Origin of the sequence: Clostridium sp. AF32-7AC, from assembly GCF_003477925.1 — a bacterium.
Classification (GTDB): domain Bacteria; phylum Bacillota; class Clostridia; order Lachnospirales; family Lachnospiraceae; genus Otoolea; species Otoolea fessa.
This window is the reverse complement of sequence record NZ_QUEG01000008.1, coordinates 57,672-115,342: the sequence shown is the minus strand read 5'-3', so window position 1 is coordinate 115,342 and position 57,671 is coordinate 57,672. Positions and strand designations below refer to the sequence as shown.

Below are 57,671 nucleotides of genomic sequence, written 5' to 3'. Positions count from 1 at the left end.
GAAACAAGAGAGAAAGGACGTATAATATGAAAACATATAAAGTTGGTCTGATTCGGGTGCTGACCACAGAGGACGAGGAATTGCTGCAGCTGCATGGAAAGCTGATAGAATCGTATTTCCCTATGTTCCAGGTGGTGTCACGATGTATTCCGGAACAACCGGAGGGAATTCATGACGATGAAACATTCGCTGTAGGTGTACCTAAGGTGGTGAATCTTGCAGTGGAACTGTGGAAGGAAGGCTGTCAGGCTATTATTATCAGCTGTGCCGGTGACCCGGGAGTTCCGGAGGCAAGACAGGCCGTACCGATTCCGGTTATAGGAGCGGGATCCAGTACTGCAGCGTTGAGTCTGTTTTTTGGCAGTCATCCGGCTGTGTTGGGGATTACCGAAGATGTACCGTCAGGATATAAGCGGATATTCGGTGATCGGATTGTAGACAATGCAAAGGGAGCTGGGGTAGAAAATGTCCTGGATTTGATGACAGACAGAGGATATGAAGCCACCATGAAAGCAGCGGCTGCGCAGAAAGAGATGGGTGCCGATGTGATTGCCCTTAGCTGTACAGGAATGTCCAGTATCCGTATTGCTCCCTCCATCGAAAAGACAGTAGGAATTCCGGTTCTGGATCCTGTTTTGTGTGAGGGACTGCTGACATTGTTTGAGCTATTGAGAAGAGAAAATATGGAGGATTAGGAGTTAGAATTAGGAAGCTTCGTCTATACTAAAATATAGGCGGAGCTTTTTGTGTATAATGATTGTATCTTAAATGGAAGATCGATTATAATATAAATAGACAGAAAAACTGGCGGTTTATATAAATATTATGCTGGGTACACATACATTCCCAGCAGCTGCTGAACACAGTAAAAGGCAATGGAGGCACCGGATAACCATAGCTGCAACTGTGGCGCAGAAAGTGAATGAGTGAAATTATGAAACGAATTAACAATGTTATGCCAATTATTTCTGGACCCTGTTTTGGTTTTGCCGGAATTTTTGTACACGAATTACGGATCGTACTTGCTAAGCTTGTGCTTTCGGGTAAAAAGCAGGAAGTTGTGGAGGAATAGGATCATGTCAAAAGATGAGTATTTGATTACCGATGCGCCGCTGAAAGCGTTGACGGTTTTTGCAATGCCGATGATTCTCGGCAGTTTTTTTCAGCAGGTATACAATATGGCGGACTCCATTATCGTCGGCCAGTTTGTGGGTTCCTCCGCACTGGCGGCGGTTGGCGCCTGTGCAGCGCTGACGAATGTTTTCATTTGTGTGGCACTGGGGGCCGGTGCTGGTGCAGGTGTGCTTGTGAGCCGCTATTTCGGTGCCAAAGAGTATGGAAAAATGAAAACGATTGTGTCTACATCACTGATCAGCTTTTTGCTGCTGAGCATCATCCTTGGTGTCTTTGGCTTTTGTTTTTCCCATGGGATGATGAGCAGATTACAGACTCCTGCCGATATTCTGGAGGAAGCAGTGCTGTACCTGCGGGTCTATTTTGTGGGCTTTCCGTTTTTGTTCATGTACAATATTCTCTCTACTATGTTCACTTCCATTGGTGAATCAAAAATTCCGTTGGGACTGCTGATTTTTTCATCCATCCTGAATATTGTAATGGATCTTTGGATGGTAGCCGGTCTGGGGCTTGGCGTGTTCGGTGCGGCGCTTGCAACTTTGATTGCACAGGGCATTTCGGCGGTGTTTTCACTTTTGATTTTCTTTTACCGGATGCGGCGGTATAAGAGTGTCTTTGCCTGGTTTGACGGACAGGAGCTGCGCTCGATGCTTCGGATTGCTGTTCCGTCGATTCTTCAGCAGTCTACCGTATCCATCGGTATGATGATAGTGCAGGCGGTGGTAAATCCTTTCGGCACACAGGCACTCGCCGGATACGCGGCAACGATGCGGGTGGAGAATGTTTTTTCCCTGATTTTTGTGTCCATCGGCAATGCGGTTTCTCCGTTTGTTTCCCAGAATCTCGGCGCAAACAAAACCCAGCGGATCAAAAAAGGCTACCATGCAGCATTGGTGCTGGATGTGTGTTTTGCGGCGCTTGCTTTCCTTGTCATTGAAACGCTGCACACGCAGATTTCCTCACTGTTCCTTGGAAAAGACGGAACCGCCCTGGCTTATCAGGTGTCTGGGGATTATATGAGATGGCTTGGTTACTTCTTTATCTTTATGGGAATTAAAATGGCGACCGATGGAGTCCTTCGCGGACTCGGAATCATGCGGCCATTCCTCGTTGCCAACATGGTAAATCTTGCGATCCGCCTGTCCGTGGCGTTGATTGGTGCACCGCGTTTTGGCATTAATTTTGTTTGGCTTGCCGTGCCGGCAGGATGGCTTGCCAATTTCCTGGTTTCCTATACGGCACTGAGAAAATCCTGGCCGGCTGAGAAAGTGGAGCCATCTCGATAAATTTGGATGTACGGAAACGAAATACATACGTTTGTCTTGTTTGATTTATGAATATCGATTTTGTTAAAAATATGTATTTGCATTAGAGAAAAAACGGGTATAATAACATAAACTGACAGAAGGAGAAATTTGTGATGAAGAGACGGGAAGGTTTTACACTGGTTGAGCTATTGATAGTGGTGGTTATTATTGGAATACTGGTATCAATTTCAATTCCGATTTTTACGGCACAGATGCACAAGGCGAAGGTGGCGGCAGACTGGGCGAATCTCAGGGCATATTATGCGGAAATACAGGCAGATTATATGTCTACCCAGCAGAGAAATCCGAAGGTTAAACTTTATTGGGAGACAGATAACGCTGATGACTGGCACTCGGTGACTTTTTTAGATGGACATAAGGCTGAGATGAAGGCTGGAACCTGTCTAGTTAATTTTGAGGATACTGAGGATCATAAAGGATATTCAATTGTATATGAGTGTAATAAAGATCATGCAAAATGTTACTTAGGCTTAGGAGCGGAGCATACGAAACCGTAACAATGATATAGCTTGAGAATACATAAGGAATTTCCGGTTCTAATGCTGGACATCCACCCCAAAGTCAAGTATAATAAACTAGAACAGTTGTACGATTATAATAAACGGGTAATCAGAGCACAAGCGGACATCTGATTTCCCGTTTTTGTGTTACAATGTATCCGGAAGAAGCTGCCGGCGGCAGGTTCTGTAGGTGAATAGAAAGACAAACAGAAGGAGGTACCCTATCCGATGTCAAGAAAAAATCCGTTCGTCATGCCCATCCTCAAATGGGTAGGCGGCAAACGGCAGCTGCTGGACAGCATCAATCCGCTGATCCCGGAATGTTCGACCTATTATGAGCCGTTTATCGGGGGCGGTGCGGTGCTCTTTGGGAGACAGCCGAACAAGGCGGTGATCAATGACTCCAACGAAGAGCTGATCAATGTATACCGTACGATCAAGGAAGAGCCGGAAGAGCTGATTGCGGCGCTGAGCGCACATAAGGAACAGAATTGCGAGGAGTATTATTATACGGTGCGGGCGTGGGATCGTGACAAGGAGACGTATCAGACGCGGACCAACGTCGAGCGGGCAGCGCGGATCATTTACCTAAACAAGACCTGCTACAACGGCCTGTTCCGCGTCAACAGCTCCGGCGAGTTCAATTCTCCGTGGGGCAGATATAAGAACCCGAATATCACGAACGAGGCGACCATCCATGCGCTGAATGCGTATTTAAATAAAGCAAACATCACGATCAAATGCGGCGATTACCGCGAGGCGTTAAAGGGCATCCGGAAGGGCGCGTTCGTCTATTTTGACCCGCCTTATATGCCGATCAGCTCGTCGGCGTCGTTCACGGGCTACACCGCGGGCGGCTTCGGGGAGGAAGAGCAGATCGCATTAAAAGAGCAGTGTGACATGTTGAATGCAAAGGGCATCAAGTTCCTGCTTTCCAATTCGTCCTGCGAATTTATCGAGGATTTATATAAAGATTACATCATCGACCACGTGGATGCCAAGCGCGCGATCAACGTGAAACCGGAGAAGCGCGGAGAGATTCAGGAAGTTCTGGTACGCAATTATGAGCTTGATTGATGATAAATGGAGAATTTTATTTGATAAATACCGGATTGAGCGGGAAATTGAGAAACATGGGCGGTTTTACATCACCGCTGACCAGATCCGCGAAGTCAAGGAACCGCGTCTGATGACGAAATTTGACACGCGGGAATCCCTGCCGCGGGTGTTTGGAAAGAAGATTTCGATTCTTCCGGTGTCGCGCGGCGGCTATGTGCTGGGCGAGTTTGACTTGTATCAGGATTTTCCGGAGATTCCGTCCGATATCAAACGGGTGACGAGCGCGAAGATACCCGATTACTTTGAGTCGATCGACCTTCATGACATCCGCTCGGAAGCCAGCGCGATCAACGTTATGAGCATCACGGGGATTCTGGATGATTTTCTGGGCGAGGATCGCATGGTGCAGACGGTTTCGGGGCGGATGGGGTCTGGAAATTTTGAGTTTTATGTCAGCGACTATCAAAAATCAGAGCCGATTGAGAAAAAGCCGCTTATCCAGGTACAGAATTCGCAAGTCGAGATCGACGGTGGATTTGAAAATGAGAATGTATTTACGCTGATCGAGGGAAAAAACGTCGTCCACAGCAATTTTCTGATCCGGCAGCTCTATTATCCGGCGAGACTCTGGGCGGAGAAGATACACAAGCCGATCCGTCCGGTGTTTATGGTGTATTCGAATAATATTTTCCGCCTGCTGGAATATGAATTTACGGACCTGCGCTACTACAATTCGCTGCGGCTGGTGCAGGAGCGAAATTACAGCTTAGAGGAAATCGAGATCACGCTGGATGATTTATACGATGTCTGGGCACGGACAAAGGTCAAGCCGGAACCGGCGGTTACCTTTATCCAGGCGGACAGCTTTTACAAGGTTATTTCACTGGTGGAACGGCTGAACGAGAATCCGATGACGGGCGGGGAGATCGCGCAGCTTTTTGGATTTAAGGAGCGACAGTCGGACTATTATTTCAACGCGTGCCGCTATCTGGGGCTGGCGGAGAAGCAGACGGATGAGGACGGCGTGAAAGTGCATATCACGGCGATAGGAAGACGGCTTTTGAAACTGCCGTATAGGGCGCGCCAGCTCGAATACGTCCGCCTGATTCTGGAACACCCGATTTTCCACGATTTATTTGAAGCTGCCCTTCAGATCGGAGATGTTCCGGACAAGGAGTATGTCGCAAAGAAAATGCGGGAATACCAGGTCTGCGGGGAGAATCTGATCGTGCGGAGGTCAAGTTCAGTGCGGGCATGGCTGTACTGGATTCTGACGCTGGTGAACGAAGGATAGGGAAATGGTGCGGAATTATTATATGTATCCGTTATCATGCTAAGGGGGTAATTTCGTCTCAGATGCGGCGGCGTCCGTGCATGTGATGCCTGACCGTTAGAAAAACAGACCATTTGGACAGAGAATAAAATATAGAAAGTTACAGGACAGCATATGGGCAGACAAGAGCAGACAAATCATCTTTTCAGCAATCGCGATCTGCGGATTCTTCTGGTTCCGCTGATCGTAGAGCAGATTTTAAACTCCCTGATGGGTACAGCGGACAGCATTATGGTCAGCAACGTGGGATCGGCGGCGATCTCGGCAGTTTCTTTGGTTGACTCCATCAATATTTTAGTGATACAGGCATTCTATGCGCTGGCGGCAGGCGGCACAATCGTCTGCTCCCAGTATATCGGACAGAAAGATAAGAAAAATGCGGAGGAATCCGCGAGACAGTTATCTTTTGTGGTGGCGTGCATCTCGTCGGCGGTCATGGCAGTCTGCCTTCTGACACGCGGACCGCTGCTGCGGCTGATTTTCGGCAGCGTCGAGGCGGATGTCATGGAGGCAGCGCAGATCTATTTCTTCTACACGGCGCTTTCGTTCCCATTTATCGCCCTCTATGATGCCGGTTCCTCGATCTACCGGGCGCAGGGAAATACAAGGCTTCCGATGACGATCGCGGTCGTCTCTAACGGGTTAAATATCGCCGGAAATGCGGTGCTTATCTGGGGCTTCCATCTTGGAGTTGCCGGTGCGGCGATTGCCACGCTCGGTTCCCGCGTTATCTCGGCAGTGGTGGTGTTCGCTTTTTTGCACAATTCCAGCCAGGAAATTGCGGTACGTGACTATCTGCATATCCGTCCGGACGGACGCCGGATTATGCGGATTCTCTCATTGGGAATCCCAAACGGTATCGAAAATGCGATGTTCCAGTTTGGAAAGCTTGCGATTCAGTCAACCGTTTCGACCCTCGGGACGATCGCGATCGCAGCCCAGGCGATGACGAATATTCTGGAAAACTTAAACGGCATCGCAGCGATCGGTATCGGAATCGGCATGATGACGGTGGTCGGACAGTGTCTCGGCGCGGGGCGCAAGGATGAGGCGATCTATTATATCAAAAAATTGACGGCAGTGGCGGAGATCGTCATCATCGCAAGCTGTGCGCTCGTATTTCTGGCGACGAAACCGGTCACGATTCTGGGCGGCATGGAGCCGGAGAGTGCGAAGATGTGTCTCTACATGGTCGGATGGATCACGGTGGTAAAGCCGATTGTCTGGACGCTCGCATTTATTCCGGCATATGGAATGCGGGCTGCCGGGGATGTGAGGTTTTCGATGATTCTCTCCTGCATCAGTATGTGGGTGTTCCGGGTGACGCTGTGCATTTATCTCTGCCGCGTCCACGGCTTCGGACCGATCGCGGTGTGGATCGGCATGTTTACAGACTGGACGATCCGGGGCATCGTATTCACATTCCGCTTTATGGGCCGGAGATGGCTCGCGCATAAAGTTGTGTAAAAAACAGAGGGAGCAAAATGAAAATGGAGTTACAAATACTGGATTGGATTCAGCAGATGCGGACGCCGGTGGGCGATGTCTGGATGGTGTTTATTTCGCGGCTTGGAAATGCAGGAATGATTTGGATTCTGTTTACATGCCTGCTGCTTATGATTCCGCGGACGAGAAGATGGGGAGCTGCGCTGGCGGCAGCGCTCTGTCTGGATGCGATCATCTGTAATATCTTACTAAAGCCTATGGTTTGCCGGATCCGTCCGTGCGATGTGAACCAGACAGTTCAGCTGCTCATTGCCCGCCCGGCGGACTATTCCTTCCCGTCGGGACATACGGCGGCTTCGTTTGCTGCGGTCGCGGCTCTGTACTTTGCCGGGGCGAAAAAATGGTGGAAAATCACGCTGCCTCTGGCGATCCTGATGGCGTTTTCAAGAATGTATTTATATGTGCATTACCCGACCGATGTTTTGGGCGGCATGATTGTGGGATGCGCGGCGGGGTATTTTGGAAACCGTCTGGCGGCGCATCTGATACGGTCCTGGAGACAGAAAATGAAAAAACCAGAGGACAGAAAAAATAGATAATTTTATGTAAGAGATGCCAGAAGTTACTGGGCACGTATGCGTGTACAGTAATGCCAGAACACCTGTAATTGCCCCGTTTTTCTCTTGATATCCTTTATTTCCGATGGTATAATCTATAATCGAAATAATTTCTTTTATGATAGAAAAGGGATGATTATGATGGGGTTAGACCAGAATCAGTAATTTTATTCATTGTTAAAAGGTACGGCGTGATCTATCGACTCCAAAGCTTAGGATGATAGGAACTGCGTTTTTTGATGATGAGGTACCTGGAAAGAGACCAGGGGTAATGTGCTCTCGGAATCTTTCTGTGCTTGATTTTGTGAGATGATTTTTTTGTCAGTTGTGCCCAAATTTCTGAGGCGTTGGCGTTGCGTCCGCCTCTGAAATTCGGGTGCGGCTGGCGGAAAATCAGCCACAAAAGCAGGTGCAGAAAAGACTCCGAGAGTACATTATAGAGTGATGGAGGAGAAAGACATGTTAAATTACAAGAAATATAAGAGAGTTCCGGTGGTAGATTACCCGGAGCGTGAGTGGCCGAATAAAGAGATTGAGAAAGCGCCGATCTGGTGCAGCGTTGATTTGCGCGACGGCAACCAGGCACTGGTTGAGCCGATGGTCGTAGAGGAGAAGATCGAGATGTTCAACCTCCTGGTAAAACTTGGATTTAAAGAGATCGAGATTGGCTTCCCGGCAGCTTCCCAGATCGAGTACGATTTCCTGCGCCAGTTAGTAGAACGCAAGCTTATCCCGGACGACGTAGTTGTACAGGTTCTGACCCAGTGCCGCGAGCACCTGATCAAGAGAACCTTTGATGCCATCCAGGGTATTCCGAAGGCGATCGTACATATTTACAATTCAACTTCTACCTTACAGCGTGAGGTTGTATTCCATGCAGACCGCGAGGAAGTAAAGCAGATCGCGATCGATGGTACCCGCATGGTAAAGAAATATATGAAAGATTACGACGGAAAAGTAATCCTTGAGTACTCTCCGGAGAGCTTTACCGGAACCGAGCTTGATTTTGCACTGGATATTTGCACCGCTGTACAGGAAGAGTGGGGCGCAACCCCGGACAATAAGATCATCATCAACCTTCCGGCAACGGTTGAGATGACGACTCCGAACGTATACGCAGACCAGATCGAGTGGATGAACAAGCATTTTAAGAACCGTGACAGCATTATTTTAAGTATCCATCCGCACAATGACCGTGGTACCGGCATTGCAGCGACCGAGCTGGCTCTCTTGGCAGGTGCAGACCGTGTCGAGGGTACACTGCTTGGAAACGGCGAGCGTACTGGTAATATCGACATATTAAATATCGCTTACAATATGTTCTCGCAGGGTATCAACCCGGAGTTGAATCTGGAAAATGTAAAGGAGATCACCGAGGTTTGCGAGCGCTGCACAAAGATGACCGTTGATCCGAGACATCCGTATGCAGGCAAGCTGGTATTTACCGCATTTTCCGGTTCCCATCAGGATGCGATCAGCAAGGGGATGCAGGCGCTTCAGAAGAAAACCGATGGCATCTGGGAGGTTCCGTACCTGCCGATTGATCCGAGCGATATCGGACGCGAGTACGAGCCGGTTGTCCGCATCAACAGCCAGTCCGGCAAGGGCGGCGTAGCCTTCGTTATGGATTCCTTCTACGGATTCCGTCTTCCGAAGGGAATGCACAAAGAGTTTGCTGACATTATCCAGAAGATTGCAGAAAAGCAGGGCGAGGTAGCTCCGGAGCAGATCATGGACGAGTTCCGTGCAAACTATCTGGACAGAAAAGAGCCGATGCACTTCAAAAAATGCCAGATCACAGACAAGGAGTACGAGGGCGGCGCATTCGCAACCGTTGCAACTCTTACCTTTACCGCTCATGACACCGAGCGCACCGTTGAGGGTGTAGGTAACGGACCGATCGATGCGGTACAGAGAGCGATCGAGGAGGCACTTGGCATCGAGATCCGTGTTCTGGACTACAACGAGCATGCACTTCGTTCCGGTTCCGGCGCACAGGCAGCGTCCTACATCCATCTGATGGATGTAAAGAGCGGCCGGGCAACCTACGGTGTCGGCATCAGCTCTAACATTACGAGAGCATCTATCCGCGGTATCTTCAGTGCGGTAAACAGATTGTTCTACTAAAAAATAAAATGAATCAATTCAGAGTGACTGCTTGTGTGTGGACAGTCGCTGGTTTGGGCGGTATGCAGAAATGTGTGCCGCTCTTTTTCTGCCTGCCCATCTTTTTTAAAACAGGTTTCACCGGATACTCCGCATTCCAATATTGACAAGAACAAAATCCCGGTGTTACGATATAGAAAACTGAAAAACTGCGTGAAATGACGATATTCGACTGAAAATTTCATACTTATGAAAAAGAGAAAGGAAGTCCGTGAAAATGATTCTAAGGGCGAAGTATTTAATTACCGGAGATGGCAGAACCTGCTTGCAGGATCAGGCGGTGTATCTGGATAAAGAGGGAAAAATCGGCTGGATAGGAGACGCAGCGGAAGCGGCGGGGCGCTACCCGGAAGAGATGGTAAAGGATTACGGCGAGGCGACGATCCTGCCGGGACTGTTTGATATGCATGTGCATTTTGGCTACTACTACAGCCAGCCGGATCTGAATAATTATGACGATTATATGGTGGCATACTATGCGCTGGAACAGGCGAAACAGTCGCTGCGGCTCGGCATCACGACGGTGCGTGATCTGTCCTGTCCGCCCAATCTGATGAAGCAGCTGCGTCTGGCAGGGCAGAAGGGGTATGTGACGGTTCCGCGTATCATCCATGCGGACGCAGGTATCTGCATGACCGGCGGACACGGACATCAGGATGGGGTCGAGGAGGCGGACAGCCCGTGGGGCGTGCGCGCCGCTATCCGAAGACAGCTGCGCGCGGGAGCTGACTGGGTCAAGATCCTGACGAGCAACCGCGGCGATATTCCGGAATTTACCCAGGAAGAGCTGGATGCAGCGGTGGATGAGGCGCACCGCCAGGGGGTGAAGATCGCGGTTCATTCGGGTACGCAGCCGTCGATTCAGATGTGTATTGACGCGGGATTTGACACGATCGAGCACGGAACCTTTTTAACAGAGGCGCAGGCGCGCCAGATGGCGGAAAAAGGAATCGCGTGGACGCCGACGATCACGGCGTACACATATTTGTATGAGCAGACAAAGCAGATGATCGAGGCGGGTGTGGATATGGACAACCCGATCGCAGCCAGAGCCGTTCACGATCAGGCATTTTTCAAACCGGCGTTTGAGGCATACCGGGATAATTTTAAAAAGCTCTATGACACAGGGGTTACGGTGCTGGCAGGCAGCGATATGGTACTTTACAAGGCACCGCCGCTTCCGATTCATCAGGAACTCGGCTATATGGTAGACTATGGAATTACGCCGGTGGAGGCAGTGAGAACCGCAACCTACAATGCGGCGAGCGTGCTTGGAATCGGGAAGGAGACGGGTAGCCTGAAAGAGGGCCTGGCGGGGGATCTGCTGGTTGTAAAGGGAGATGTCTCAAAGAATATTCGTGCGCTGGATGATGTGCTGGAAGTGTATCTGGCAGGAAAAATGGTGTATACGGTGTAAAAGATATGAAAAAGCTGTCTTTTTCAGAAGTGCAGGAGTTTTTGTTTCCTGAGATGGGAAAACCAAAAAGAAAATAAAAACATCTTGAAATTCTAAAAGAGACAGCTTTTATTATGTTTCTATACCGCGCAGACTGTAATTAAAATACGACTTCATTCCCATGAACAAACGGATTCGGCGTGTGTACGGTCAGAATCTTAACGACACGGTTTGTGTTGTTGACCCAGTCATGCGGGGTCTGGGAGTGGATCTGGATACTGTCGCCCGGATTCAGGCAGTATTCGTTGCCGTCCAGATATACGGTCAGGATACCCTCCAGAACGTAGATAAATTCTTCACCGTCGTGCTGATTCATCTCAAGCTGGTTTTCAGAGCTTGTGGTGGCGGACGGCATCAGGTGGAAGATACGCGGAAGACAGGCGAATCCCTGTGCATTTCCATTGACCAGGTACTGTACGATCTGGGGGTTGATCTGGGAACAGTGCATGGCAAAACTCCGGCTGACCGGGGATTTCTCCTGATCGGCGGAGGAGTCAAAGAACGAAGACAGACTGACTCCGAGAATCGCGGCAAGCTTTGCCAGAGAGTCGATTGCGATCGAAGAGAGACCGCGCTCCAACTGGGAAAGAAAGCCGATGGACAGACCGGACTCTTCGCTGAGCTGTTTCAGTGTGTATTTTTTTGCGGTACGGAAGGCTTTCACCTTGGCACCGATGGTAACATTATGATCCATAGATATATCCCCCTTGCGGCATCATTCTTTAATATAATATATTCACTATACAGGATTTTTGTTGGAACGTCAACCAAAGGGGTAGTTTTGACGGGTAAATTTAATTCGAAATGGAACGTTTTTTTTGAAAAGGATGAAATGGGCGGTGGCTTTGGAGAAGTGAACCAGTGAGCGGATAGAAGGGGGAGAAAATGGGATAGAGAAAACGGGTGGACAGAAAAATGTACTCTCGGAATCTTTCTGCACTTGCTTTTGTGGCTGATTTTCCGCCAGCCGCACCCGAATTTCATCAACGTACGCACCGCGTACGCCTCAGAAATTTGGGCACAACTGACAAAAAATCATCTCACAAAATCAAGCACAGAAAGACTCCGAGAGTACATAAAATAAAAACAGGGGGAGAAACAGAATGAAGGAAATAGTACGCGCTTCGATCGAGGATTGTTCCCAGATCGAGCGCTTCCGTTTGGTGACCCGTCTGGGAAATGCGATTCTTTCCAACGGCGGGGAGGTATTCCGGGCGGAGCAGGCGATGGAGTATGCGGCGCGGGCGCTGCGTCTTGAAGCATTTAATGCGTATGTGATTGCGAATGGAATTTTTTCAAATGTGGTGATTGACGGGCGGTTTTATTCCAGCCGCATCTGTTATGTGCCGCTGGCACCTACGATTCTATGCCGGGTGGATGCCTTAAATGATCTGTCGAGAAAGATTGCGGCGGGTAAATGCGGTCCTTATGAGATGCGGATGCGCCTTGAGCAGATTGAACACATGAAAGTGCTCGAAAATCGGGGAAAGGTTCTGGCGGCAGGAATTGGAAGCGCTGGATTTTGTTACCTGTTCCAGGGCAGCCTGCGCGATACGGCGGCGGCATTTGTGGCGGGAGTGCTGCTGTATTTGTTCCTTTTATACGCAGCTCCGCGCTTTTCTTCGTCCCGGATGATGCAGACGATCATGACGAGCAGCGTGCTTGCATTGTGCTGTTGTTTGCTGTGCTGGATCGGGCTGGGAGAAAGCCTGGATCATGTCATGATCGGAGCTGTGTTCACGCTGGCGCCGGGTGTGCCGCTGACCAATTCGATCCGGAATTTTTTGGAAAATGATTATTTATCCGGTCTGATCCGTTTTGTAGACGCCTTTTTGACGGCGGGCTGTATTGCGATCGGAGTTGGTGTGGCACTGCGGTTCTGGATGTTTGCGATGGGAGGTATGCTCTGATGGAAATGGCAGGGGAAATTCTGGGGCAGCTTCTGGCGGCCTGTGTCGGAACTGCCGCCTTTTCGGCGCTGTTTGGAGTCCCGAAGAAGTATTGGCTGGACTGTGGTATCTGCGGGGCAGTCGGCTGGGGCGTGTATCTGGTGGTCATGGTAGCTTATCAGACGCCGATCATCGGGATCTTCGCGGCGAGCGCGGTTTTGACGATGCTGTCGCGCTGTCTGGCGATACAGCGGAAAGCGCCGACGATCCTCTTTCTGGTATGCGGCATCTTCCCGCTTGTGCCTGGAGCGGCGATCTACTATACCGCCTACAACTTCTTCATGGGGCAGGAAGCGCTGGCGCTCCAGTATGGCATGGATACAATCAAGATGGCGATCGCAATCGGGCTGGGGATCGGAGCGGCATATTCGCTTCCGGGACATCTGTTTGGATGGAAGCGGGAGATAGAGGTGTGGGAACCTGGGAAAGAAGGTAAAAAGTAGCCGCGGTTTACTTTTCCTTTAAAATATAGTAGAATACCCTCGTACTATTAAGGAAAATATGATCAGCTGCGGCAGGAGTGGGGTATTCTGCGGGCTTGGTGGAGGGGACAGACATCGATATGGACAGTAAATTTTATGAGCCAGAAGTTCTGAAACAGCTGCAGGGAGAGATTTTGTCGATTCTGGATGATTTTATCCGGATCTGTGAAGACTATCATCTGGAATATTTCGGGATAGCCGGAACGGGAATCGGTGCGCTGCGGCACAAGGGATTTATTCCCTGGGACGATGATATCGATATTGCGATGCCGCGGCGAGATTTTGAGCACCTGCTCCGGATCGTGGAAAAGAAGATGAGCGACCGGTATCTGGTTCTCAATGCGGAGCGATATCCCAATTATCCGCTGATGACAACCCGTCTGGTGAAGAAGGGGACGGTGTTTGTCGAGGAGGTTATGAAGGATGTGGACTGTCCGTTCGGTATCTTTCTGGATCTGTATGTGCTTGACAATGTGGCGGACAACCCGGTTCTATATCAGATTCAGTCGTGGACGGCATGGTTCTGGAGTAAGCTGATGATTCTGCGGGCGATTCCGCGCCCGACGCTGCAGCAGCGGGGCATCAAGGCGAAGCTTATCTGGGCGGTCTGCGGGATGGTCTACAAGGCGATGAAGCTGCTCCATATCTCGCCTCAGTGGCTGCGGATTCGCTGTGAGCGGGTCTGCCGTAAATACAATAAATACCGGACACGCCGGATGGCATTTCTGCCGGACACAAGCCCATACTGGAATGTCGTGGATCGGACGCGCTGTTATCCGCTCCGGAAGCTGGAATTTGAGGGCAGACGCATGAATTTCCCGGGAAATATCGAGGAAATGCTGACAAAAATGTATGGCGATTTCATGCAGCTTCCGCCGGTTGAAAAACGCAAAACACACACGCCGAGCCGGCTGGAATTTTCAAAGGAAGAGATACTGTAGTGGTAAAATATTTAGCGAACGCCCTGATCGGTGGAGACGGGCAGATTGAAAAACGAAATATGAGCTGGAATATGATAGGGAGCTTTCTCTATGCACTGGCGTCCATGGTGCTGACGATTGCGGTCATCCAGATTGTCGGCGAGGATGAGGGCGGTATCTTCTCCTTTGCGTATTCTACATTTGGTCAGCATATGTTTATGGTGGCCTATTTTGGCATCCGCCCGTTCCAGATCACGGATACGAGGCGGCGGTTTACGTTTGGCGAATATCTGCGGCTGCGCCTGATGACCTGTGGTGCGGCACTGGTGGCCGGTTTTTTTTATGTGACGGTGATCAACCGGGACTATGCCTTTGTCAAGGCGGCGACGGTATTTTTGATGGTAGCGTACAAGGTGATCGATGGTTTCGCGGACGCTTACGAGGCAGAATTTCAGCGTGACGGACGCCTGTATCTGACGGGCAAATCAAACGCATTCCGGACGGTTTTATCAGTCGGTGTCTTTTTGGGCTGTTTGAATGCGACCCACAACCTGGTCGGCTCCTGCCTGGCGGCGGTACTGGCGCAGCTGGCGGGCGTGTGCCTGTTTGATTTTTCGGTAATCGGTCATCTGCCGCAGGTGGACTGGGAGGTCCGCTCCGGGCGTGTCGGGCTGTTGTTTAAAGAAAATGTAGTCCTGTTTTTATCGGTTATTCTGGATTTTTATGTTTTTTCTGCCGCGAAATATGCGATCGAGGGCAATATGGCGGACAAGTATCAGGCGGTATTCGGTGCGATCTTTATGCCGACCAGCGTCATCAATCTGGTGGCAGGCTTCGTCATCCGCCCGTATATCACGAAACTCTCGGATCAGTGGGAGCGGAATGCGCTCCCGGAATTTGCCGGGACGGTAGGCCGGCTGGCGGCAATCATCGCGGCGCTTACGGCGCTGGCAGTCGGGGGTGCCTGGATTCTCGGAATCCCGGTTCTCTCAATGTTATATCCGAAGATTGCGTATATGCTGCGGGAATGCCGCCTGGCGCTGGCGTTTATCATTCTGGGCGGCGCGTTTAATGCGTATGTGAATCTGTTTTATTATGCACTCATCATTATGCAGGAGCAGAAACGAATTTTTCTGGGTTATGTCGGTGTGACGGTAGCGGCGCTCCTTATTTCTTCGCCCTGTGTACGGGCGGCGGGACTGCTGGGAGGATCGCTTTCGTATCTGCTTTTGATGGCGGCACTGACTGCCTGCTTTGGACTGACGTCGCTTGTGATGTACCGGAGACGGGTACGCGGGATATAGAACTTGTTTAGAATGTACTCTCGGAGTCTTTCTGCACTTGCTTTTGTGGCTGATTTTCCGCCAGCCGCACCCGAATTTCATCAACGTACGCACCGCGTACGCCTCAGAAATTTGGGCACAACTGACAAAAAATCATCTCACAAAATCGAGCACAGAAAGATTTCGAGAGTACATTAGATAGATTTGGAGGAAATGTATGATTAATTTTGCGGTAGGACCGGTTCAGATGGACGAGGAAATCCGGGCGATCGGGGCGGAAGAAGTACCGTATTTCCGCACGACGGAATTTTCTGCAATCATGAAGGAAAATGAGCGCCTGATGAAGCAGTTCACGGGGGCGCCTGAGGATGCACGGGCGGTTTTCCTGACAGGTTCGGGCACGGCGGCGATGGAAGCGGCAGTCATGAACCTTTTTACAGAGCGCGACCGCGTGCTGGTCGTAAACGGCGGCAGTTTTGGCGCGCGGTTTGCGAAAATTTGTGATATCCATGAAGTTCCTCACGAGGAGATCCGGCTGGAGAGCGGACGGGCGCTTCGGGCAGAAGACCTGGCGCCGTATGAGGGAAAAGAATTTACCGGATTTTTAGTCAATGTCCATGAGACTTCCACGGGCGTTCTCTATGATATGGAGCTGATTTCTGACTTTTGCAGACGAAACCAGCTGATTCTGGCGGTTGACGCGGTCAGCTCGTTTCTTGCCGATCCATTTAGGATGGAAAGATGGGGAGTTGATCTGGTGCTGACCGGCTCGCAGAAAGCACTGGCACTTCCGCCGGGACTCTCGATTCTGGTGCTGGGGGCGCGTGCGATCGCGAGAGTGCAGGAGACGGCGGTCCGTTCGATGTATTTTGATCTGCGCGACTATCTGAAAAATGGCGAGCGGGGGCAGACACCGTTTACACCAGCGGTCGGAGTGCTTTTACAGCTTCATAAACGGCTGACAATGATCGAGGAAAAAGGGCTTGCGACAGAACAGGCGCGGATCCGCTGTCAGGCGGAAGATTTCCGAAGCAAAATTAAAGATCTGCCGTTTGAGATTGTTTCCAATTCTCTCTCGGCTGCATTGACGCCGCTTCACCCGACGGGTGTGGATAAAGATGGAAAACCGGTCTCGGCGCATCGGATTTTTGAGATTTTGAAGGATGAATACGGCATCTGGATCTGTCCGAACGGCGGCGCGCTTGCCGACACGGTGTTCCGCGTCGGTCATATCGGCGCATTGACGCCGGAAGACAATGACAGCCTGATTGCGGCGTGGAAAGATATGCAAAGGAGGGGGCTTCTGTGAAAGTATTGATTCTGGCAGCGGGACGGGGAACCCGGATCTCACGTTATCTGTCGGGAAAACCAAAATGTACGGTGGATATCGGCGGCGGACAGTGCCTGATCGAGTACACGATCGACCTGCTTCATTCCCGCGGTATCCAGGACATCGGTATCGTGCTGGGCTATGAGGCGCAGGTGATCCGCGAGGTTTTGGCAGATAAGGGAGTATCCTTTTTTTACAACCCGTTTTACGATGTGACAAACAGCATTGCGTCTGCATGGTTTGCGAAGGAGTTCTTGATGGGGGACGATCTGCTGATCATGAACGGCGACGTATACCTGGAGGAAAAATTGCTTGACCGGATCCTCGCGCAGGGCAGGAGCCCGGTGATGTTTGCGGACGAGAGCCGCCGGGAGACAGCGGATTATAAGTTCTTCTATGAAGATGGAATTTTGAAAAAATATGGAAAAGAGCTGACCGGGGATGATGTGACGGGCGAGTACATCGGAATCGGACGGTTTTCAGCGGCATTTATGCCGGAATTTATCTGCCGGATGGAGGAGATGATCGACCGCCAGGAGCACGGCGTCTGGTGGGAAAATGTTGTTTACAGCATGACTGGGCAGCAGCCGGTCTATGTCGAGGACGTCAGCGGGCATTTCTGGGCGGAGGTTGATTATATTGAGGATTATGAGCGCATCCTGGAACATAGAGGTGTGGAGAAGATAGTGCGCTAGATTTGATTTGAAGCGTGGAACAAGCGAGACTTTGTGGCGCTTGGAACGGATGAAGTGAATTGAATTGTTTCGAACGTGATGGATTATGATGGATTTGCTTGTTGCTTACGGACAGATTTTTGAAACTGAAAGTGCTGTATAATGACGGAATTGCAGTGGATTTTGCCGATTCAAAGAAGGAAGAGAAATAAGGGAGAAGTACAGATGCAGTTTAACAGGCATTTTATCAATCGAATAGAGAAAAAAGATGTGCTGCGGCTGCTTCTGGCGCTTGTGGCAGTCTTTGTGATCGGTGTTCTGGGCGAGTTTGTCTGCAATTTCCCGGCGCTCCGGGCAAATGGATGGACGCGGCAGGCGACGCGGACGATCGCTCTGGACGAGGTGCAGGTGAGCGGATTTGAGCGGTTAGAGACAGAAAAAACAGAGGTGCTGCAGCTTTCGGATGCAAGCGGTTATCTTCACATTCCACTGGACGGCAGCTATGTCAGCCAGTTTCTCTACCACTATGATTACGATGGTCTGTTAAATGCCACCGTCCGCCTCGGTTACCGCAACATCTACGGCGAGCAGCGGGAGCACGACGCAAAGATGGTCATGGACCGCAACTGCCGGGTGCTGAAATTTTCTTCGGTTCCGGTGAATGGGAAGCTGGACTACGTGGATCTTCTGATCACGCGGGAGGATCTAGACGAAGAAGGGCTTTCCTACATGAATTTTGGCGGGATGCCGCTTGCACTGACCGGGCTTGCGACGGTGGCACGGGCAGGTATCAACTGGTACCGGCTGGGACTTTTCTGGTGTGCGGCGGCGGTTTTGATCGCACTTCTCTGTTTCCGGGATTTCGTGACAAAGCGCATCGAGGTTGGATTTCTGCTGATCTCCCTGACGTTTGGAACAATATTTTCACTGTCGCTCCCGGCAAATAAGGTGAGCTGGGATGAGGAAGTGCATTTCGCGCAGGCGTTCTGGATGGCAAATTACCGGACGCCGGTGCAGGCGGATCCGGCGCTTTTACAGGAGTTTACGGCGGGCGTAGATACCTGGCCGTACAACCAGCCGGAAAACCAGGACGAGCAGGCGGCGCTCACTTCGTATCTGAATCAGAATGCGGGTTACCGGCACGGTGAACATCTCTGGAGTACGGATCTCAACAAAACGACGATGACCGGATATGTGGGCTCGGCGCTGGTGCTGAAAGCGGGCGGGCTGCTTCATATCCCATTTGGAATCCTGTATAAGCTGGGGCGGCTGGGAAATCTCTATGTCTATGTGGCAGTTTTGTATTTTGCCATCAAAAAAACACCGGTCGGCAAGGCAATCCTGGCATTTCTGGCGCTGATGCCTGAGCCGATGATGCTGGCGGGGGCATATTCCTATGATCCGACCGTCACAGCGTTTTTGTGGCTGTCTTTTGCGGGCATTCTGGAAGCAGCGCTTGGCGGGCGGAAAATGGACTGGAAAGCGTATGCGCTCATCGTGCTTACCTTTGTCTGGGGCTGCCGCGTCAAGGCGGTATATGCGCCGCTCATTCTGCTGGGACTGATGATTCCGGCAGAAAAGTTCCGTTCTAAACGGGAAATGTACCTGATGAAGGGCGGATTTATCGTGATCTGCGGTCTGATGATGCTATCCTTCATCCTGCCGGTTCTGATCGCGCCGCGCGATATCGGGGATACGAGAGGCGACAGCACCAGCGAGAAAGGGCAGATGGCATACATTCTGGGACAGCCGCTTGCCTATGCATGGGTGCTGATGTGCAACCTGTTCCGGACGCTTCCGTCCTATGTGCTGGGCGAAAATTCCCTGGGGCTTCTGGGACACACGGGAACGATGTCATTTCCGTGGGCGCTGTATGCTGGTTCGGCGGCCGTTATCCTCACAGCCGGGCAGTCATCCTGTGGAAAACGTCTGTCAAAAAAACAGAAGCTGTGGATATTTATACTCTGCGTGGGAACGGCGGTGCTGGTCTGGACTTCGATGTACATCGCATTTACCAGACCGGGTAATACCTATATCGACGGCGTACAGGGGCGCTATTACCTGCCATTTCTGCCGCTTGTCTGGCTGGTTTTAAACCCGGAGCGGGTGATGGTGCGGATGGAGAATAAAAACTATCATGCGCTGGTGTTAGGGGCGGCGGCGCTGATTCTGGCGGCAACGGTTTATCTGGATATCTGGATGAAGTTCTGCCGGTAAGCATAAGCAAGCTAGAAGAAGGCAAAGGTTACTGTATACGGGTAGGCACTTTTGGAACCGAAAGTGCCGTAAGAAAACGTGGTGGTAGCAGGAATTTGCCGTATTTAAATGCGAAGCCACGGCAAATTCCGTTACTGAGCACGTATGCGTGAACAGTAACAGGCAAAGATGTTTGAAACGTTAAAATCGATCATAAATCTGGTAAAAATAAATTCAAGCAGGTACCGCTCTTGAAAAACGAGAAGGCAGAAGTGTGGCATGAAAGAGCGAGAGAGAAAGGGAAACGAGATGCAGCAGGAAATCATTCATACATTTGCGGTCTGTGCATATAAGGATTCGCCGTATCTGGAAGAATGTCTGCGTTCGGTGACGAGCCAGACGGTCAAATCGGAGGTGATCTGCTGTACCTCGACGCCGAGCAGCTATATCCGGGAGCTGACAGCGCGGTATCAGGTGCCGCTCTATGTGCGGGACGGGGCGAGCAATATCCGTGAGGACTGGATGTTTGCCTATGGAAAAGCGCAGGGGCGTTTCGTCACGATCGCGCATCAGGACGATCGATACCGCAGCGATTATGCCGAAAAGCTTTTAAAAGCCTGGAAGAAATATCCGGATCTGCTGCTGTTCGCGAGCGATTATCTCACGATCCGCATGACGGAGAAAGAGGGAAAAATGAAAGCCATTCCGGAGCCATTTAACATGGTCTGGCTGGTAAAAAAGATACTGCGCCTGCCGCTGCGGCTTCGTTTCCTGGCAAACCGCACATGGATCAAGCGGAGCAGTGTCTGGTTTGGCAATTCAATCTGCTGTCCGTCTTGCACGTACAATAAAGAACAGATTGGGGACGATATGTTCCATTCGGAGTATGATTTTGCGCTGGACTGGGACAACCTTTACGAGCTGGCGGGCAAAAAAGGGCGTTTTATCTGTTCGGAAAAACCGCTGATTGCCTACCGCGTTCATGCGGCGGCGACGACGAAAGCCTGCATCGAGGACAACCGGCGCCCGGCGGATGAGATGGCGATGTTCCGGAAAATGTGGCCGGACTGGATGGTAAAGATTCTGATGCATTTTTACAGAAAAGCCTATAAGGAGTACGAAAAATGAGAAAAGCCGATGTGATTATACCTACGTTCAAACCGGGGGATAAGCTGGAAAAACTTCTGCGGCGGCTGTTGGAACAGAGTGTGCCGGTGGGCCGTGTGATCATCATGAATACGGAAGAAAAGTACTGGGATGCTGAGCGGTTTGAGTCCTTATTTGAGGGGAAAGATACAAAGCTGACCGTGTGCCATATCCGCCAGTCGGAATTTGACCATGGAAGGACGCGCCATGAGGGAATTTTGAAATCAGATGCGGATGTCTGTATCTGCATGACGCACGACTGCGTGCCGTATGACCGGAATCTGGTGAAAGAGCTTCTGGAGGCGCTGGATGCTTCGGAACGTGTGGCGGCAGCATATGCGAGACAGCTTCCGGCGGCGGACTGCGGTGTGATTGAACGGTATACGAGGGACTTTAATTATCCGGCGGTGAGCCGTCTGAAAGGGAAAGAGGACGAGGACGAGCTGGGAATCAAGACGTATTTTTGTTCCAATGTCTGCGCGGCATACCGGCGGGATATTTACCTGAAGCTTGGCGGATTTACGAAGAAAACCATTTTCAACGAGGATATGATTTTTGCCGGACAAGCGGTGGAAGCCGGGTATCAGATTGCCTACGCGGCGGACGCGCAGGTCATCCATTCCCACAATTATACGGCGATGCAGCAGCTGCACCGGAATTTCGACCTCGGCGTATCGCAGGCGGATCACCCCGAGGTGTTTGGGCGACTTCATTCGGAGGGCGAGGGAATCCGTCTGGTGAAGAAAACAGCGAAATGGCTGGTGGAAAATGGTCATGTGCTTCTTCTGCCGCAGCTTGTGATGGCGAGCGGAAGCAAATATGCCGGGTACTGGCTGGGAAAGCATTATAAAAAGCTGCCGGAGGGGCTGATTCGAAGCCTGACGATGAATCCGGCATACTGGGAAGGAGAAGCGGGCGATGGAAGATAAGGCGTTATTGTCCACAGAAGAAGCTTCTGGGGCGGAAAAAGCCGAACTTTTGATAGTCATACCGGCGTACAACGAAGCCGAAAATATAGAGCGGGTTGTGAACCATCTGACTGCCAATTTTCCGCAGTATGATTATGTGGTCGTCAATGACGGATCGCGCGATGAGACGGCGGCGATCTGCCAGAGAAATGGATATAATCTGTTGAACCTTCCGGTCAATCTGGGACTGGCGGGGGCATTTCAGGCGGGACTTAAATATGCCGACAAGTACGGATATCAATATGCGGTCCAGCTCGATGGAGACGGACAGCACCGTCCGGAGTATCTGGAAGCCATGATGAAAAAAATGGAAGAAGGTTACGATATCGTCATCGGTTCCCGGTTTGTCGGGGAGAAAAAGCCATTTACGATGCGGATGCTTGGAAGCAATCTGATCGAGATGGCGATCCGCTTCACAACGGGTGTCAATATCAAGGATCCGACCTCGGGAATGCGGATGTTCAGCAAGCGCATGATCCGCGAATTTGCATCAGGTCTTAACTACGGTCCGGAGCCGGACACCGTTTCCTACCTGATCCGCCAGGGCGCGCGGGTGGCAGAGGTGCCGGTTATCATGGATGAGCGGATTCTGGGCGTCAGTTACCTGACGCCGGTCAATGCGATGCGGTATATGCTTAAAATGCTGATTTCGATTCTGTTAATCCAGAATTTCAGAAAGAGGAGGTAGCGCCATGACGCCAACACTCAGAGTTGTCCTGATCGTCGTGTCGATCCTGACAACCTTTATGATTATGCGGAAGATCCGGCAGTCAAAACTCCAGATCGAGGATTCGATTTTCTGGCTGGGATTCTCGTCCATTCTCATTGTGTTCAGTATCTTTCCGGGGCTGCCGGATCTTTTGGCGGAGCTGGCGGGAACGTACACGACTGCCAATTTTATCTATCTGGCGGTTATTTTCCTCCTGATTGTGAAAATGTTCCATATGTCGATCAAACAGTCGCAGCTGGAGACGAAGATCAAGGATCTGGCGCAGAAGATTGCGCTGGATGAAAATGAGCGGGGGAAAGAGGCACAAACATCTGTAAAAAAGGTTGTCAGCCAGAAAAACGAATGATATAGTTAAAGATGGCACAGCCGAAAAGGATGATGCCAGTTACGTATTGAAAAATGAATTGAAATACCTGCATAAGAAGGAGATAGAAAAATGGGAAAGATTAAAGTAACACCATGTGACATCAAGGGACTTTATGTAATTGAACCGACTGTTTTCAAGGACGAGCGCGGTTATTTTATGGAGACATACAATCAGAACGATTTCCATGAGGCGGGACTCGACATGGTATTTGTACAGGACAACCAGTCCATGTCTGTCAAGGGCGTTCTGCGCGGACTTCATTACCAGAAACAGTATCCGCAGGGCAAGCTGGTGCGTGCAGTGCGCGGTACCGTATTTGATGTGGCGGTAGACCTTCGTACCGGTTCTGAGACCTACGGAAAATGGTTTGGCGTGGTTCTTTCCGCGGAGAACAAGAAGCAGTTCTACATTCCGGAAGGATTTGCACACGGCTTCCTGGTACTGTCCGATGAGGCAGAATTTGCATACAAATGTACCGATTTTTATCATCCTGGCGATGAGGGCGGTATGGCATGGAACGATCCGGAGATTGGCGTTGAGTGGCCGATCGAGGAAGGCATGGAGTTGATTATTTCGGAGAAAGACCAGAAATGGGGCGGCTTCCGGGATGCATTCAAATTTTAAGAATGGAGTTAGGATAGAATGCGGGAACTGATTTCCCTGTTTCGGGAACTGATAGGAAAAAGAAAATTGGTCACCGAGCTTGCCAAGGCGGATTTCCGCAAGCGCTTTGTCGGCTCGTACTTTGGAATTGTCTGGATGTTTATTCAGCCGATGGTTACGATCGCGATCTATGCGTTCATCTTCGGTGAACATGGCATGAAAAATGCGCCGCCGGTTCCGGGGGCGACCTATGTCATCTGGCTGACGCCGGGTATCATCCCGTGGTTTTATTTCAGCGAGATTTTAAATACGGGCACAAACTGCCTGCAGGAGTACCATTATCTGGTTAAAAAGGTAGTATTCCAGGTGGAGATGCTTCCGGTTATCAAGCTTATCTCCTGTTTCCTGGTACATGCCTGCTTCCTGATCATTATGGCGGGGCTGTACCTGATTGACGGGCGTATGCCGTCTGCAACCTGGATTCAGGTGTTATACTATTCCTTTGCGGCGTCGATGCTTGGACTGGCGCTTACCTATTTTACCAGCGCCGTGCAGGTGTTCTTTAAAGATATGGCGCAGATCGTCGGCATCTGTCTCCAGTTCGGCATGTGGCTGACCCCGATCATGTACGACGAGGCAATCTTCACCAGCCGCGCATCCTGGCTGGAGTGGGTATTCAAGCTTAACCCATTCTACTACATCGCCGCAGGCTACCGCGACAGCATGCTTACGGGAAGCTGGTTCTTCGAGCGGCCGACGATGACGATTTATTTCTGGGTGGTAACATTTATTTTGATGATAATAGGACTGAAGGTATTCAAAAAACTTCGTCCCCATTTCTCAGACGTACTGTAGATGGGAAGGGAGCTGCTGTAGATGGTGTTGACGGCTATTGGATTATCGAGATGCGAACAACGATAATCTGAGAAGCTGCCAGTGCCGCCTCCGGCAGCTCCCTTCTGCGACAACTTATCAATAGGAGTTTACATAAAATGGTTTTCAGTTCAATCATCTTCCTATGGGTTCTTCTCCCCTGCATCCTGCTCCTCTACTACGTGAGCCCCAAACCGTTCAAAAACGGCATCCTGACCGTATTCAGCCTCTTTTTCTATGCCTGGGGCGAACCGCGGTATGTGGTGCTCATGATTTTTTCGGTTCTGCTCAACTACGGTTTCGGGCGTCTGGTGGAGAAATTCGGGAAAAAGAGATGGCTTTTGGCGCTCTGCGTGACGCTCAATCTTCTGATCCTCGGCTATTTTAAATATTATAATTTCCTCGCCGAGGTGCTGAATCCGCTGCTTCGCGGGTTTGATATAGCGCTTCCGGCGATTCAGGTGACGCTGCCGATCGGAATTTCCTTCTATACCTTCCAGGCGCTTTCCTACGTGGTGGATGTGTACCGGGGCGAAAATCAGGCGCAGAAAAATCCGCTCAACATGATGCTTTATATTTCCTTCTTCCCGCAGCTCATAGCGGGACCGATCGTGAAATATCATGACATCGAGGAGCAGATCGAAAACCGGACCGTCACGCTGGAGGGCTTTTCTTACGGCGTGAAACGCTTTATTTTCGGTCTGGGAAAGAAGGTCATCCTGGCAAATACCTTTGCCGAGGTGGTGGACGCGGTCTACGCGTATCAGGCGGCGGATGTGAGCCAGGCGATGCTCTGGCTGACGGCGCTTCTCTATATGCTGCAGATTTATTTCGATTTTTCCGGCTATTCGGACATGGCGATTGGGCTTGGAAAAATGTTTGGCTTTACATTTATTGAAAACTTCCGGCTGCCGTATACAGCGACTTCGATCCAGGATTTCTGGCGGAAATGGCATATTTCCCTCTCCAGCTGGTTTAAAGAGTACGTGTACATTCCGCTCGGCGGAAACAGGAGGGGCACGGCGCGGACGTATGTCAACCTTTGGACGGTCTTTCTGCTGACCGGCATCTGGCACGGTGCGGGCTGGACGTTCATTTTCTGGGGCATTTACCATGGCTTTTTCAACGTGCTGGAGCGCTGTTTTCTGGGAAAATGGCTGAAGCAGGAGAAATTCCGGCCGTTGGCGCATATCTATGCGGTGTTTGTTGTGCTGATCGGCTGGATTTTCTTCCGCGCGGACACGATCGGGCAGGCATTTTCCTTTATTCGGTATATGTTTGTGCCGCACAGCGCAGTCGTTTTGATGGAGCGCTACATGAACCGGAAACTCTGGATGTTTCTGGCGGCGGCGCTGCTGGCATGCGGTCCGGTGCAGTGGTTCTGGATGAAATGGAAAGGGCGCGTGCTGGCGCAGGATGGCTCGGTGACGGTCACAAGCTGGATCGGCTACATGGCGATCCTGTGGTTTTCCATTTTGCTGCTTGTCAACAATACATACAATCCATTTATTTATTTCCGTTTTTAAAAGCGGTGTAGAAAGCATGCTTGCCTGTGCAATGAGAACATAAAAATGAAAGCATGGGCGGCAGGGCGTGAAAGTACAGAAAGATGGATTCATGCAGGGAGAAGAAAACGAGAGATATGAATCGAGAGACAGGGACAAAAATACTTCTGATTGGTTCCTTTGCGGCGAGCCTTGTGCTGCCGACGCTTGTCTATCCGGCGGTTAGGAGCCATCTGGACCAGCAGAATTATGAAAACAGGGAATTGGCATCCTTTCCGGAACTGTCGGCTGCCAATTTTGACAATATTCCGACGGAATTTGAAGCGTATTACAACGACCATGTTCCGTTTAAAAATCTGTTTGTCAAGGCGAAGACAAAGCTGGATCTGGAGCTTTTAAATGAAAGCTCGATTTCGGATGTGACGGTCGGAAAAGAAAACTGGCTGTTTTACACCGTTTCGGAGGACGGCGAGGATGCGCTGGCGGATTATCAGCGGACAAATCTCTATACGGCGGATGAGAAAACAGCGCTGGCGGACGCGATTACCTCGGTAAACGAGAAAATGAAAGAGCGCGGCATCCGGTTTGTGATGTTTGAGGCACCCAACAAGGAAAGTGTCTATGCGGAATATATGCCGGATTCGGTCCGGGTATACGGAAGTGAGTCGCGTCTGGATGCGGCGCTCCCGGAGCTTGCGGCGCAGGGACTTCCGGTGTATGACATGAAGCCGGAGCTTCTGAAAGAGGCGGACACGTATCAGCTTTATTACAAATATGATACGCACTGGAACCAGATCGGCTCTTTTATCGGAAGCCAGCAGATTGCACAGACTTTGCTTGGAACCTCTACACCGCTCAGTGCAGTCTCGATTGAGGCGGCAGGACCGGCGTCCGGAGACCTGGCGCGGATGCTTAACATGGCAGCAGAGTACAGCGACGATACCGAATATGTGATTCAGAATTATCTGCCGGAGGTGACGGCTACGACGGTGGATATGAACGAGGACAACAGCTTTGCAGTATTTGAGTCGGATTCGCCGAATGATAAAACACTTCTGGTGGTAGGCGATTCCTTTAGCCAGAACCTTAAATATTTTATGCCGAAGCTATACCGGAAAACGGTGTTTGCGACCTTTGACACATACACGGAGGCGCTTCTGGATGAATACCAGCCGGATGATTTTGTCTATCTGACGGTCGAGCGCAACCAGGAGCTGTTTGAGGATGTGGAGACGGTTGTCTGGCGGGATGAGGTGCCGGAGAAGGACGGGTAAGGTGCCGGATGTCCAGGCGGAAGGGGGATGCAAAGTTTTTTTAAAACTAAATAAAAAGAATCACTCGTAAAGTGCTAGTTCGGGTGATTCTTTTTTTATGCCTCTTGATTCCATATTTTGTTGCGCGAGGGTTATTATAAAAAAATGGAAGAGGATGTAAAGAGGGAAATTTTGAAAAGCGAAGGTAGAAGGCTTGAAAATCAGGGGTGGATAGATTAAAATAAATGGATAATATATTATACAAAACAAATAAAATATAGCATTAATAGATAATATGTTATCCATGATTTAAATGGAAAAAATTAAAATAGAATTTCCCCAAAGTTTGTGTTTATGGGATAATAAAGGAGAAAGGATAGGGCGGATGGAGACAGGAAAGAAACTTCAGGTTATGTATGAAGACAGACTGGTAGGAACTCTTGCATTAACAGCGAATCACAAGGTGGCATTTGAGTATGATGATGCATGGCTGGAAGAGGGATTTTCGATCAGTCCGTTTTCACTGCCTTTGAAAAAGCAGGTGTTTATTCCAAATAAGGATTATTTTGAAGGTTTGTTTGGGGTGTTTGCGGATAGCCTGCCAGATGCGTGGGGGCGCCTGCTTTTGCGGCGTCTTTTGCTGGCGCATAAGCAGCAGCCAGACGATTGGACAGTGTTAGACCGGCTGGCGGTTGTGGGAAGATCTGGGATGGGGGCGTTGACCTATCGTCCGCAGCGGGAACTTTCGGTTGAGGAGAAAAATGATAATCTGGACGAACTTGCGGAGGCCTGCCAGAAAATATTAAATACCGAATACTCGGACAAACTGGATGAACTGTACCGGCTGGGCGGTACAGGCGGAGGTGCGCGCCCGAAAATTATGACGCAGATTCAGGGAGAGGACTGGCTGATTAAATTTCCGGCACATATAGATGGAAAAGATGCAGGGAAGATGGAGTATGACTATGCGTGCTGTGCAAAACAGTGCGGAATTGTCATGAGTGAATCGAGATTGTTTCCCTCAAGGCGATGCAAAGGATATTTTGGAACCAGACGATTTGATCGGGAAATAGAAAATGGGATGGTAAAGCGGGTTCATATGCTGACGGCAGCGGCGTTATTAGAACTGGATTTTGAACAGCCAAGTCTGGATTACCATCAATTGATGAAATTAACGAAAATATTGACGAACGGGAAGGCAGAAGATATAGAAAACATGTTCCGCCGTATGTGTTTTAATGTGTTTGCCCACAACCGGGATGATCATTCAAAGAATTTTACTTATATATATCGGGAGGAGGAAGAGCAATGGCGCCTGGGACCAGCGTATGATCTGACGTACAGCAACACATATTATGGGGAACATACGACCAGCGTAGATGGCAATGGACGAAATCCGGGTGAGAAGGAGCTGCTTGCAGTTGGGCTTGCAGCCGGAATGAAAAAAACGAGATGCATGGAAATGATAAAACAGATTCGTACATGTGTGCAGGACATGTTAGGTCATTATCTTTAGAGAGGCAGGAGAGCAATATGGAAGCACTTATCTGGGAAACTGCAGATGAACTGGATCAGAAACTGGCATCACGGCTGCGTAACATCCGGAAACGCCGCGCTATTTCACAGCAGAGACTGGCGGACATGAGTGGGGTGAGTTATGGCTCAATTAAGCGATTTGAGGCGACGGGGCAGATTTCCCTTTTGTCACTCACAAAAATCGCGATGGCACTGGATTTGGCGGAAGAGCTGCGGGGGCTTTTTACGCGGGTTCCGTACAAAAATATTGAGGAGGTAATCCGCGAATCCCGTTAAGCCACCGTTCACGCATTGTGTAGGCAGCACCCATCCGCGTAGCCCTGCCAGAACCGTTCGCAGGCGACCGCGCGAGACGCCCGAATGAGCCAAGGTACATTCTTTTTTAGGCGGGATGCACAAATCCGCAAATCGCCGCCGGACGTTTTTGTTTATATTTCAAGTATGGCTGTTTTTGTAACTTTTGTACATAGTCAGGGTGTCAAAATTGGTACTTATTACATATATTAATTTATGTTTATATAATTGCAAATGACTTATAAGTTTATACCACTTCCGGGGATGGTACTTTTTGTTTGACAGTGTTATATTATTGCCATCGAAAGAAATAAGAGATTTTCACAGACGGATATCGTAATAGTATCATAAGAATATTGCAATGGATTTCCGCCTATCATATGAAAAAATATAATTTTATTTGATGGAGGTAATTATCATGATGAAAGCAACAAGAACATTCAATAACGGTTTATATCAGGAGAATTTATATCAGGCATATTACAACACACCAGCAGAAAAGCATGTAGTTTCCGAGTCCTTAGAGCAGGAAGCAATGCCGGTACTGGTACATCGTTTAGCTGCACAGTTAGGTTATACCGAGTCTGAGGCAGAAGTAGAAAAAGAGTTTCTGTGCGAAATGTAATGGATAATCTGCTCGCAAGCTTATAACCATCCGGCAGAATTGGATGAGTTACCACCAACCTAAAGCATTTACGACAGAACAAGGCTTCTGAAGCCAGAAAAAGAAAACCGTCTGAGAAAGAATGAAAGATTCTTTTACAGACGGTTTTCTTTTTTTACCGAATCGCGTCTTTCATGGATTTCACGTATTCTGCCACATACGGCACATGGGATATCGCTTTCTTCTTTTACCAGATTTACCATCGCGCCGATATCGGTCGTGATCTCACTCCGGACGCCGGTGCCACCTTGATTCATGGAGTGATTCCATGCGCTTTGCGAGATACCTGCATATCTTCGGCAACTAACATAAGCCCTACGTCGCAGAGTACTAGGCTGAAAATATATCCAGTTTTTGGCTGCGCCCTCAGCGGTCCATTGGGCAGCCTGCATTTCGACCGGTTCTCAGCCTCCCGGACTCTCTGTGCGCGCATATGCTGCTTTGATCTCCGCTCCAACGGTTTTGGTGTGTTCGATTTTTCATCAATATACTACGATGATGTAAAGTGTCAAATATTTTTTGAGAAAAAATTAAATTTTTTTAAAATTATGTGATTCTTTGGAAGTATGTCCCAGCCTTGCCAGCAGCAAAATAGCAAAGAAAGTGATCATTTCCGATGCCAGGAAAGACAGCCAGACGCCGTTCAGCCCAAACAGGCGCGCCAGTGTGACAGCGCAGGGGATGATAGCGACGGCCCCGCGCAGCAGAGAACCGGCGATGGCTGGTTTTGGCTGCGCAACGGCGGAAAAATAGGCAACCAGCAGGATGTTGATGCCAGCAAAGAGAAAGCCCAGGAAATACAGCCGGAGCCCGCTGTGGGCGTAATGCAGAAGTTCGGCGTTCTGCTCCTGGTTGAAGATCTGGATCAGTGGATCGGTCATGCTCCAGGTCAGCACCAGAATGAGTGCTTCCACTATCAGGCAGGCGATGACGCCCCAGGTCAGGAATTGGCGGCTCTGCGTGTGATCGCCTTTTCCGTAGCTCTCGCTGATGAGTGGCTGCGTGCCCTGCGCGAGTCCGTTGAACAGGCACATGGCAACGACGGAGAGATTGGCAGTGACGCCGTAAGCGGCGACACCGACATTTCCGGCGAGCCCCAGAAGCAGGAAATTAAAGACGATCGCGATCACGGCGGAGGATATTTCGCCGACAAAGGCGGATACGCCGAGCTGGCAGCAGGCGATCAGGTGGAGCAGGGATGGAGCGCGGAAATGGAATCCGACCTGATTGTGTTTTCCCAGGTAGTGCGTGCTGCAGATGATCATCGTCACTAGCGGGCAGAATGCCGTTGCCAGCGCCGCGCCGGTCAGTCCCAGACCTGCCGGAAACATGAAGACGTAGTCAAACACGATGTTGAACATACTTCCGGCGATGGAGCCGAGCATCGCGATCGCCGGAGCGCTGTCATTGCGCGCAAACGCCGTGAATGCGTAGTTGGACATAAAAAACGGCGAGGCAGCCAGAATAATGCGGAGATACTGCTTTCCGAGCGCGGTCAGCCCCGCGTCTGCACCGAGAAGCTGCAAGATTTTATCCGGGATGAAAATGCCTGCCAGCACCAACGGAATGCTGATGAGAATATCCCAGGTTACGGCGGAGAGAAAATAGAAGCTGGCGCTTTTGCCCTGCGCACGGTCGATCGCATAACGGGTCGCCGATCCGATCCCGATCATGGCGCCAATCGCATAGATCAGCCCGTAAACCGGTAAAATCAGATTTAAGACCGCCAGACCATCTGCACCGGAGTAGACCGAGATAAAATAGGTGTCTGCGAGGATGTAGACGGAAATTCCCAGCATGCCTGCCATGCTTTGGAAAATGTATTTAAAAAATTTCTGTAACATAAAAAATCTCCCTTGTATGTATTCTCATAAACGGTAACGACCATTGTACCGAAGAATGAGAATAAATACAAGGGAGAATAGGTTTTTTACAGCTTCTTGGCCCGCTCTTTAATATTCTGGTGGAAGTTGATGATGTCATGCTCATACTCCTCATCCATCAGCGGCGAGGTAATCATAAAATCGGCAGTCGCTTTATTGTTGGCGATCGGGATATCGTAAACCTGGGCGATTCGAAGAAGCGCCTTGACATCCGGATCGTGCGGCTGGGCGGTCAGGGGATCGGAGAAGAAGATGATAAAATCAACCTGTCCCTCGACGACTTTTGCACCGATCTGCTGGTCGCCGCCCAGAGGACCGCTGTTATAGCCCTTGACCGGAAGCCCGGTATATTCCGTAATCATGCGGGCGGTTGTGCCGGTTCCGCATAAGAAATGTTTTTTGAGGATCTCTTTGTTCGCCTCACACCAGTCGATGAGTTCACGTTTTTTATTGTCGTGTGCGATGAGTGCAATATTTTTTTGTTTTCGAATTGTCATTGTTAAAAAATCCATAGAATCATCCTCCTTTGCCATGATTTTTGCATAGCATCTGGATATTGTCAAGAAAATAAAAAACATTTCACAAAAAAATACGAATGTTTTTCGTGAGTACATAGAAAGAGGTGTGTTTTTCTGCGTACAGGAATTGCAAGAAACATAGAAAACATGCTATACTACGAGAATAGTGGAACAGGAGGAACGAAAAAGATATATGTCTGCTGAAAATACAACAAACACAGGGGCACAAGAGGCGGAGAACGCAGAGAAGTACGCGGTCGAAGTGAAAAATGTGACCAAGATATACAGGCTGTATGATAAACCGATCGATCGGCTGAAAGAATCGCTGAGCGTCAGCCATAAAGAATACCACAAGGATTTCTACGCGTTGAGCGATCTTTCCTTTACGGTTGAAAAAGGTCAGACGGTCGGCATCATCGGTACGAATGGTTCGGGTAAATCGACGATCCTTAAAATCATTACCGGCGTTCTCACACCGACGACCGGCGAGGTGACGGTGCGCGGCAAAATTTCGGCGCTGCTGGAGCTGGGAGCCGGATTTAACCAGGACTACACCGGTATCGAAAATATCTATATGAACGGTACGATGATGGGATATACCAAAAAAGAGATGGATGCAAAGCTGCCGGAGATTCTCGATTTTGCCGAGATTGGCGATTTCGTCTATCAGCCGGTGAAGACGTACTCGAGCGGTATGTTCGTGCGTCTGGCATTTGCGCTTGCGATCAACGTCGAGCCGGAGATTCTGATCGTCGATGAGGCGCTCTCGGTCGGGGATGTTTTTTTCCAGTCCAAGTGCTACCGCCGCATGGAGGAGATCCGCAAAAACGGTACGACGATCATCATGGTAACCCACGATATGGGAAGTATCATCAAATACTGCGATAAGGTAGTGCTGCTCAATAAGGGCGAATTTATCGCACAGGGTTCGGCGGGCAAGATGGTCGATCTCTACAAAAAGATTCTGGCAGGACAGATGGACGCGCTGCGCGCCGAGCTGGAAGTGATGAACGATTTTTCCGGGGACAAGGTAGTAAAAGCGGAGAAATCAGGAGACGGAAGTGCGGAGAATGGTGCATCTGGAAATGAGGCTGGAAATAACGATGCCGGAGATGAAAACGGCTCCGGGGCAGTGGATGGCACCGCAGAAAATGGAGTTGGTTCAGCATCGGACGGCACCGGAAATCCGGCTGGTTTGAACGGAGAAACGGTGAAAAAGCCGGGCTTGATGCGCGACAAGCTGACGATCAACGCAAACCGCGAGGAGTACGGCGATGGCAGGGCGCAGATCTTCGATTTGGGACTGGTGGACGCGCGCGGCAATATTACTAACCTGCTCTTAAAAGGTGAAGAGTTTACCATCCGCGAGCGCATCCGTTTCAATGCACCGATTCAGGCACCGATCTTTACTTATACGATCAAGGATAAGAAGGGAACCGACCTGACCGGCACGAACACCCTGTTTGAGGGAACGGATGTCCATCCGGTCAAGGAGGGCGATATTTACGATGTCGCGTTTACGCAGAAGATGACCCTGCAGGGCGGCGAATACCTGCTGTCCATGAGCTGTACCGGATTTGAGGGCGGCGAGCACGTGGTGTACCACCGTCTCTACGATGTGGCCAATATTACCGTTATTTCCAATAAGAATACGGTCGGTGTCTACGACATGGAGCCGGATGTAGCAGTCAGGTTATCGCCAGCCGGAGAGGCGGCGAAGCAGGCGGAGTCGCTCAGTGCGGACGAGGTGGCACAGGAAGATCTGCAGGCATGATAAAAGGAGATTAAGATGAAAAAAATCAATCAGGAGCTGATCGCTCTGTTTGATAAATACGGCAGTGACCGGCGCCGGGCGCTGCGGGAAAATAAGAAGCTTTCCTATCTGTACGCACTGGCAGATCTGCGGGAAAACCTGCTGGACTGGTGTCAATTTGACCCGGAACAGCAGGCGCTGCAGATCGGGGCGGACGCGGGCGCGCTGACAGGGCTGCTTGCCAGACGTCTATCATCGGTAACGGTGCTGGATGTTTCCGAAGAAAATCTGGAGGTAGTACGCCGTCGTTTCAAGACAGAGCCGGAGCTGGCGGCGAAGATCCGCTATGTCTGTGCGGATGTGGAGACGTATGCGAGGGAAGCGGAAAAGCGCGGCGGGACATATGGATATGTAGTGCTGATCGGGAATTTGACGGCGGCAGATAGGGCTGGACGCGCGGCGCAGATGACAGCCGCAAAACAGCTTCTTTCTGCTCATGGAACCTTGATTGCGGCGGCTTCCAACTGGTTTGGCGTGAAATACATGGCAGGCGCAGAGCGGGAGACGGGCGCACTTTCCTGGAACGAAATGAAGCAGCTGCTTCCGGGCGGGGAATTTTACTATCCGATGCCGGATTACCGGACGGCGGGAGAGATTTTTTCAGATGCCTATCTGCCGAAAAAAGGCGATCTGACTGGTGTGTTACCGGTCTATGACTGTCCGCAGTATATGCTGATGGATATGGGGGCGGCGCTCGATGCAGCCTGCGAGGACGGACGGTTCCCGGAATTTGCGAATGCATTTCTGGTCTTTTGGCAGAGACAGGCTGCGCCGGAAGCAGAGAATGCTTCACAGGACGTTATCTATGTGAAATACAACCGCACCCGTGAAGACTGCTTCCAGATCCGGACAGAGATCCGTGAAAAGAATGGAACCCGCGAGGTCTGGAAGACGGCGCTCTATCCGGAGGGAAAGGCGCACATCCAGTCCTTCGAAGAAAAATATCAGGTGCTTGACCGTCAGAATCCGTCCCTGAAACTGGCAAAACCGGAGCTTCAGGACGAGGGAATGACAGCGGTCTTTCCGTATTTAGAGGGAAAAACGCGGGCGGAACTTCTGGGAGAAATTCTGACTGCCCAGGGCGCGGATGCGGAGGTTTCCGCGATCCGGGCTGCGATGGATGAGATCTACAGCATCCGCCCGGAGGAACGCAAACCATTTGCGGTGACACCGGAATTTATCAAGGTATTTAATGCGCTGGGCGAGCTGGATTCCTATCGGGATAAAGAGACAGAAAATGGCGGCGGATGGGCTTCTTTAGGGGCAGTTCTTGCGGACGAGAGCTACAGCGCCTCCAACATTGACGCCCTTTTTGAAAATATGCTGGTGACGGCGGACGGAACCTACGCGATCGACTATGAGTGGGTCTTCTTATTCCCGGTTCCGGCTGGCTTTGTGAAATACAGGACACTGGTTTATTTCTACCGCCGTTATAAGAGTCTGTTGGGCGGTCAGGCCGAGCGGGAATTTATCGGACAGTTCCCGGAGTATGTGAAGGCGGATGAGAAGCTGCTTTCGCTTTACGAGGCGATGGAACGCGGCTTCCAGGAGTACGTGCACGGGGAAAACCAGCGCACCTACCAGGAAGATTACATGGTAAAGACGAAGACATTAGCCGATCTTTCCCATGTGGACGGAGAACTTGCAAGGGCAAACGAACGTCTGGATGCGCTCCGGGCAGAAAATTCGGAAAAAGATACGGCACTCCGCAAAGTGCAGGAGGTACAGCGCCTGACGAATAACCACGTAGCGAATCTGGACGTTATCATTTCTGATCTGCGCCATGAAAATGCAGAGCTTGGCAAGACGCTGACCTACTTAAATGGTCATGAGGCGGTCATTTTCAAGGTGCGCCGCAAGCTCGGACAGGCATTTAACCGGTGCTATCCAAAGGGCACGGTACGCCGCAAGAAGCTCGGCTACTGGAAACGCACAATTCTTCATCCGGGCAAAATGATGAAGATGTACACCACCGAGGAAGGAAAGAACCTTATCAAAGGTGATTTTGAGATAGGTGAGGAGTATCTGACTTACGGAAAAATCCACCTTCCGAAGGAAGAAAATCCGACGGTTTCCATCGTAATTCCGGTATACAACCAGATTCACTATACTTATCTATGCCTGCAGTCGATTCTGGAGCATACGAAGGATGTGAGTTATGAGGTTATCATCGCAGATGACGTTTCAACCGATGCCACCGAGCATCTGGCGGAGTTTGCCGATAACCTGGTGATCTGCCGCAATCAGACCAATCAGGGATTCTTGCGCAACTGCAACCAGGCGGCGAAGGCGGCGCGCGGCAAATACGTGATGTTTTTAAACAACGATACCCAGGTAACAGAAGGCTGGCTAAGCTCCCTGGTAAATCTCATTGAATCTGACTCCACCATCGGTATGGTAGGGTCTAAGCTGGTATATCCGGATGGACGTTTACAGGAGGCAGGCGGCATCATCTGGAGCGATGGTTCCGGCTGGAATTACGGCCGCCTCGACGATCCGGATAAGGCAGAATATAACTACGTCAAGGATGTAGACTATATTTCCGGCGCAGCGATCCTTTTATCCACCGCACTCTGGAAGCAGATCGGCGGTTTCGACGAGCGGTTTGCCCCGGCGTACTGCGAAGATTCGGATCTGGCATTTGAGGTACGGAAAGCGGGCTACCGCGTCGTTTACCAGCCAAAATCCAAGGTCATCCATTTCGAAGGCATTTCCAACGGAACGGATGTCAACGGAACCGGTCTGAAACGGTATCAGGTGGAAAACAGCGAGAAGCTCAAAGAAAAATGGAAAGAAGAGTTCAAGAACCAGTGCGTCAACAACGGCAATCCGAATCCATTCCGCGCACGCGAGCGCAGCATGGGCAAAAAGATCATTGTCGTGATCGATCACTATGTGCCGACCTTTGACAAAGACGCTGGTTCCAAGACAACGTTCCAGTACCTGAAAATGTTCCTGAAAAAGGGGTATGTTGTTAAGTTTATCGGAGATAATTACCTCCATGAGGAACCGTATACGTCTACGCTGCAGCAGATGGGAATTGAGGTCCTCTACGGACAGGAATACCTGACCGGTATCTGGGACTGGCTGGTGAAAAATGGAAAAGATATCCACGTGGCATATCTGAACCGTCCGCATATCGCGACGAAATATGTGGATTTTATCAAAGAACACACGGATATCAAGATGATTTATTACGGTCACGACCTTCATTTTATGCGTGAGTTCCGCGAGTATGAGCTGACCGGCGATGTGAAAAAGCGTCAGGAATCCGAATATTGGAAATCGATCGAGTTTTCACTCTTCCACAAAGTGGCGGTGTCTTATTATCCGTCCTACGTCGAAGAAGAGGCGATCCACGCCGTTGATGAGACGATTCCGGTCAAGGCGATCACGGCATATGTCTATGAGGAGTTTTTACAGAATCTGAACAAAGACTTCGCCAAACGGGAAGGACTCCTGTTTGTCGGCGGCTTTGCGCATCCGCCGAACGCAGACGCGGTGCTCTGGTTCGCGAAAGAAGTATTCCCGAAGATCCGGGAACAGATCAAGGTCAACTTTTACATCGTAGGTTCCAAAGTAACCGACGAGATCAAAGCACTGGAACAGCCTGGAAACGGCATTATCGTCAAAGGTTTTGTAAGTGAAGAAGAACTGGCAGACCTGTACCGGAACTGCCGGATTGTAGTGGTACCGCTCCGCTACGGCGCAGGTGTTAAGGGCAAGGTGGTAGAAGCTATCTATAACGGTGCCCCCATCGTCACCACCTCCGTCGGCAGCGAGGGAATCCCGGATGTAGAAAAAGTTCTCCTCGTCAAGGATCAGCCGGACGAATTTGCCGAGACAGTCGTAGAGCTCTACAAAGACGAAAAACGCCTGGAAGACTTGGCAGAGAAAACGCAGGTTTATATCCGCGAGCATTTCAGTATTGATGCGGCTTGGGATGTGATTAAGGAAGATTTTGAATAAAAAATAGTAAAAGATAGAAAATTATATATAAAAGAAAACGATCAGGGGGAATGTGCTTCTGATCGTTTTCTTGCGTAAGGATAATTTAAAGTTATCCAAGGAAGGAAAGAGCCAGCTACGCCGGCATGCTGCAGGCTCTTTCCTGTACTACCGGGTAGAGCACTCTATATTACCGATCGTTCTTCCGCAGCGCTTCCACCCGTCCATACCTCCGATACATCAAAAGCTCAAATACCACCATACAAGCCCATCCAATCGTCGTACCAATCGCTACAGCCTGAATTCCCAGCCGTCCAAACAGCGCATAACTGATCACAACGCGGATCGGAATCTGCACCAGAGTCGCGAACAGGGTGATCATCAGGTGCCCGATTCCCCGGTAATATCCCTGAAAGGTATTGGTGATACCACTGATGAAGTAAAAACCAGCCATCGGCACCAGATAGGACATGCCCTGACGCAGCGCCTCCGTTTCGTTTGGTTTTAAGAAAATGCCGAGCAGCGGGTGACGGCAGAACAGCACGACCACCGCTGTCAAAATAATATAAATTTCTGCAATCACCAGCATTTTCCGAAGCCCTTTCGGAATCCGGTCATACTCTTTCGCGCCGAGGTTCTGTGCGGAGAACGTCGTGATAGATGCCGCGAGGCTGTCGCCCGGGGCGAGCACGTAGCTGTCGATGATGGAGACGGCATTAAAAGCGGCAACTGCATCGACACCGAGCGCATTGACGCCGGACTGGACGAGCAGGCGGCCGACGTAGAGAATCGTCTGCTGGACGGCGGAAATGGAGCTGAAATCGAGCGTTTTTTTGAGCATCGAGGTTTTCAGTTTCAGATCCCGGATGCCGAGGCGTAAGAGGGGCACTTTCGCCCAGATATAGACGAAGAGGGCGAGCGCAGAGACCGCTTGCGAGATGATCGTAGCGATTGCCGCACCGGAAACACCGAGGCGGCAGATGCCAACCAGGAATACATCCAGGAATACATTGACAACGGTCGTCAGGATCAGGACATAGAGCGGCGCTCTGGAATCTCCGATCGCGCGCAGAGCGGCGGAGAAAATATTGTAAAAAAAGGTAAAAATAAGACCCAGCGAGATAATCTGCAAATACAAGGATGCCTGCGCCGATATCTCTTCCGGCGTCTGCGTCAGGCGGATAAACAGGCGGCTTCCGGCCAGTGAGATTCCGGAGAGCACGATGGTCAAAAGCAGTCCGGAGAGTACAGAGGTCGCAAATTCATCTTTCAAATTCTGGTAATCTTTTGCTCCAAAGTAGCTTGCCATCAAAATCGATGCGCCAAGTGACAGTCCCACAATCAGAAAAGTCAGGATATTCATGATCGGACCCGCCGCGCCGACCGCCGCCAGCGCCTCTTTTCCGTAAAACTGTCCGACGACTACCGAATCGACCGTGTGGTAGAGCTGCTGGAAGAGGTTGCCGAACACCAGCGGAACCGCGTAGGCAATCAGGTGCCCCGTTATATTTCCTTTTGTCATATCACGAGCCATACGCATTTCCTCCAAATCCCAATTTATAACTAAGATTGTAACACGGAACAGAGTGTCTGCCAAATAAAAAAATCTGTCGAATCATGCAAAAAAATCAACAAATTGTTGCAATTTCCGCAAGGAAGCGCTGCAAATCCGATGGGAAAGTGGTAACAGCATAAAACCGCCCTATCTAGTGGAAATCACTAGGGAAATGTGGTAAGATATATAAGTTAAACTGGACTTAATAGCGGTTGACAGATTGACAAAAGTAAAAATTGTATCTTTCAGTATAAAAACAGTAAAAATTGAGTTAGAAACAACAGACAGAAAGGAAGTACAGTATGCAGGCAATCATTCTGGCTGGCGGACTGGGGACGCGGCTTCGCAGTGTGGTAAGCGATCGTCCGAAACCGATGGCGCTGGTTGAAGGTAAGCCGTTTCTGGAGTATGTGCTTCAGGGGCTGAAAAAAAGCGGAATTGATGATATTATTTTTGCCGTCGGTTATAAGGGCGGCATGGTGGAAGAATATTTTGGAGACGGATCGCGGTTTGGCATCCGGGCGCGGTATGCGTATGAGGAAGAGCTGCTCGGCACGGCGGGCGCGATCAAGAATGCCGGGAAATATGTGACGGACGAGCAGTTTTTTGTCCTGAATGGCGATACATTTTATCAGATGGATTTCGGTGATTTGAGCCGGATCCAGCAGGAAAAAAATCTGGAGATGGCGCTGGTTCTGCGCGGTGTGTCGGATATTTCCCGTTATGGGGCGGCGCGCCTGACCGACGGGCTGCTGACCGCTTTTAATGAGAAAAACGGTAATACCGGGGCGGGCACGATCAACGGCGGTGTGTACCTGATGAAGCGGGCGCTGCTGGATGAGATTCCGGAGGGAAAAGTTTCGCTGGAAAATGAGTGCATTCCCAGGTGGATGCAGGAGGGAAGACGTCTCGGCGGCATCGTAAATGACGGCTATTTTATTGATATTGGTGTGCCGGAGGATTATTTCCGGTTCCAGGAGGACGTAAGAAAAGGAGACATTACATGGTAATCAGAGGAAGAGCGCCGCTGCGCGTGAGCTTTGGCGGCGGCGGTACGGATGTAGAACCATTCTGTGTAGAACAGGGCGGTGCCATTATCGGAAGTACTATCAATAAATATGCATATTGTTCGATCATTCCGAGGGATGATGACCAGATCACGGTTCATTCCCTGGATTTTGATATGACAGTCAAGTACAATGCGAAGGAAAATTACGTCTGCGATGGACGGCTGGATCTTGTCACGGCAGCGCTGCGGGCGATGGATATCAAGCAGGGATGCGAGGTTTATTTACAGTGTGATGCTCCGGCTGGTTCGGGACTTGGAACCTCTTCGACCGTCATGGTAAGTCTTCTGACCGCGATGGCGCGCTGGAAAGGAATTACGCTGGATAATTATGCGATGGCGGATCTGGCTTACGGCGTGGAGCGGATCGATCTGGGGATTTCCGGTGGTTATCAGGATCAGTATGCGGCGACCTTCGGCGGCTTTAACTTTATCGAATTTCACGGACGCAACAACGTCGTGGTAAACCCGCTCCGCATCCGCCGCGATATTATCAATGAGCTGCAGTATAACCTGTTGTTATGCTACACGGGCAATATCCATGTATCCGCGAATATTATCAAGGATCAGGTAAGCAACTATAAGAAACCGGATGCATTTCAGGCGATGTGCGAGGTAAAGGCGCTTTCCTATGCGATGAAGGACGAGCTTTTAAAGGGAAATCTCCACAATTTCGGCCGCCTCCTGGATTACGGCTGGGAGAGCAAGAAGCGGATGAGCAGCAAGATCACAAATCCGCAGATTGATATGCTCTATGACGAGGCGAAAAAAGCGGGCGCTCTCGGCGGAAAGCTTTTAGGTGCTGGCGGCGGCGGATTCCTTCTTGTGTACTGCCCATACAACGTTAAACATCAGGTGGCGCGCCGTCTGGAAGCGGCAGGCGGACAGCTGATGGATTGGAATTTCGAACTGCGCGGCGCTCAGAGCTGGATCTGCGATGAGGACCGCTGGGACTACCGCGATATTCAGGTGCAGATGCCGGATAAGGAGTATACATTCCATGTGTAAAAATAGCTGTAAAGTAGTATTCCTCGACCGTGACGGTACGATGAACGTGGAGGTCAATTATCTTCACCGAAAAGAGGATTTGAAGCTGATTGACGGCACCGCAGAGGCGATCCGTCTTCTGAACAAGGCTGGATATAAGGTGATCGTCATCACCAACCAGGCGGGCGTGGCGAGAGGCTATTATACCGAGGCGGATGTAAAAATCCTTCATGATTATATGAATGAGGTGCTGGGGCGTGACGGAGCACACGTAGATGCGTTCTACTATTGCCCGCACCACCCGGAGCATGGGATCGGGATTTATAAGAAAAAATGCCATTGCCGTAAGCCGGAGACGGGAATGTTTGAGATGGCAGAGCGGGATCTGACGGAGGGCATTGATAAGATGCATTCCTATATGATCGGGGACAAGCGCATCGACGCGCAGGCAGGAAAAAACTTTGGCGTGACCGGAGTTCTTGTCGGAACCGGCTATGGGGCAAAAGAACACGCGGAAGATATGGCGGCTGGACTTATAAAAGAGGACGGAAGCTGCCCGGCGGGCGGTTATGACGTGTATGCAGATACGCTGCTGGATGCGGTGCGCGGGATTTTAGGCGGGCGTATATAGAATGTTGCTCACAAAAAGATTCCGGGAGTACATAAGCTAGAAAGAGAGGAACTATCGACATGCAGAATCAGAGACAAAACGGACGACCAAACGCAGCCGTGCGCATGGCTGGTCTTTTTCTGGTGCTGTTCTGTGTGGCGGCGGTTCTGATTCCGGCGAAAACACTGTTTACGGGAAATGGTTTTTTTGCAGATTACATTCATTTCACGGAATCGAAGAGAATGTATGTGGAGATCGCGATTCTGGCAGTCTTGATCTTTGGGGGGCTGGCGCTTTTGAAGCGCGGACGCAGCCGGATGTACTGGCTTCTGGCGGTGGTGCTGGTGTTTTCCTGGATTCACGTGGTATTTCTGCCAATGGTGGTATCGGCGGCATATATGCTTAGCCTGTTGGCGATCGGGCGGTTTCTGAGAAAACAGGTGTTTTTCAGGGAAACGATTTGGGAGCGGCCTTATTTTTCTTTTTATATGGATTTTCTTTTTGGTGTCTCCTTTGCAATCGTTGTGTATTGCATCCTTTCTGCCCTTGGCGTTGGAAAAATTGCCTGGATGCGCCTTATCGTCTATGCTCTGGGAGCGGCGGCGCTGGGATTTGATTTTTCCTCGATTTTCCACCAGTGCATCAAGGGATGGCAGACGCTTTCCCGGATGCTGGATGGCAGGGATAAGGTGTCGGTTCATGTGATTGAGACAGGGAAACAGGCGTTACTGTTCACAGGTAGGCACTTTTGGAACCGAAAGTGCCGTAAGAAAACGTGGTGGCAGCAGGAATTTGCCGTATTTAAATGCGAAGCCACGGCAAATTCCGTTACTGGGCACGTATGCGTGAACAGTAACAAACCGGCTGGCAGCGGGAGATCGAGGGAAATACCGCGCCGGGTGCGCCGGGCATGGACGCTGGCGGCTGGCTGGTGTGCCCTGATGTTCCTGATTCAGGTGGGACGCCTGAATATCGCACTCGACTTTGATACACTCTGGTATGGTGTGCGTTCCCAGTACATTGTGGCAGGCGGAACCGGGCTGTATGAGAATCCGGGGCTGGTCGGCATGGTCTATGTGTATTCGAAGGGCTTTGAGGTGCTGACTCTGCCGCTCTGCGATCTGGCGAGTCACAGCTACCTGACGTTCTTTAACCTCTGGCTGGCAGTTCTGGGAATTGGGGCGATGGTCTGGAATGCGGTGCTGCTGACGGGCAATCGAAAGCAGGAGACAGAAAAGAAACTAACGTATCACAGCGTCTTGCCGGGAATTATGGCAGCTGTTTTGACGGTTTCGGTGCCGGGCATCATGAATATGGCGCTCACAGCCAAGGCGGATTTGATTACGTGGCTGCTGCAGCTTATTATGCTGGGATGTTTCTTTCAGTATATTCATGTGTATGAAAATCATTGGATATTCCTCTCCGGGGCAGCCGGTTCCTATTTCCTGTCCCTCACGATGAAGCCGACCTCCCTGGTCTTTTCCACTGCCGTATTTGGCATGATGGGGCTGTACCTTCTGTGGTTCTGGTTTCATGAGCGCGGGGCGGCGGCTGACCTGTTTCACCATATGGTCCGCCTGATTGGCTCCTTATGCCTGCCGTTTGGGGCATTGGTTGGTATCTGGGCGCGGACGATGAAGATCACGGGAATGCCGGTCACTTCGGTGTTTACTTCGATTTTTGCATGGTTTGGTTTTAAAATGAAATACCCATTTGCCACCTCGGAGCTGCCGCAGAATTATCAGGAGGAATCAACGCTTCATGTGCTGGCGCGGCGCATATGGCAGATGCTGATGCAGCCGCAGGGTGAAGATATGGGGCATGTAATTCTGGCGTGGGGAACCTCGCTGATGGCGGTGCTGATTGTGATGCTGGTGCTTTATGGGATTTTCTCCAAAAAGGGAGATGAGCAGTCCCATATCTGGAACGCGGCATTGGTGATTTTCTTCCCATTTGTGATCGTCAGCCTGATCAGCCTGTCGATGCTTTACCAGATCGACGGAAATTATTTCATGCTTCTGTATTCTATGCTGATTCTGGGGGCATGCCGGGCGATGGTGTATTTTAAGAAAATCGGCTTTTATCCGCTCGCGTCGAAGTGCCTGGCGCCGTTGCTGGTATTAAATCTGATTGTCACGGCGATCAGCAGCTGGGCGTGGACGGCTGGATTTTCGGAGATTCATCTTCTGAATAAAGGGCGTGTCAATCACCGGGCGCAGGAACAGGCGCGGATAGAGGAAAAGGGAAACACGCTGATCTGGCAGGAAGTGTCGCAGGATCCGGAAAACCGGGTGATCGCATTTGGAACGCATCCGTACTGTTTGCAGTTCCCGTGCAATGTGGAGTCGTATAAGGATATTACATCGCCGTGGGGCAACGTCGAACTCGTCAACTCGCCGGAGGCGTTTGAAACCTATATGGCGTATGCGAAGACAGATTATGTCTACGCGGAAGCAGGCTATCTGGGACCGGGAAGCTGGGAGTGGAGTCTGGATCTTCTGCGGGAGCTGATCCGCAGAGGCAGCCTGACCGATCTGTTTTTTGAAAATGGAAATATGCTTGCGCGGGTATCCGACACAGCGGTGCCGGAGGAAGAAGCGCAGAACAATCTGGAACTGTTTGAGCGGGAGTATTTATTTTATGATGCAGAAGCTTAATAGACATCGAAAAAACTGACAGGAGGAAATAGAAATCATGAAGGAATACGAGTACCTAGACGAGCTGATCAGCCGCTATCCGGTTCTTGCACCGGTGAAAGCGGATATTCGCACTGCGTATGAGACGCTGAAAGAGTGCTATGAGCGCGGCGGAAAACTTCTGATTGCCGGAAATGGCGGAAGCTGTGCGGATTCGGAGCACATCGTGGGCGAGCTGATGAAGGGGTTTGTGAAGAAACGCCTGGTTTCGGCGGAGATAGAGGCGGCGCTTAAAACGGTAGACCCGCAGATGGGAGCGGAACTTTCCGAAAAGCTGCAGCAGGGACTTCCGGCGATCGCGCTGACTGGTCATGCAGGACTGACCACCGCATTTATGAATGATGTGGACGGCAGCATGACTTATGCGGAACAGGTGCTTGGATATGGAAAAGAGGGGGATGTGTTCCTCGGAATCTCAACCTCGGGCAATTCAAAAAATGTCCTGTATGCAGCCGTGACGGCAAAGGCAAAGGGGCTTAAGGTTATCGGGCTTCTGGGACGCGACGGCGGGCGGATCCGTGGGTACAGCGACACTGCGATTGTCGTGCCGGAGCAGGAGACATTTAAGATTCAGGAGCTGCATCTTCCGGTGTACCATGCACTGTGCCTGATGCTGGAAGAATATTTCTTTTAAGATATATTTTGTTTCATGGAAAGGAAGTAATGATTCAGCAGGTTCATGAAGAAAACTGGATGATTACAAGGGAAAAGTATGTTATTTGGAAACAGGCCGGCAGACAAAACGGCGAAATGGAGAGTCAGTACCCGCAGCTTTGCAGTGCTGCTTGCCTATACGCTTTTTATCTGGTGGTTGGAAGTGCTGGATCTTCTGGCATGGCTTTTACACATACCACAGGGAACGGTTTTGTCGCGGGCGGCAGCGCTCGTTTTATGTGGCGCTGTCATGGCGGCAATCGGAAGATTTGAATGGGACCATGCGGGAGTGAGTCCGCTTTTTATAGTGGGAAGCTTGTTCATCCTGGCGTTCTTTTCGGTCAAGGGATTTGCCCCGGATCAGAGCTATGATACGCAGAACTATCACCTGCTGTCGCAGATACCCGGATTTGTGGACAACCTTCATTATCATGTGATACCGGGACGGTTCCAGATGTTCGGTTTCCGGCTGGGCGACCGGATGTTTTATCCATTCAGGGCGCTTTTTGGGCTTCGGATGGGGACAATGTTAAACGCACTGGCGATGCTTGTGATTTATCGGCAGGTAACGGTGTTCCTGAGCATGGAGGCAGACCGGCTGGAAAAAAAATGCAGCTGGTCGAAGCATCTTGCGCCGGTACTGGCATTTCTGATTGTCAGCCGCCTGGAGTTGATTCAGGAGAGCGGCAGCTACATGGTCGAGCTTCTGGCGCTGCCATTTCTGCTGGAAATGGTATTTCTGCTTCTGCGCGGGCTGGATGAGGCGAAGCGGGAGCACGAGGCGGTTTTATTCTGCCTGTTTGGTGGAATCCTGTTCTGCCTCAAGATGACGAATATCGTGTATCTGGTGCCGCTGGTGCTTCTGTATCTGTGGAAAATCCGGAAGTATCTGACGCCGAAGCTGTTTCTGGGATGCCTGGTGACGGGGGTGATTCCCGTCAGTGTGTACCTGATTTACAATGGGATAGCGATGAAAAATCCGGTTTATCCTTATTATAACAGCCTGTTTCATTCGCCATATTTTGGGGAAATGGACTTTAAGGACCCGAGATGGGGACCCAGCAACATAAAAGAGTTCCTTTTGTGGGCATATTCGATGATCCGGCATCCAGATTACCGCCTGAGTGAGATTCCGGCGAAATACAACCTGGATCTGGCGCTGATGTATCTGGGAGCGGCGGGGGCCGGTCTCTGCTGGATTTGGAAGCGGGTCAGAAGCAGGACGGGAACCTTATTTCTGCTGTATGCCGCATCCTTTGTCCTCTGGGCGGCAACGACGGGGCACAGCCGTTATTTTATGGGCGGACTCTTATTCGCCGGAATGCTTTGCGGGTGCCTGGTGTTGCGGGGAATGGCTTCCACTTCTTTCGGTCTGACAGGCGGTGTTGTATTTGCAATTATGTTTTTAGCTGTTTACGCCGGGCGCGCTTACAATGCTTACACCTGTGTCTGGAACGGCGGGGAATGGGCGATGCGGGCGGTGAGCCGTGAGAGTATCCGCAGCAATCTGCCTTATGTATTTCACGATCATCAGCTGTTTACACCGGAAGAACGTTCCAAGATTGACCGCATTTTCCTGACCTGGTCGGATGTGGGAAGTTATGCGCGGCTTGCGGGCGAAGATGTGCCGGTCTGGAACCGGTATTCGATCGTCAATGAGCTGTCGGGGCAGAAAGACGCCTATAGCGATGAAATCGAGGCGGCGATGGAGGCAGGCGAGGGCATCTATGACATGATACCGCAGGGGCTTGAGACGTTGGAAAGCTATCTGGAATGGATGAATGAGGCGGGATGGTACGTGCATGATATGGAATATCAGGAAACAATCCTGCAGGGTGTCCAGTCCTTTACGCTGGCAGGGCTTGAGATGGCGCATGGACGCGAAAATTGCTGGTACCGCACCCAGGAGACTTTCATGGATGCACAGGAAACGGAAAAAGAAGTACCAGAATGGCGCTGGGAGAATACCAGCGGGGACGATCATCCGACTATCCGGGCGGTTCTGTGCGATCCGGACTACTGGATGATGAAGCAGCCATTTGAAGTGGAGATCATCGTCTCGGATGGGACAAACAGCCGGACGGCTGCTGTGATCCAGGCGGGGCAGAAGGAATATGAACCGATGGAAGTACAGCTTGATCTGACAGGGCTTCAGGGAGAGATAAAATTGGAACTGGTAAGTACAGCTGAGACCAAACGGGCTGTCGTGATCAATCCGGAATGGTTCGCCGGAACGGTGGAAGAGTGAAAACGGGAGGAGAAAAATGGACAAGATAGCGGTATTAATTCCGTGTTATAATGAAAGCCAGACGATCGCCAAGGTGGTCAAGGACTACCGCGAGGCATTGCCGGAGGCAACGATCTATGTATATGACAATAATTCATCGGATCACACGGATGAGATTGCCAGAGAGGCAGGCGCGGTTGTGCGCTATGAATACCAGCAGGGCAAGGGAAATGTCATCCGCAGCATGTTCCGCGACATTGACGCGGAGTGCTATGTCATGACGGACGGCGATGACACCTACCCGGCGGAGGACGCGAGAAAGCTGGCAGACCAGATTTTACAGGGAAAAGCGGATATGGTCATCGGCGACCGCCTTTCTTCGACGTATTTTACCGAAAATAAGCGTCCGTTCCACAATACGGGAAATCGTCTGGTGCGTGGGCTTATCAACCTGATTTTCAAGAGCAATATCAAGGATATCATGACAGGCGCGCGCGCATTTAACTATGAATTTGTCAAGAGCTTCCCGATTCTTTCGACCGGATTTGAGATTGAGACGGAGATGAGCATCCATGCGCTGGACAAGAACTTTAAGCTGGTGGAGATCCCGGTTGGATACCGTGACCGCCCGGAGGGAAGTGTGTCAAAGTTAAATACGTTTTCGGATGGATTTAAGGTGCTCCGCACGATCGCGAGACTCTTCCGGGATTACAAGCCATTTGCGTTCTTTGGATGGCTGGGACTCATTTGTTTTGCGATTGCAACGGCATTTTTCGCGCCGGTGCTCAGCGGCTATCTGGCAACCGGCATGGTGCCGAAGTTCCCGACCCTGATCGCGTGTTCCGGGCTTTATGTGATTTCGTTCCTGCTGTGGATCAGCGGTGTGATTCTGGAGGTTATCACGAAGAAACACCGTCAGTTATTTGAACTTTACTTGAACCAGCTGAGCATTTTAAAGAGGAGAGACGGATGAAACGCCGTGTATTTTTAGGGCTTCCGGTTATTTTGGGGATTTTATTTTATATCTGGTATATATTTCATGCCTCAGACAATGTGGCGTATTCGGATTATATCCGGCTGATCAATTCATATCTGCCGGATGTGACAAATCCGGCGAAATTCTTTGTACCGGATATCCTGACGCGCGTTCCGATCACGTATCTGGGGCGCATCATCAATGTGAAACTATTTGGCTATAATGCGTATTTTGACATGATTCTGGGTGTTTTGAGCCTGGGTGCGGGCGCGGCGGTGCTGGCGCTCTACGCAGAGCGGAACCGCTCGGTCGGCTATCTTTCCTTCCTGTTGATTCAGTTTGTATATTTCAGCCTGAATAAATGGGAAATGATGACGAACGGGACCGGCTGGGTCTGCACTCTGTCGATCTCCGGATTTTTATTCCATTTTGCAGTCCTCGACCATGCAGCGGCGACCCGGTGCCGGAATATGTCTGACCGGGTGCTTCTGGCAATTCTGCCGATCCTGCTGGTCGTGCTGGTGGCAGGACCGTACAGCGGCGGCTATGCGGTGATTCTGGTGCTGGCATACGGCGCACTGTGGCTGGCGGATCGGCGCGGGGGTGCTGAAACAAGCAGCCGCTCCTGGAGCCGAAAGTGCCGGAGAACCTGGTGCATCGGGGCATTGACAACGGTTCTTGCGATGGTATTATATCTTTGGAGCAGTTCACAGGCAGTTTACGTACACCGTGGAGCAGTGACTGATGTTTCAATCGCTCAGGAATTTGCCGCCCAGCCACTCTTTTTCCTGCGGTTTCTGCTGAAAGCGGTGGCATCGTCGGTGATCGGCGTGGCGCAGATTCAGGAGCTGGAGGCAGGAAGCCCCTGGTTTGTCCGGCTGCATCTGGTGTATCTGCTGGGGCTGGCAGTGTTTGTTTCGTATCTGCTGGCACTGTATCTGAATGTGCGGTTTCAGCTTTATAAAAAGACTATTTTTCCGCTTCTGCTGGTTCTCAGCGGCGGCTGTAACCATCTGCTGGTGCTGGCGGCGCGGTGGATTTTCCTGAAGGACGAGTACGGGATGTCCTCGCGGTACGAGATACAGTACCAGATGGGAATTGTAGGAATTCTGCTTACGTTTGCACTCGTCTGGAGTATGTGCCGGGAAAAGGCGCAGGAAACAGAGGCAGATAAGGCGAAAACACGCGCGCCGGAGAAACGGGCAGTACGCACACCTTTAAAGGTCTGTATGCTGGCATTTACCGTGCTGACGGTCTTTGGAAATGCATGGACAACCCGGGCAGAAATCCGGACAGCGCCGTACCGGAAAGCATATTTACAGGTATCAAGGGAGCTGGGACTGAATTACCGGACGGCGAGCGATGAGGATCTGGAAACCTACCTGCATAACGACCCGGATGCAGTGCGGGATGCGATGAGAATTTTGGAAGAAAACCATTTGAACATATTTCGATAAAAACGATGGACGGAAGGAGAAGTGCAATGAAAGTTGTAATATTAGCGGGTGGATTCGGCACACGAATCAGCGAGGAAAGCCATTTAAAACCAAAGCCAATGATCGAGATCGGAGAACAGCCGATTCTCTGGCATATCATGAAGCACTATTCCCAGTATGGATTCAATGATTTTGTGATCTGTCTGGGCTACAAACAGTATGTAGTAAAAGAGTATTTTGCCGATTATTTCCTGCATACGTCGGATGTGACCTTCGATCTGGCGAAGAACGAGATGCAGGTGCATAACAACTATTCCGAGCCGTGGCGCGTGACGCTGGTCGATACCGGACTGCACACGATGACGGGCGGTCGTATCAAACGTATCCGCGATTACATTGGGGATGAGACGTTCATGCTGACCTACGGCGACGGCGTTTCCAACGTGGATCTGGACGCGCTGGTGGCATTCCACAAGCAGCACGGCAAGATCGCGACCCTGACCGGCGTCAACATTGGACAGCGTTTCGGTGTCATGGATGTTGACAGCGACGGACACATCCGCGAGTTCCGTGAGAAGAACGATGATGACGGCAAGATCGTCAACGGCGGCTTCATGGTACTCGAACCGGGCGTCTTTGACTATATCGAGGGCGATGATACCGTCTTTGAGAAAGCGCCGTTGGAGCAGCTTGCCAAGGACGGACAGCTGATGGTATACCGCCACGACGGTTTCTGGAAATGTATGGATACCCAGCGTGACAAGATGCAGCTGGAACAGATGTGGCAGGAAGGCAATGCGCCCTGGAAGCTGTGGAAATAATATGTTACTGTACACGCATACGTGCCCAGTAACGGAATTTGCCGTGGCTTCGCATTTAAATACGGCAAATTCCTGCTGCCACCACGTTTTCTTACGGCACTTTCGGTTCCAAAAGTGCCTACCCGTGAACAGTAACAATAATATACTGTAAGGGAAAATTCAAGGAATAGACACAAATCCTGTAAGAAAGTATGATATAATGAGCGCAGAAGAAAAGAATGCGGCTGCGAAGCAGACATATTCTTTTCTTGCGCCATTAACGAACGAACACGAAATAATTAAAAAGAGGAAAACCATGGAACTTCTTGATTTTTATAAAGGAAAACGGGTCCTTGTGACCGGTGACACAGGCTTTAAGGGAAGCTGGCTGGTCCGCATCCTCCATCTGGCGGGGGCGGAGGTAACCGGCTATGCGCTGAAAGCGCCGACCGAGCCGTCGATGTTTGAGATCCTGCATCTGGGGGAGACGATTCACCATGTGGATGGGGATGTGCGCGATTTTGCCCATTTAAAACAGGTGTTTGATGAGACGAAGCCAGAGATTGTACTCCATCTGGCAGCGCAGCCGATCGTGCGCGAGTCGTACCGGGATCCGGTCGGCACGTATGCGGCGAATGTCATGGGTACGGTTCATGTGCTGGAATGCGCCAGACAGTGTGAATCCGTCCGCTCTCTCGTCAATGTGACGACGGACAAGGTTTATGAAAATAAGGAATGGGAGTACGGTTACCGCGAAAATGACCCGCTGGACGGCTACGATCCGTATTCCAATAGCAAATCCTGTTCGGAGCTGGTGACACACAGCTATAAGCAGTCGTTCTTCACGGACGGCCGCTGCGCCGTCTCAACCTGTCGTGCTGGCAATGTGATCGGCGGCGGTGATTTTGCGGCGGACCGGATCGTGCCGGACTGCGTGCGCGCAGCGGAAAAGAAAGAGCCGATCATCGTGCGGAATCCGCATTCGACGCGCCCGTTCCAGCATGTGTTAGAGCCGCTGTTTTTGTATCTGACGGTGGCAAAGGCGCAGTGGGAAAATGCGGAGCTGGCGGGCTGCTACAACGTCGGACCGGATGACTGTGACTGCGTCAATACAGGACGTCTGGCGGATCTGTTCTGTGAAACATGGGGCGGCGGGATGCATTGGATCAACCGCTATGACGGAGGTCCGCATGAGGCGAATTTTCTGAAACTGGATTGTTCCAAAGTGAAAAAGGTATTTGGCTGGAAGCCGCACTTCCATGTAGAAGAGGCGATGGCTGCGACGGTGGAATGGTCGAAGAAGTGGCTTGCCGGAGCGGATATGCGCGAGGTGACGGATGAGCAGATCCGGGCGTATGCGGCTCGGTTTGAAGAAAAACAGATAGATGCAGGCGGCTGCACGAAAGGTGTGTCTGGCAGCAGGCAGAGCTGATACGGCTGCGGCAGAGAACGGTAGCAAAAGCAGGAGGAGAAACATGTCAGAAGAAAAAGTAACCCTGTCGGACGGAAAAGAGGCTGCGCGTCAGCAGATTCTCGATCTGGTGGCAGAGTATTGTGATAAATATCATAATCAGAAAAAAGAATTTACTGAGGGACGGCGGATTCCGTATGCGTCCCGCGTTTACGATAACCATGAGATGGTCAATCTGGTAGACAGTGCGCTGGAGTTCTGGTTGACCTCCGGACGTTACACCGATCAGTTTGAGGCGGGGCTTGCGAACTACCTGGGCGTCAAATACTGTTCCCTTGTAAACTCCGGTTCCTCCGCGAACCTGATCGCATTTATGGCGCTGACTTCCCCATTGCTGGGAGAGCGCCGGGTGTGCCGCGGCGATGAGATTATCACGGTTGCGGCAGGTTTCCCGACGACGGTAACCCCGGCGATCCAGTATGGCGCAGTTCCAGTGTTTGTGGATGTGACGATTCCACAATACAACATCGACGCCGATAAGCTGGAGGCGGCGCTTTCAGAGAAGACGAAAGCGGTTATGATCGCCCACACACTGGGAAATCCGTTTGATTTACAGAAGGTAAAAGAATTCTGTGACCGTCATAACCTGTGGCTGGTGGAGGACAACTGTGATGCCCTCGGAAGCCGCTATGAGCTGAACGGCGAGTGGCATTTTACCGGTACGATCGGAGATATCGGAACGTCCAGCTTTTATCCGCCGCACCACATGACGATGGGCGAGGGCGGCGCCGTGTACACGGACAATCCGCTTTTAAACAAGATTATCCGTTCCTTCCGCGACTGGGGACGCGACTGTGTCTGCCCGTCCGGCTGCGATAACCTCTGCGGTCACCGATTTGACCGCCAGTATGGTGAGCTGCCGCTTGGATACGACCATAAATATGTATACTCCCATTTTGGATATAATTTAAAGGCGACCGACCTGCAGGCGTCGATCGGCTGCGCGCAGCTTGAAAAGTTTCCATCCTTCGTGGAGCGCAGAAAACACAATTTCGCCCGTCTGAAAGCGGGACTTGCCGGAACCGAGGACGCATATATCCTGCCGGTTGCCTGTGAGCATTCCGATCCGAGCTGGTTTGGTTTCCTTCTGACCTGCCAAGAGGGCGTGGATCGGAACAAGGTAGTCAAATATGTCGAGGAAAAGGGCGTGCAGACGCGTATGCTCTTTGCCGGAAACCTGATCAAGCATCCGTGCTTTGATGAGATGCGGAAAGAAAACTGCGGCTACCGCGTAGCCGGAACTCTGGAAAATACCGACCGTATCATGCGCGATACCTTCTGGGTCGGCGTTTATCCGGGCATGACAGATGAAATGATTGATTATATGGCAAAGACACTTCGTGAGGCATGCCGTCAGTAGGGACGGGGACCGCGGCAATTCACAGGCGGGGAGATACTCTGCCTGTAAGAAAATGCCTGTGAAAATGAGCAGCTGTGACAGAGAATGAGCAGTTGCAGGAGAAAATGAGGGGACAACCATCATGAATGAGGAAAAATCAGAGAGCCGCAGGGCGGTCAAACTGCCGCCGTATCCGGGGCTTGAGAAGGTTCACCGGGCGAATCTGCGCCTTTTGAAGGAGATAGACCGGATCTGCCGGAAATACAAGATTTCCTATATGCTGGATTCCGGGACACTTTTGGGCGCAGTGCGTCATGAGGGATTTATCCCGTGGGATGATGATGTCGATCTGGCATTTACACGTGCCAATTATGAGATGTTTTTGAAGGTAGCGCCGCGGGAGCTGCCGGAGGGAATGTCCCTGCTGCGCCCGGAGGAGATCCGGGGCGGCAAGGTGTTTTATGATTTTACAACGCGCGTCATCTATGACAACAGCCGCGTCCATGAGGACAATGAGCAGATGCAGTTTTATGAGGGAAAATTAAACCATCTCTGGGTGGATCTGTTCGTCCTTGACCGCCTGCCGGATAGTAAGGTGGGCGCGTGGAGCGCAAAATTTCTTCAGAAGGTTATTTATGGAATGGCGATCGCACACCGTGATCAGATTGATTTCAGCAAATACAGCCTGATGGATAAGCTGCGGGTTGGTGTGCTGGCAGGTGTGGGACACCTTGTCCCGATGCCGGTTTTATTTAAGCTGCAGAGACTTGCAGCGGCGAAGGATCGCAAAAAGAAAACGAAACACTGGTATTACAGCAATTACCAGCCGGATTATCTCTATGTAACGCTGGAGGGCGCATGGTGCGAGCACGCGGTGGATCTGCCGTTTGAGGACACAAAGCTGATGGTGCCGGTGGGCTATGAGCATGTGCTGGAGTGGATTTACGGCGACTATATGACGCTGCCGCCGGTGGAAAAACGGGTTCCGGCACATTCTTCGATAGCGATCGAAATTTTGGATGACCCGGATGCTTAATTGAAAGATGAAATATGAGTAAGAAAGATAAGAAAAAACGGACAGACAGCATGGAAGATAAGAAGAAAAATGAAACCAGACAGTCGACCATGCAGAACAGGATGGAAAATATGAACGGACAGAAACCAAAGACGATCTCGATCGTGATTTCTGTTTACAACGAGGAAAAGGCGCTGCATGAGTTCTATCGGGAGGCAACTCCGGTTTTTGAGGCGCTGCCGTGGAATTACGAACTGATTTTTGTCAACGACGGAAGTGCGGACGCCTCGGGGCAGATTCTGGCAGAACTGGCGGCAGCGGATCCGCGGGTACGTGTGATCAACTTTTCCCGCAACTTTGGCCATGAGGCGGCGATGCTTGCGGGGCTGGATCACAGCATCGGGGAGGGCATCGTGTGTATGGATGCCGATCTGCAGCATCCGCCGGAATGTGTGGCGCAGATAATCGAAAGATTCGAAGAGGGCTATGAGGTTATCAACATGGTCCGGACGAAAAATAAATCGGCTGGATTCATCAAAAACCTGACGTCTTCTGCTTTTTATAAATTTTTGAACAAGATTTCAGATGTGAAGCTGGAAAATAACGCATCCGATTTCTTTGCGCTGACTGCCAATGCGGCGCAGGTGTTAAAGACCAATTACCGGGAAAAAGTGCGTTTCCTGCGCGGCTATGTGCAGAATATCGGATTTAACCGGACGACCATCGAGTATGAGGCGAGAGCCAGGGTGGCGGGCGAGAGCAAGTACAGTATTCGTAAATTATTTAAATTTTCGATCAATACGATTCTCTGCTTTTCGGATCTGCCGCTAAAGCTCGGCATTTACTCGGGAATTATCGTGGGCTTTCTGGGGCTGCTCGTGATGCTGGAAACGATTTATGAGTGGGCGGTCAAAGGAACGCCCAATGGTTACGCGACGATCGTAGTGCTTTTATGCTTTATGTTCGCGATGCTGTTCGTGATTGTGGGAATTATCGGGGAGTATATCGCGATCCTGTTTACAGAATTGAAGGATCGTCCAATTTATATCGTTCATGATACAAAAGGATTTCCGGAAAAGGAAAGCTGACAGGAAGGAATCGTATGAAGAGATTAAGACGTTTACTGATAAGTTTGATGATCACGGCACTGATGGCTGCCGGAATGCCGATGACGGCATTTGCAAAGCCGGACTGGCCCTCGGATACGGGGATCGAGTCGGAGGCAGGCATTGTCATGGATGCGGACTCCGGGGCGGTTTTATTTGGGCAGAACATCCATGTGCAGAAGGCGCCGGCAAGTATCACGAAAATATTGACGGCGCTCGTAGTCATTGAGAACAGCAGTCTGGATGATACGGTCACATTTTCCCACGATGCCGTTTACAACGTGGAAGATGGCAGCGGAAACAAGAACGCCATCGAGGAGGGCGACACGCTTTCGGTGCGCGATTGTCTCTACCTGCTGCTGATGCGTTCTTCCAACCAGGCGGCGAATGCGCTGGCGGAGCATGTGGGCGGAAGCCGCGACGGTTTTGTGAAGATGATGAACGAGAAGACGGCGGAGCTTGGCTGTGAGAACAGCCATTTTGCGAATCCGTCCGGTCTGAATGACGACACACAGCTCACTTCGGTGTATGATATGGCGCTGATCGCATCGGCGGCGTATAAAAATGACACGCTTTTAACGATCAGTAAGGATAAGAGCTACCGATTACCGGCGACGAAGAACAATCCGGACGGTGTGACCATCCAGCCGGAGCACAAGCTTCTTATCACGACTGACACAGAGAGTCCGAACTATTATCCATATGCGGTGGCCGGAAAGACCGGTTACACATCCGTTGCGGGGCAGACGCTTGTTACCTATGCGATCAAGGATGACAGACGCCAGATTGCGGTCACGATGAAGAGTACGCAGGCGACCCATTATCAGGATACGATTGCATTGCTGGATTTCGGCTTTCTACGGTTTGAAAATGTAAATATTTCGGAAAATGAGACGGCATACACAAGCGGCGATCAGCCGGTGCAGATCGGAGACAATAGCTATCAGCCGTCCGATTTATCGATGGATACGTCGGCAGTCATCACGATCCCGAAGGATGCTTCGTTTGCGGATGCGGAGAAGACGGTGGTAACGGATCTGCCGGAGGATGCACCGCTGGGCGCGGTGGCACTGCTTTCTTACAAATACAACGACCGCAAGATCGGACAGGTGTATCTGATCAGCGCATCGGCGGCAGAAGCGGCAGCAAACGGGGAGACGGCTCCGGATGACGGAAATACGGCATCGGATCCGGCAGCATCCAATACAGGCGCGTCCGGAAAACCGAAGCAGGCGAAATCTTCGTTCCACCTGACCCTGCCGAAACTTCCGAAAGTATCGGTGAGAACGGTGCTGATTGTGGTCGTCAGTGTGCTTCTGGCAGCGGCGTGTGCGGCGCTTGTATGGTTGTTCTACCAGTGTCATCAGGAAGAAAAGAGACGCCAGGAGGAGCGGAGAAAACGGAGAAGACAGCGTCTGCAGGAGATCGGCTGTTCGCGGGAAGAGTTTGAAAAACTGCTTGAAAAGCGGATGGGCGCGTCCTACAGGGCGCCTGGCACAGCGGAGGCAGATGAGAGCACAGAGCAGGCGGAGTCTGACATGGATGTGCGATCTGGTTCAGGACAGGTTCCGGCGGCAGATGCAGCCGCGTCCCGGCTGGCAGAGAGTGGAAAAGTAAGAACTGGTTCCACGGAAAAGAAGCCGCTGAAAGAAAAACCTGCACAGAAAGAGGCAGAGGATGCTAAAACACAGCAGGGTGTGCAGGAGGATGACACAGAGCTTACGGTTGAGGATTTGGATTGACAACCTGGATGCGCTAA

Annotated in this window: 49 protein-coding genes; 44 read left to right on the top strand and 5 right to left on the bottom strand. The window is 50.8% G+C overall.

What is annotated here, in order from left to right; translation table 11 throughout:
* The first annotated feature begins 26 nt into the window (after window positions 1-26).
* From DWZ45_RS11740 to DWZ45_RS11700, 10 genes are all read left to right on the top strand, one after another.
* Window positions 27-695 carry an aspartate/glutamate racemase family protein gene (locus tag DWZ45_RS11740; protein WP_118469231.1) on the top strand — a complete coding sequence of 223 codons (669 nt, stop codon included), beginning with the start codon at window positions 27-29 and terminating at the stop codon, window positions 693-695.
* 239 nt (window positions 696-934) lie between these two features.
* A complete protein-coding gene (locus tag DWZ45_RS14550; protein ID WP_181357196.1) occupies window positions 935-1,072 on the top strand; it encodes a hypothetical protein in 138 nt (45 codons plus the stop codon).
* 4 nt (window positions 1,073-1,076) lie between these two features.
* Window positions 1,077-2,420, top strand: coding sequence for an MATE family efflux transporter (locus DWZ45_RS11735; RefSeq protein WP_118469229.1), 1,344 nt, complete (start codon window positions 1,077-1,079; stop codon window positions 2,418-2,420).
* A 134-nt stretch (window positions 2,421-2,554) separates the two neighbouring features.
* Entirely contained in the window at window positions 2,555-2,959 is a 405-nt protein-coding gene (locus tag DWZ45_RS11730) for a prepilin-type N-terminal cleavage/methylation domain-containing protein (protein WP_107000722.1), read from the top strand.
* A gap of 231 nt (window positions 2,960-3,190) precedes the next feature.
* The gene (locus DWZ45_RS11725) at window positions 3,191-4,039 is read left to right on the top strand and encodes a DNA adenine methylase (RefSeq protein ID WP_118469227.1); all 849 of its coding nucleotides are present in this window, start codon (window positions 3,191-3,193) and stop codon (window positions 4,037-4,039) included.
* A complete protein-coding gene (locus DWZ45_RS11720) occupies window positions 4,026-5,315 on the top strand; it encodes a hypothetical protein (RefSeq protein ID WP_118469225.1) in 1,290 nt (429 codons plus the stop codon). The genes DWZ45_RS11725 and DWZ45_RS11720 overlap by 14 nt, the downstream gene beginning before the upstream one ends.
* Before the next feature lie 153 nt (window positions 5,316-5,468).
* Entirely contained in the window at window positions 5,469-6,821 is a 1,353-nt protein-coding gene (locus DWZ45_RS11715; protein ID WP_117796846.1) for an MATE family efflux transporter, read from the top strand.
* A 23-nt stretch (window positions 6,822-6,844) separates the two neighbouring features.
* Window positions 6,845-7,399 carry a phosphatase PAP2 family protein gene (locus tag DWZ45_RS11710; protein ID WP_270231201.1) on the top strand — a complete coding sequence of 185 codons (555 nt, stop codon included), beginning with the start codon at window positions 6,845-6,847 and terminating at the stop codon, window positions 7,397-7,399.
* A gap of 477 nt (window positions 7,400-7,876) precedes the next feature.
* On the top strand, window positions 7,877-9,544 hold the full coding sequence (gene leuA / locus DWZ45_RS11705) for a 2-isopropylmalate synthase (RefSeq protein ID WP_118469259.1): 1,668 nt from the start codon (window positions 7,877-7,879) through the stop codon (window positions 9,542-9,544).
* Window positions 9,545-9,800: 256 nt separating this feature from the next.
* Window positions 9,801-11,000 (top strand): amidohydrolase family protein, encoded by a 1,200-nt coding sequence (locus DWZ45_RS11700; RefSeq protein ID WP_118469221.1) that lies wholly within the window; start codon window positions 9,801-9,803, stop codon window positions 10,998-11,000.
* Window positions 11,001-11,139: 139 nt separating this feature from the next.
* On the opposite strand, the gene DWZ45_RS11695 is transcribed toward DWZ45_RS11700, so the two are convergent.
* On the bottom strand, window positions 11,140-11,733 hold the full coding sequence (locus tag DWZ45_RS11695) for a cupin domain-containing protein (protein ID WP_118469219.1): 594 nt from the start codon (window positions 11,731-11,733) through the stop codon (window positions 11,140-11,142).
* Between the two features lie 409 nt (window positions 11,734-12,142).
* On the opposite strand from DWZ45_RS11695, the gene DWZ45_RS11690 reads away from it, so the two are divergent.
* The 18 genes from DWZ45_RS11690 to DWZ45_RS11605 all read left to right on the top strand — a co-directional run bounded on the left by DWZ45_RS11690 (window position 12,143) and on the right by DWZ45_RS11605 (window position 29,773).
* Window positions 12,143-12,949 carry a threonine/serine exporter family protein gene (locus tag DWZ45_RS11690; protein WP_022360037.1) on the top strand — a complete coding sequence of 269 codons (807 nt, stop codon included), beginning with the start codon at window positions 12,143-12,145 and terminating at the stop codon, window positions 12,947-12,949.
* Complete coding sequence (locus tag DWZ45_RS11685; RefSeq protein ID WP_227589688.1) at window positions 12,949-13,431, top strand: threonine/serine exporter family protein; 483 nt, start codon at window positions 12,949-12,951, stop codon at window positions 13,429-13,431. The genes DWZ45_RS11690 and DWZ45_RS11685 overlap by 1 nt, the downstream gene beginning before the upstream one ends.
* 119 nt (window positions 13,432-13,550) lie before the next feature.
* Complete coding sequence (locus tag DWZ45_RS11680) at window positions 13,551-14,411, top strand: LicD family protein (protein ID WP_118469217.1); 861 nt, start codon at window positions 13,551-13,553, stop codon at window positions 14,409-14,411.
* The gene (locus DWZ45_RS11675) at window positions 14,411-15,694 is read left to right on the top strand and encodes a lipopolysaccharide biosynthesis protein (protein WP_338126571.1); all 1,284 of its coding nucleotides are present in this window, start codon (window positions 14,411-14,413) and stop codon (window positions 15,692-15,694) included. Before DWZ45_RS11680 ends, DWZ45_RS11675 begins: the two co-directional genes overlap by 1 nt.
* Window positions 15,695-15,890: 196 nt before the next feature.
* On the top strand, window positions 15,891-16,982 hold the full coding sequence (locus DWZ45_RS11670) for an aminotransferase class V-fold PLP-dependent enzyme (protein ID WP_118469215.1): 1,092 nt from the start codon (window positions 15,891-15,893) through the stop codon (window positions 16,980-16,982).
* Window positions 16,979-17,698 (top strand): phosphocholine cytidylyltransferase family protein, encoded by a 720-nt coding sequence (locus DWZ45_RS11665; RefSeq protein WP_118469213.1) that lies wholly within the window; start codon window positions 16,979-16,981, stop codon window positions 17,696-17,698. The genes DWZ45_RS11670 and DWZ45_RS11665 overlap by 4 nt, the downstream gene beginning before the upstream one ends.
* Window positions 17,699-17,902: 204 nt before the next feature.
* Window positions 17,903-19,894, top strand: a complete 1,992-nt coding sequence (locus DWZ45_RS11660) for a DUF2142 domain-containing protein (protein WP_118469211.1) — start codon at window positions 17,903-17,905, stop codon at window positions 19,892-19,894.
* A 258-nt stretch (window positions 19,895-20,152) separates the two neighbouring features.
* On the top strand, window positions 20,153-21,001 hold the full coding sequence (locus tag DWZ45_RS11655; protein WP_118469209.1) for a glycosyltransferase family A protein: 849 nt from the start codon (window positions 20,153-20,155) through the stop codon (window positions 20,999-21,001).
* Window positions 20,998-21,948 (top strand): glycosyltransferase, encoded by a 951-nt coding sequence (locus DWZ45_RS11650; RefSeq protein ID WP_118469208.1) that lies wholly within the window; start codon window positions 20,998-21,000, stop codon window positions 21,946-21,948. Before DWZ45_RS11655 ends, DWZ45_RS11650 begins: the two co-directional genes overlap by 4 nt.
* Window positions 21,938-22,675 carry a glycosyltransferase family 2 protein gene (locus DWZ45_RS11645; RefSeq protein ID WP_118469206.1) on the top strand — a complete coding sequence of 246 codons (738 nt, stop codon included), beginning with the start codon at window positions 21,938-21,940 and terminating at the stop codon, window positions 22,673-22,675. Before DWZ45_RS11650 ends, DWZ45_RS11645 begins: the two co-directional genes overlap by 11 nt.
* Before the next feature lie 4 nt (window positions 22,676-22,679).
* Window positions 22,680-23,063, top strand: coding sequence for a DUF2304 domain-containing protein (locus tag DWZ45_RS11640; RefSeq protein ID WP_022360047.1), 384 nt, complete (start codon window positions 22,680-22,682; stop codon window positions 23,061-23,063).
* 90 nt (window positions 23,064-23,153) lie between these two features.
* Window positions 23,154-23,708 (top strand): dTDP-4-dehydrorhamnose 3,5-epimerase, encoded by a 555-nt coding sequence (gene rfbC / locus DWZ45_RS11635; protein WP_022360048.1) that lies wholly within the window; start codon window positions 23,154-23,156, stop codon window positions 23,706-23,708.
* Window positions 23,709-23,726: 18 nt separating this feature from the next.
* Entirely contained in the window at window positions 23,727-24,542 is an 816-nt protein-coding gene (locus DWZ45_RS11630) for an ABC transporter permease (RefSeq protein WP_022360049.1), read from the top strand.
* A gap of 137 nt (window positions 24,543-24,679) precedes the next feature.
* Complete coding sequence (locus DWZ45_RS11625; RefSeq protein WP_118469204.1) at window positions 24,680-26,086, top strand: MBOAT family O-acyltransferase; 1,407 nt, start codon at window positions 24,680-24,682, stop codon at window positions 26,084-26,086.
* 116 nt (window positions 26,087-26,202) lie between these two features.
* A complete protein-coding gene (locus DWZ45_RS11620) occupies window positions 26,203-27,339 on the top strand; it encodes a hypothetical protein (protein ID WP_181357195.1) in 1,137 nt (378 codons plus the stop codon).
* Between the two features lie 364 nt (window positions 27,340-27,703).
* A complete protein-coding gene (locus tag DWZ45_RS11615) occupies window positions 27,704-28,834 on the top strand; it encodes a type II toxin-antitoxin system HipA family toxin (RefSeq protein WP_118469202.1) in 1,131 nt (376 codons plus the stop codon).
* A gap of 17 nt (window positions 28,835-28,851) precedes the next feature.
* Window positions 28,852-29,130, top strand: a complete 279-nt coding sequence (locus DWZ45_RS11610) for a helix-turn-helix transcriptional regulator (RefSeq protein ID WP_107000705.1) — start codon at window positions 28,852-28,854, stop codon at window positions 29,128-29,130.
* Between the two features lie 436 nt (window positions 29,131-29,566).
* Window positions 29,567-29,773, top strand: a complete 207-nt coding sequence (locus DWZ45_RS11605) for a hypothetical protein (RefSeq protein WP_107000704.1) — start codon at window positions 29,567-29,569, stop codon at window positions 29,771-29,773.
* 134 nt (window positions 29,774-29,907) lie between these two features.
* On the opposite strand, the gene DWZ45_RS14685 is transcribed toward DWZ45_RS11605, so the two are convergent.
* The 3 genes from DWZ45_RS14685 to DWZ45_RS11585 form a co-directional block, all read right to left on the bottom strand.
* Complete coding sequence (locus tag DWZ45_RS14685; RefSeq protein ID WP_243023483.1) at window positions 29,908-30,069, bottom strand: hypothetical protein; 162 nt, start codon at window positions 30,067-30,069, stop codon at window positions 29,908-29,910.
* Window positions 30,070-30,342: 273 nt separating this feature from the next.
* On the bottom strand, window positions 30,343-31,656 hold the full coding sequence (locus DWZ45_RS11590; RefSeq protein WP_118469198.1) for an MATE family efflux transporter: 1,314 nt from the start codon (window positions 31,654-31,656) through the stop codon (window positions 30,343-30,345).
* An 86-nt stretch (window positions 31,657-31,742) separates the two neighbouring features.
* Entirely contained in the window at window positions 31,743-32,207 is a 465-nt protein-coding gene (locus DWZ45_RS11585) for a methylglyoxal synthase (RefSeq protein ID WP_117796860.1), read from the bottom strand.
* A gap of 199 nt (window positions 32,208-32,406) precedes the next feature.
* Here DWZ45_RS11585 and DWZ45_RS11580 point away from each other — a divergent pair, with 199 nt between their 5' ends.
* Together DWZ45_RS11580 and DWZ45_RS11575 are read left to right on the top strand one after the other, a co-directional pair.
* Window positions 32,407-33,987 (top strand): ABC transporter ATP-binding protein, encoded by a 1,581-nt coding sequence (locus DWZ45_RS11580; RefSeq protein ID WP_118469196.1) that lies wholly within the window; start codon window positions 32,407-32,409, stop codon window positions 33,985-33,987.
* Between the two features lie 15 nt (window positions 33,988-34,002).
* Window positions 34,003-37,995, top strand: coding sequence for a glycosyltransferase (locus tag DWZ45_RS11575; protein WP_118469194.1), 3,993 nt, complete (start codon window positions 34,003-34,005; stop codon window positions 37,993-37,995).
* A 169-nt stretch (window positions 37,996-38,164) separates the two neighbouring features.
* Here DWZ45_RS11575 and DWZ45_RS11570 read toward each other — a convergent pair whose 3' ends face one another.
* Window positions 38,165-39,508: an MATE family efflux transporter gene (locus DWZ45_RS11570; protein WP_118469192.1), complete on the bottom strand. Its 1,344-nt coding sequence runs from the start codon at window positions 39,506-39,508 to the stop codon at window positions 38,165-38,167.
* Window positions 39,509-39,831: 323 nt separating this feature from the next.
* Here DWZ45_RS11570 and DWZ45_RS11565 point away from each other — a divergent pair, with 323 nt between their 5' ends.
* From DWZ45_RS11565 to DWZ45_RS11500, 14 genes are all read left to right on the top strand, one after another.
* Window positions 39,832-40,539, top strand: a complete 708-nt coding sequence (locus DWZ45_RS11565) for a nucleotidyltransferase family protein (protein WP_118469190.1) — start codon at window positions 39,832-39,834, stop codon at window positions 40,537-40,539.
* On the top strand, window positions 40,533-41,603 hold the full coding sequence (locus DWZ45_RS11560) for a GHMP kinase (RefSeq protein WP_118469188.1): 1,071 nt from the start codon (window positions 40,533-40,535) through the stop codon (window positions 41,601-41,603). Before DWZ45_RS11565 ends, DWZ45_RS11560 begins: the two co-directional genes overlap by 7 nt.
* Window positions 41,596-42,213: an HAD family hydrolase gene (locus tag DWZ45_RS11555; RefSeq protein ID WP_118469186.1), complete on the top strand. Its 618-nt coding sequence runs from the start codon at window positions 41,596-41,598 to the stop codon at window positions 42,211-42,213. The genes DWZ45_RS11560 and DWZ45_RS11555 overlap by 8 nt, the downstream gene beginning before the upstream one ends.
* A gap of 59 nt (window positions 42,214-42,272) precedes the next feature.
* Complete coding sequence (locus DWZ45_RS11550; protein ID WP_118469184.1) at window positions 42,273-44,849, top strand: potassium transporter KefB; 2,577 nt, start codon at window positions 42,273-42,275, stop codon at window positions 44,847-44,849.
* Between the two features lie 37 nt (window positions 44,850-44,886).
* Complete coding sequence (locus DWZ45_RS11545; RefSeq protein ID WP_118469182.1) at window positions 44,887-45,522, top strand: SIS domain-containing protein; 636 nt, start codon at window positions 44,887-44,889, stop codon at window positions 45,520-45,522.
* 78 nt (window positions 45,523-45,600) lie between these two features.
* On the top strand, window positions 45,601-47,790 hold the full coding sequence (locus tag DWZ45_RS11540; protein WP_118469181.1) for a hypothetical protein: 2,190 nt from the start codon (window positions 45,601-45,603) through the stop codon (window positions 47,788-47,790).
* Window positions 47,791-47,806: 16 nt separating this feature from the next.
* Complete coding sequence (locus DWZ45_RS11535) at window positions 47,807-48,742, top strand: glycosyltransferase family 2 protein (protein WP_118469179.1); 936 nt, start codon at window positions 47,807-47,809, stop codon at window positions 48,740-48,742.
* Window positions 48,739-50,202: a hypothetical protein gene (locus DWZ45_RS11530; protein WP_118469177.1), complete on the top strand. Its 1,464-nt coding sequence runs from the start codon at window positions 48,739-48,741 to the stop codon at window positions 50,200-50,202. The genes DWZ45_RS11535 and DWZ45_RS11530 overlap by 4 nt, the downstream gene beginning before the upstream one ends.
* Before the next feature lie 26 nt (window positions 50,203-50,228).
* The gene (gene rfbF, locus DWZ45_RS11525) at window positions 50,229-51,002 is read left to right on the top strand and encodes a glucose-1-phosphate cytidylyltransferase (protein ID WP_022360069.1); all 774 of its coding nucleotides are present in this window, start codon (window positions 50,229-50,231) and stop codon (window positions 51,000-51,002) included.
* A 295-nt stretch (window positions 51,003-51,297) separates the two neighbouring features.
* Window positions 51,298-52,413, top strand: a complete 1,116-nt coding sequence (gene rfbG / locus DWZ45_RS11520) for a CDP-glucose 4,6-dehydratase (RefSeq protein WP_118469253.1) — start codon at window positions 51,298-51,300, stop codon at window positions 52,411-52,413.
* A 43-nt stretch (window positions 52,414-52,456) separates the two neighbouring features.
* A complete protein-coding gene (gene rfbH / locus DWZ45_RS11515) occupies window positions 52,457-53,812 on the top strand; it encodes a lipopolysaccharide biosynthesis protein RfbH (RefSeq protein ID WP_118469175.1) in 1,356 nt (451 codons plus the stop codon).
* Between the two features lie 121 nt (window positions 53,813-53,933).
* On the top strand, window positions 53,934-54,827 hold the full coding sequence (locus DWZ45_RS11510) for a LicD family protein (protein WP_118469173.1): 894 nt from the start codon (window positions 53,934-53,936) through the stop codon (window positions 54,825-54,827).
* A 110-nt stretch (window positions 54,828-54,937) separates the two neighbouring features.
* Window positions 54,938-55,894 carry a glycosyltransferase family 2 protein gene (locus DWZ45_RS11505; RefSeq protein WP_118469251.1) on the top strand — a complete coding sequence of 319 codons (957 nt, stop codon included), beginning with the start codon at window positions 54,938-54,940 and terminating at the stop codon, window positions 55,892-55,894.
* 14 nt (window positions 55,895-55,908) lie between these two features.
* The gene (locus tag DWZ45_RS11500; RefSeq protein WP_118469171.1) at window positions 55,909-57,654 is read left to right on the top strand and encodes a D-alanyl-D-alanine carboxypeptidase family protein; all 1,746 of its coding nucleotides are present in this window, start codon (window positions 55,909-55,911) and stop codon (window positions 57,652-57,654) included.
* Window positions 57,655-57,671: the final 17 nt, after the last annotated feature.

Coding starts and splice junctions, on each gene's coding strand:
- DWZ45_RS11550 (WP_118469184.1), top strand. CDS start 42,273: ATGCAGAATCAGAGACAAAACGGACGACCAAACGCAGCCGTGCGCATG.
- rfbG (WP_118469253.1), top strand. CDS start 51,298: ATGGAACTTCTTGATTTTTATAAAGGAAAACGGGTCCTTGTGACCGGT.
- DWZ45_RS11640 (WP_022360047.1), top strand. CDS start 22,680: ATGACGCCAACACTCAGAGTTGTCCTGATCGTCGTGTCGATCCTGACA.
- DWZ45_RS11605 (WP_107000704.1), top strand. CDS start 29,567: ATGATGAAAGCAACAAGAACATTCAATAACGGTTTATATCAGGAGAAT.
- DWZ45_RS14550 (WP_181357196.1), top strand. CDS start 935: ATGAAACGAATTAACAATGTTATGCCAATTATTTCTGGACCCTGTTTT.
- DWZ45_RS11545 (WP_118469182.1), top strand. CDS start 44,887: ATGAAGGAATACGAGTACCTAGACGAGCTGATCAGCCGCTATCCGGTT.
- DWZ45_RS11540 (WP_118469181.1), top strand. CDS start 45,601: ATGTTATTTGGAAACAGGCCGGCAGACAAAACGGCGAAATGGAGAGTC.
- DWZ45_RS11625 (WP_118469204.1), top strand. CDS start 24,680: ATGGTTTTCAGTTCAATCATCTTCCTATGGGTTCTTCTCCCCTGCATC.
- DWZ45_RS11620 (WP_181357195.1), top strand. CDS start 26,203: ATGAATCGAGAGACAGGGACAAAAATACTTCTGATTGGTTCCTTTGCG.
- DWZ45_RS11565 (WP_118469190.1), top strand. CDS start 39,832: ATGCAGGCAATCATTCTGGCTGGCGGACTGGGGACGCGGCTTCGCAGT.
- DWZ45_RS11715 (WP_117796846.1), top strand. CDS start 5,469: ATGGGCAGACAAGAGCAGACAAATCATCTTTTCAGCAATCGCGATCTG.
- DWZ45_RS11660 (WP_118469211.1), top strand. CDS start 17,903: ATGCAGTTTAACAGGCATTTTATCAATCGAATAGAGAAAAAAGATGTG.
- DWZ45_RS11530 (WP_118469177.1), top strand. CDS start 48,739: ATGAAACGCCGTGTATTTTTAGGGCTTCCGGTTATTTTGGGGATTTTA.
- DWZ45_RS11725 (WP_118469227.1), top strand. CDS start 3,191: ATGTCAAGAAAAAATCCGTTCGTCATGCCCATCCTCAAATGGGTAGGC.
- DWZ45_RS11570 (WP_118469192.1), bottom strand. CDS start 39,508: ATGGCTCGTGATATGACAAAAGGAAATATAACGGGGCACCTGATTGCC.
- DWZ45_RS11580 (WP_118469196.1), top strand. CDS start 32,407: ATGTCTGCTGAAAATACAACAAACACAGGGGCACAAGAGGCGGAGAAC.
- leuA (WP_118469259.1), top strand. CDS start 7,877: ATGTTAAATTACAAGAAATATAAGAGAGTTCCGGTGGTAGATTACCCG.
- DWZ45_RS11710 (WP_270231201.1), top strand. CDS start 6,845: ATGGAGTTACAAATACTGGATTGGATTCAGCAGATGCGGACGCCGGTG.
- DWZ45_RS11685 (WP_227589688.1), top strand. CDS start 12,949: ATGGAAATGGCAGGGGAAATTCTGGGGCAGCTTCTGGCGGCCTGTGTC.
- DWZ45_RS11645 (WP_118469206.1), top strand. CDS start 21,938: ATGGAAGATAAGGCGTTATTGTCCACAGAAGAAGCTTCTGGGGCGGAA.
- DWZ45_RS11555 (WP_118469186.1), top strand. CDS start 41,596: ATGTGTAAAAATAGCTGTAAAGTAGTATTCCTCGACCGTGACGGTACG.
- DWZ45_RS11560 (WP_118469188.1), top strand. CDS start 40,533: ATGGTAATCAGAGGAAGAGCGCCGCTGCGCGTGAGCTTTGGCGGCGGC.
- DWZ45_RS11615 (WP_118469202.1), top strand. CDS start 27,704: ATGGAGACAGGAAAGAAACTTCAGGTTATGTATGAAGACAGACTGGTA.
- DWZ45_RS11505 (WP_118469251.1), top strand. CDS start 54,938: ATGAACGGACAGAAACCAAAGACGATCTCGATCGTGATTTCTGTTTAC.
- DWZ45_RS11575 (WP_118469194.1), top strand. CDS start 34,003: ATGAAAAAAATCAATCAGGAGCTGATCGCTCTGTTTGATAAATACGGC.
- rfbF (WP_022360069.1), top strand. CDS start 50,229: ATGAAAGTTGTAATATTAGCGGGTGGATTCGGCACACGAATCAGCGAG.
- rfbH (WP_118469175.1), top strand. CDS start 52,457: ATGTCAGAAGAAAAAGTAACCCTGTCGGACGGAAAAGAGGCTGCGCGT.
- DWZ45_RS11735 (WP_118469229.1), top strand. CDS start 1,077: ATGTCAAAAGATGAGTATTTGATTACCGATGCGCCGCTGAAAGCGTTG.
- DWZ45_RS11740 (WP_118469231.1), top strand. CDS start 27: ATGAAAACATATAAAGTTGGTCTGATTCGGGTGCTGACCACAGAGGAC.
- DWZ45_RS11730 (WP_107000722.1), top strand. CDS start 2,555: ATGAAGAGACGGGAAGGTTTTACACTGGTTGAGCTATTGATAGTGGTG.
- DWZ45_RS11500 (WP_118469171.1), top strand. CDS start 55,909: ATGAAGAGATTAAGACGTTTACTGATAAGTTTGATGATCACGGCACTG.
- DWZ45_RS11585 (WP_117796860.1), bottom strand. CDS start 32,207: ATGGATTTTTTAACAATGACAATTCGAAAACAAAAAAATATTGCACTC.
- DWZ45_RS11700 (WP_118469221.1), top strand. CDS start 9,801: ATGATTCTAAGGGCGAAGTATTTAATTACCGGAGATGGCAGAACCTGC.
- DWZ45_RS11655 (WP_118469209.1), top strand. CDS start 20,153: ATGAAAGAGCGAGAGAGAAAGGGAAACGAGATGCAGCAGGAAATCATT.
- DWZ45_RS11630 (WP_022360049.1), top strand. CDS start 23,727: ATGCGGGAACTGATTTCCCTGTTTCGGGAACTGATAGGAAAAAGAAAA.
- DWZ45_RS11695 (WP_118469219.1), bottom strand. CDS start 11,733: ATGGATCATAATGTTACCATCGGTGCCAAGGTGAAAGCCTTCCGTACC.
- DWZ45_RS11610 (WP_107000705.1), top strand. CDS start 28,852: ATGGAAGCACTTATCTGGGAAACTGCAGATGAACTGGATCAGAAACTG.
- DWZ45_RS11650 (WP_118469208.1), top strand. CDS start 20,998: ATGAGAAAAGCCGATGTGATTATACCTACGTTCAAACCGGGGGATAAG.
- DWZ45_RS11680 (WP_118469217.1), top strand. CDS start 13,551: ATGGACAGTAAATTTTATGAGCCAGAAGTTCTGAAACAGCTGCAGGGA.
- DWZ45_RS11690 (WP_022360037.1), top strand. CDS start 12,143: ATGAAGGAAATAGTACGCGCTTCGATCGAGGATTGTTCCCAGATCGAG.
- DWZ45_RS11510 (WP_118469173.1), top strand. CDS start 53,934: ATGAATGAGGAAAAATCAGAGAGCCGCAGGGCGGTCAAACTGCCGCCG.
- DWZ45_RS11670 (WP_118469215.1), top strand. CDS start 15,891: ATGATTAATTTTGCGGTAGGACCGGTTCAGATGGACGAGGAAATCCGG.
- DWZ45_RS14685 (WP_243023483.1), bottom strand. CDS start 30,069: ATGAATCAAGGTGGCACCGGCGTCCGGAGTGAGATCACGACCGATATC.
- DWZ45_RS11590 (WP_118469198.1), bottom strand. CDS start 31,656: ATGTTACAGAAATTTTTTAAATACATTTTCCAAAGCATGGCAGGCATG.
- DWZ45_RS11720 (WP_118469225.1), top strand. CDS start 4,026: ATGAGCTTGATTGATGATAAATGGAGAATTTTATTTGATAAATACCGG.
- rfbC (WP_022360048.1), top strand. CDS start 23,154: ATGGGAAAGATTAAAGTAACACCATGTGACATCAAGGGACTTTATGTA.
- DWZ45_RS11535 (WP_118469179.1), top strand. CDS start 47,807: ATGGACAAGATAGCGGTATTAATTCCGTGTTATAATGAAAGCCAGACG.